This is a genomic window from Bradyrhizobium jicamae, from assembly GCF_018130695.1.
Taxonomy (GTDB): domain Bacteria; phylum Pseudomonadota; class Alphaproteobacteria; order Rhizobiales; family Xanthobacteraceae; genus Bradyrhizobium; species Bradyrhizobium jicamae_B.
The window spans coordinates 113235-169952 of the sequence record NZ_JAFCJX010000020.1 but is presented as its reverse complement, the minus strand read 5'-3'; the positions used below and the strand labels follow the sequence as shown (position 1 = coordinate 169952).

The 56718-nt window shown below is 64.7% G+C and carries 53 protein-coding genes (2 of these 53 running past the window's edge); 40 read left to right on the top strand and 13 right to left on the bottom strand.

Translation table 11 applies throughout. The features are described from left to right. Positions 1–1442, bottom strand: partial view of an NAD-dependent succinate-semialdehyde dehydrogenase gene (locus JQ604_RS27375; protein ID WP_212363781.1) — the 5' portion only. The gene continues 52 nt to the left of window position 1, outside the view; the window shows 1442 of its 1494 coding nt (coding positions 1–1442); its start codon is at positions 1440–1442; the stop codon falls past the left edge of the window. 179 nt (positions 1443–1621) lie between these two features. After that, positions 1622–1942, bottom strand: a complete 321-nt coding sequence (locus JQ604_RS27370) for a hypothetical protein (RefSeq protein WP_212363780.1) — start codon at positions 1940–1942, stop codon at positions 1622–1624. Between the two features lie 332 nt (positions 1943–2274). Between JQ604_RS27370 and JQ604_RS27365 the strand changes: the two genes are divergently transcribed. Both JQ604_RS27365 and JQ604_RS27360 read left to right on the top strand, forming a co-directional pair. Further along, the gene (locus tag JQ604_RS27365) at positions 2275–3468 is read left to right on the top strand and encodes a serine hydrolase domain-containing protein (protein ID WP_212363779.1); all 1194 of its coding nucleotides are present in this window, start codon (positions 2275–2277) and stop codon (positions 3466–3468) included. Positions 3469–3747: 279 nt separating this feature from the next. Continuing rightward, positions 3748–5442 (top strand): AMP-binding protein, encoded by a 1695-nt coding sequence (locus tag JQ604_RS27360; RefSeq protein WP_212363778.1) that lies wholly within the window; start codon positions 3748–3750, stop codon positions 5440–5442. 109 nt (positions 5443–5551) lie between these two features. Here the strand turns inward: JQ604_RS27360 and JQ604_RS27355 are convergent, their stop codons facing one another. After that, entirely contained in the window at positions 5552–6553 is a 1002-nt protein-coding gene (locus JQ604_RS27355; RefSeq protein ID WP_212363777.1) for an adenosine kinase, read from the bottom strand. 144 nt (positions 6554–6697) lie between these two features. On the opposite strand from JQ604_RS27355, the gene murJ reads away from it, so the two are divergent. From murJ to JQ604_RS27320, 7 genes are all read left to right on the top strand, one after another. Continuing rightward, the gene (gene murJ, locus JQ604_RS27350; protein WP_212363786.1) at positions 6698–8230 is read left to right on the top strand and encodes a murein biosynthesis integral membrane protein MurJ; all 1533 of its coding nucleotides are present in this window, start codon (positions 6698–6700) and stop codon (positions 8228–8230) included. A gap of 68 nt (positions 8231–8298) precedes the next feature. After that, entirely contained in the window at positions 8299–9351 is a 1053-nt protein-coding gene (gene trpS, locus JQ604_RS27345; RefSeq protein WP_212363776.1) for a tryptophan--tRNA ligase, read from the top strand. 164 nt (positions 9352–9515) lie between these two features. Next, positions 9516–10010, top strand: coding sequence for a universal stress protein (locus JQ604_RS27340; protein WP_212363775.1), 495 nt, complete (start codon positions 9516–9518; stop codon positions 10008–10010). Between the two features lie 179 nt (positions 10011–10189). Next, positions 10190–10756, top strand: coding sequence for a NifU family protein (locus JQ604_RS27335; protein ID WP_212363774.1), 567 nt, complete (start codon positions 10190–10192; stop codon positions 10754–10756). An 88-nt stretch (positions 10757–10844) separates the two neighbouring features. Continuing rightward, positions 10845–11543 (top strand): tRNA (adenosine(37)-N6)-threonylcarbamoyltransferase complex dimerization subunit type 1 TsaB, encoded by a 699-nt coding sequence (tsaB, locus tag JQ604_RS27330; protein WP_212363773.1) that lies wholly within the window; start codon positions 10845–10847, stop codon positions 11541–11543. Then, positions 11540–12025, top strand: a complete 486-nt coding sequence (gene rimI / locus JQ604_RS27325) for a ribosomal protein S18-alanine N-acetyltransferase (protein ID WP_212363772.1) — start codon at positions 11540–11542, stop codon at positions 12023–12025. The genes tsaB and rimI overlap by 4 nt, the downstream gene beginning before the upstream one ends. Before the next feature lie 52 nt (positions 12026–12077). Next, complete coding sequence (locus JQ604_RS27320) at positions 12078–12527, top strand: Fur family transcriptional regulator (RefSeq protein ID WP_212363771.1); 450 nt, start codon at positions 12078–12080, stop codon at positions 12525–12527. Between the two features lie 61 nt (positions 12528–12588). Here JQ604_RS27320 and JQ604_RS27315 read toward each other — a convergent pair whose 3' ends face one another. After that, positions 12589–12765: a hypothetical protein gene (locus JQ604_RS27315; protein ID WP_212363770.1), complete on the bottom strand. Its 177-nt coding sequence runs from the start codon at positions 12763–12765 to the stop codon at positions 12589–12591. 187 nt (positions 12766–12952) lie between these two features. Between JQ604_RS27315 and miaB the strand changes: the two genes are divergently transcribed. From miaB to JQ604_RS27275, 8 genes are all read left to right on the top strand, one after another. Beyond that, the gene (miaB, locus tag JQ604_RS27310) at positions 12953–14353 is read left to right on the top strand and encodes a tRNA (N6-isopentenyl adenosine(37)-C2)-methylthiotransferase MiaB (protein ID WP_212363769.1); all 1401 of its coding nucleotides are present in this window, start codon (positions 12953–12955) and stop codon (positions 14351–14353) included. 65 nt (positions 14354–14418) lie between these two features. Next, positions 14419–15414, top strand: a complete 996-nt coding sequence (locus tag JQ604_RS27305) for a PhoH family protein (RefSeq protein WP_212363768.1) — start codon at positions 14419–14421, stop codon at positions 15412–15414. A gap of 68 nt (positions 15415–15482) precedes the next feature. Continuing rightward, complete coding sequence (gene ybeY, locus JQ604_RS27300; protein ID WP_212363785.1) at positions 15483–15986, top strand: rRNA maturation RNase YbeY; 504 nt, start codon at positions 15483–15485, stop codon at positions 15984–15986. Between the two features lies 1 nt (position 15987). Continuing rightward, positions 15988–17130 (top strand): hemolysin family protein, encoded by a 1143-nt coding sequence (locus JQ604_RS27295; RefSeq protein WP_212363767.1) that lies wholly within the window; start codon positions 15988–15990, stop codon positions 17128–17130. Then, positions 17127–18740 carry an apolipoprotein N-acyltransferase gene (gene lnt, locus JQ604_RS27290; RefSeq protein WP_212363766.1) on the top strand — a complete coding sequence of 538 codons (1614 nt, stop codon included), beginning with the start codon at positions 17127–17129 and terminating at the stop codon, positions 18738–18740. Before JQ604_RS27295 ends, lnt begins: the two co-directional genes overlap by 4 nt. A 262-nt stretch (positions 18741–19002) precedes the next feature. Then, positions 19003–19419: a helix-turn-helix domain-containing protein gene (locus JQ604_RS27285; protein WP_212363765.1), complete on the top strand. Its 417-nt coding sequence runs from the start codon at positions 19003–19005 to the stop codon at positions 19417–19419. A 134-nt stretch (positions 19420–19553) separates the two neighbouring features. Continuing rightward, positions 19554–20678, top strand: coding sequence for a M20 family metallopeptidase (locus tag JQ604_RS27280; protein WP_212363764.1), 1125 nt, complete (start codon positions 19554–19556; stop codon positions 20676–20678). Continuing rightward, on the top strand, positions 20675–21406 hold the full coding sequence (locus JQ604_RS27275) for a tRNA (guanine(46)-N(7))-methyltransferase TrmB (protein WP_212363763.1): 732 nt from the start codon (positions 20675–20677) through the stop codon (positions 21404–21406). The genes JQ604_RS27280 and JQ604_RS27275 overlap by 4 nt, the downstream gene beginning before the upstream one ends. Positions 21407–21455: 49 nt before the next feature. Here the strand turns inward: JQ604_RS27275 and JQ604_RS27270 are convergent, their stop codons facing one another. Further along, positions 21456–22295 (bottom strand): phytanoyl-CoA dioxygenase family protein, encoded by an 840-nt coding sequence (locus JQ604_RS27270; protein WP_212363762.1) that lies wholly within the window; start codon positions 22293–22295, stop codon positions 21456–21458. Positions 22296–22508: 213 nt separating this feature from the next. Continuing rightward, a complete protein-coding gene (locus JQ604_RS27265; RefSeq protein WP_212363761.1) occupies positions 22509–23582 on the bottom strand; it encodes a DUF2336 domain-containing protein in 1074 nt (357 codons plus the stop codon). Positions 23583–23914: 332 nt separating this feature from the next. Between JQ604_RS27265 and rimP the strand changes: the two genes are divergently transcribed. From rimP to JQ604_RS27205, 12 genes are all read left to right on the top strand, one after another. Beyond that, positions 23915–24679 carry a ribosome maturation factor RimP gene (rimP, locus tag JQ604_RS27260; protein WP_212363760.1) on the top strand — a complete coding sequence of 255 codons (765 nt, stop codon included), beginning with the start codon at positions 23915–23917 and terminating at the stop codon, positions 24677–24679. A 3-nt stretch (positions 24680–24682) separates the two neighbouring features. Beyond that, positions 24683–26296: a transcription termination factor NusA gene (gene nusA / locus JQ604_RS27255; protein WP_212363759.1), complete on the top strand. Its 1614-nt coding sequence runs from the start codon at positions 24683–24685 to the stop codon at positions 26294–26296. A 15-nt stretch (positions 26297–26311) separates the two neighbouring features. After that, the gene (locus JQ604_RS27250) at positions 26312–26998 is read left to right on the top strand and encodes an RNA-binding protein (RefSeq protein ID WP_212363758.1); all 687 of its coding nucleotides are present in this window, start codon (positions 26312–26314) and stop codon (positions 26996–26998) included. Positions 26999–27107: 109 nt separating this feature from the next. Continuing rightward, positions 27108–29822, top strand: a complete 2715-nt coding sequence (gene infB / locus JQ604_RS27245) for a translation initiation factor IF-2 (RefSeq protein WP_212363757.1) — start codon at positions 27108–27110, stop codon at positions 29820–29822. 158 nt (positions 29823–29980) lie between these two features. After that, positions 29981–30391 (top strand): 30S ribosome-binding factor RbfA, encoded by a 411-nt coding sequence (gene rbfA / locus JQ604_RS27240; RefSeq protein WP_212363756.1) that lies wholly within the window; start codon positions 29981–29983, stop codon positions 30389–30391. Continuing rightward, entirely contained in the window at positions 30391–31500 is a 1110-nt protein-coding gene (gene truB, locus JQ604_RS27235; protein ID WP_212363755.1) for a tRNA pseudouridine(55) synthase TruB, read from the top strand. The genes rbfA and truB overlap by 1 nt, the downstream gene beginning before the upstream one ends. Before the next feature lie 2 nt (positions 31501–31502). Further along, a complete protein-coding gene (rpsO, locus tag JQ604_RS27230; protein ID WP_016844725.1) occupies positions 31503–31772 on the top strand; it encodes a 30S ribosomal protein S15 in 270 nt (89 codons plus the stop codon). A 319-nt stretch (positions 31773–32091) separates the two neighbouring features. Beyond that, on the top strand, positions 32092–34248 hold the full coding sequence (gene pnp, locus JQ604_RS27225) for a polyribonucleotide nucleotidyltransferase (RefSeq protein WP_212363754.1): 2157 nt from the start codon (positions 32092–32094) through the stop codon (positions 34246–34248). 215 nt (positions 34249–34463) lie between these two features. Further along, positions 34464–35195 carry a superoxide dismutase gene (locus JQ604_RS27220; RefSeq protein ID WP_212363753.1) on the top strand — a complete coding sequence of 244 codons (732 nt, stop codon included), beginning with the start codon at positions 34464–34466 and terminating at the stop codon, positions 35193–35195. 202 nt (positions 35196–35397) lie between these two features. Further along, a complete protein-coding gene (locus JQ604_RS27215; RefSeq protein WP_212363752.1) occupies positions 35398–35850 on the top strand; it encodes a GNAT family N-acetyltransferase in 453 nt (150 codons plus the stop codon). A gap of 78 nt (positions 35851–35928) precedes the next feature. Further along, positions 35929–36765 carry a hypothetical protein gene (locus JQ604_RS27210; protein ID WP_212363751.1) on the top strand — a complete coding sequence of 279 codons (837 nt, stop codon included), beginning with the start codon at positions 35929–35931 and terminating at the stop codon, positions 36763–36765. 135 nt (positions 36766–36900) lie between these two features. Next, positions 36901–37497, top strand: coding sequence for a glutathione S-transferase family protein (locus tag JQ604_RS27205; RefSeq protein ID WP_212363750.1), 597 nt, complete (start codon positions 36901–36903; stop codon positions 37495–37497). Here the strand turns inward: JQ604_RS27205 and fabV are convergent, their stop codons facing one another. The 3 genes from fabV to fabA all read right to left on the bottom strand — a co-directional run bounded on the left by fabV (position 37498) and on the right by fabA (position 40539). Next, a complete protein-coding gene (gene fabV / locus JQ604_RS27200) occupies positions 37498–38670 on the bottom strand; it encodes an enoyl-ACP reductase FabV (protein WP_212363749.1) in 1173 nt (390 codons plus the stop codon). Positions 38671–38751: 81 nt separating this feature from the next. Continuing rightward, positions 38752–39975, bottom strand: coding sequence for a beta-ketoacyl-ACP synthase I (gene fabB / locus JQ604_RS27195; protein WP_212363748.1), 1224 nt, complete (start codon positions 39973–39975; stop codon positions 38752–38754). Positions 39976–40017: 42 nt separating this feature from the next. Further along, positions 40018–40539: a 3-hydroxyacyl-[acyl-carrier-protein] dehydratase FabA gene (gene fabA, locus JQ604_RS27190; protein ID WP_212363747.1), complete on the bottom strand. Its 522-nt coding sequence runs from the start codon at positions 40537–40539 to the stop codon at positions 40018–40020. A gap of 339 nt (positions 40540–40878) precedes the next feature. Here fabA and irrA point away from each other — a divergent pair, with 339 nt between their 5' ends. Further along, a complete protein-coding gene (gene irrA, locus JQ604_RS27185; RefSeq protein WP_283818035.1) occupies positions 40879–41367 on the top strand; it encodes an iron response transcriptional regulator IrrA in 489 nt (162 codons plus the stop codon). Positions 41368–41550: 183 nt separating this feature from the next. Here the strand turns inward: irrA and JQ604_RS27180 are convergent, their stop codons facing one another. Next, positions 41551–42078 carry an SH3 domain-containing protein gene (locus tag JQ604_RS27180; RefSeq protein WP_212363746.1) on the bottom strand — a complete coding sequence of 176 codons (528 nt, stop codon included), beginning with the start codon at positions 42076–42078 and terminating at the stop codon, positions 41551–41553. Positions 42079–42412: 334 nt separating this feature from the next. Between JQ604_RS27180 and JQ604_RS27175 the strand changes: the two genes are divergently transcribed. Continuing rightward, positions 42413–43414, top strand: coding sequence for a 2-hydroxyacid dehydrogenase (locus JQ604_RS27175; protein ID WP_212363745.1), 1002 nt, complete (start codon positions 42413–42415; stop codon positions 43412–43414). A gap of 236 nt (positions 43415–43650) precedes the next feature. Here the strand turns inward: JQ604_RS27175 and JQ604_RS27170 are convergent, their stop codons facing one another. Next, the gene (locus JQ604_RS27170; RefSeq protein WP_212363744.1) at positions 43651–44565 is read right to left on the bottom strand and encodes a LysR family transcriptional regulator; all 915 of its coding nucleotides are present in this window, start codon (positions 44563–44565) and stop codon (positions 43651–43653) included. A 117-nt stretch (positions 44566–44682) separates the two neighbouring features. On the opposite strand from JQ604_RS27170, the gene JQ604_RS27165 reads away from it, so the two are divergent. The 3 genes from JQ604_RS27165 (at position 44683) to JQ604_RS27155 (ending at position 46609) form a co-directional block, all read left to right on the top strand. Beyond that, a complete protein-coding gene (locus JQ604_RS27165; protein WP_212363743.1) occupies positions 44683–45684 on the top strand; it encodes an aldo/keto reductase in 1002 nt (333 codons plus the stop codon). Between the two features lie 150 nt (positions 45685–45834). Continuing rightward, complete coding sequence (locus tag JQ604_RS27160) at positions 45835–46062, top strand: hypothetical protein (protein ID WP_212363742.1); 228 nt, start codon at positions 45835–45837, stop codon at positions 46060–46062. A gap of 118 nt (positions 46063–46180) precedes the next feature. Beyond that, complete coding sequence (locus tag JQ604_RS27155; protein ID WP_212363741.1) at positions 46181–46609, top strand: hypothetical protein; 429 nt, start codon at positions 46181–46183, stop codon at positions 46607–46609. A gap of 53 nt (positions 46610–46662) precedes the next feature. Here JQ604_RS27155 and JQ604_RS27150 read toward each other — a convergent pair whose 3' ends face one another. Beyond that, the gene (locus JQ604_RS27150; RefSeq protein ID WP_212363740.1) at positions 46663–47466 is read right to left on the bottom strand and encodes a HesA/MoeB/ThiF family protein; all 804 of its coding nucleotides are present in this window, start codon (positions 47464–47466) and stop codon (positions 46663–46665) included. A gap of 219 nt (positions 47467–47685) precedes the next feature. Here JQ604_RS27150 and JQ604_RS27145 point away from each other — a divergent pair, with 219 nt between their 5' ends. After that, a complete protein-coding gene (locus JQ604_RS27145) occupies positions 47686–49053 on the top strand; it encodes a serine protease (protein WP_212363739.1) in 1368 nt (455 codons plus the stop codon). Between the two features lie 73 nt (positions 49054–49126). Here JQ604_RS27145 and mutM read toward each other — a convergent pair whose 3' ends face one another. Further along, positions 49127–50008, bottom strand: coding sequence for a bifunctional DNA-formamidopyrimidine glycosylase/DNA-(apurinic or apyrimidinic site) lyase (mutM, locus tag JQ604_RS27140; RefSeq protein ID WP_212363738.1), 882 nt, complete (start codon positions 50006–50008; stop codon positions 49127–49129). Positions 50009–50152: 144 nt separating this feature from the next. Here mutM and ubiE point away from each other — a divergent pair, with 144 nt between their 5' ends. The 5 genes from ubiE to JQ604_RS27115 form a co-directional block, all read left to right on the top strand. Beyond that, positions 50153–50914, top strand: a complete 762-nt coding sequence (ubiE, locus tag JQ604_RS27135; protein WP_212363737.1) for a bifunctional demethylmenaquinone methyltransferase/2-methoxy-6-polyprenyl-1,4-benzoquinol methylase UbiE — start codon at positions 50153–50155, stop codon at positions 50912–50914. Beyond that, positions 50911–52485, top strand: coding sequence for a 2-polyprenylphenol 6-hydroxylase (gene ubiB, locus JQ604_RS27130; protein ID WP_212363736.1), 1575 nt, complete (start codon positions 50911–50913; stop codon positions 52483–52485). The genes ubiE and ubiB overlap by 4 nt, the downstream gene beginning before the upstream one ends. 56 nt (positions 52486–52541) lie before the next feature. Beyond that, positions 52542–53966 carry a bifunctional phosphopantothenoylcysteine decarboxylase/phosphopantothenate--cysteine ligase CoaBC gene (coaBC, locus tag JQ604_RS27125; protein ID WP_212363735.1) on the top strand — a complete coding sequence of 475 codons (1425 nt, stop codon included), beginning with the start codon at positions 52542–52544 and terminating at the stop codon, positions 53964–53966. Next, entirely contained in the window at positions 53963–54421 is a 459-nt protein-coding gene (gene dut / locus JQ604_RS27120; RefSeq protein WP_212363734.1) for a dUTP diphosphatase, read from the top strand. The genes coaBC and dut overlap by 4 nt, the downstream gene beginning before the upstream one ends. Before the next feature lie 286 nt (positions 54422–54707). After that, on the top strand, positions 54708–56718 hold the 5' portion of the coding sequence (locus JQ604_RS27115) for a sensor histidine kinase (RefSeq protein ID WP_212363733.1). 503 nt of this gene lie beyond the right edge of the window; 2011 of the gene's 2514 nt are visible here — the first part of the coding sequence; it begins with the start codon at positions 54708–54710; its stop codon lies beyond the right edge, outside the window.

The following is a 56718-nucleotide window of genomic DNA, read 5'->3' as shown; positions in this document are numbered from 1 at the left end:
TGATGCGAGCCTTCGCGGCCCAGGCCACTCTCCTTCACGCCGCCGAACGGGGCGACTTCGGTGGTGATCAGGCCGGTGTTGACGCCGACCATGCCGGACTCCAGGGCTTCGGCGACGCGCCAGACGCGGCCAAGGTCGCGGGAGTAGAAGTAGGAGGCGAGGCCGAACGGCGAGTTGTTGCACATCGCGATCACCTCGGCCTCGTCCTTGAAGCGGAACACCGGCGCGAGCGGGCCGAACGTCTCTTCATGCGCGACGAGCGCATCGGGCTTCACGTTGGCCAGCACCGTCGGCTCGAAGAACGAGCCGCCGAGCGCGTGGCGCTTGCCGCCGGTGACGATCCTGGCGCCGCCCTTCACGGCGTCGGCGATATGCTTCTCGACCTTGTCGACCGCTTCCATGTTGATCAGCGGCCCCTGCACGACGCCTTGCTCCGTACCGTCGCCGATCTTCATCGCCGCGACCTTCTTCGACAGCTTCTCGACGAACTCGTCGTAGATCTTGTCCTGGGCGTAGAGGCGGTTGGCGCAGACGCAGGTCTGGCCCATGTTGCGATATTTCGAGATGATCGCGCCTTCGACCGCCGCATCGATGTCGGCGTCATCGAACACTACGAACGGCGCGTTGCCGCCGAGCTCAAGGCCGAGCTTCTTCACGCCGACCGCGGCCTGCTCATAGAGCACCTTGCCGACTTCGGTCGAACCGGTGAAGCCGACGAAGCGCACCGCCGGATGCGCGCACAGCACCTTGCCGATCGCAGACGAATTGCCGGTCAGGATGTTGAACACGCCCTTCGGCACGCCGGCCTTCTCGGCCAGCGCGACCAGCGCCAGCGCGGTGAGCGGGGTTTCATTGGCGGGCTTCAGCACCACGGTGCAGCCGGCGGCGAGCGCGGGCGACACCTTTCGGGTGATCATCGAGCACGGGAAGTTCCACGGCGTGATCGCGCCGCAGACACCGATCGGCTGCTTGATCGCAAGCAGCCGCGCGTCGGCGCGCTGCGTCGGTATGGTTTCGCCATAGACGCGGCGCGCTTCTTCGGCAAAGAACTCGACATAGGCGCCGCCGATATCGACTTCGCCGAGCGCTTCGGTCAGCGGCTTGCCCTGCTCGGAGGTCAGGATCTGCGCGATGTCCTCGCGGTTGGCCGCGATCAGCTCGAACCATTTGCGTAAGGTATTGGAGCGCTGCTTGGCGGTCAGCTTGGCCCAGGCCGGGAACGCGCGCTCGGCGGCTTCGACCGCCTGCGTCGTCTCGTCGGTGCTCATGACCGGAATTTTCGCCAGTTCCACGCCGTTGACCGGATTGGTCACCGCGCGCGAGGGCGAGCCGACCCAAGCGCCATCGATGTAGCACTGCTCGCGCAGCAGCGAAGGGTCCTTCAGGCGGTCGCGCAGAGAGGTTGAAGGCTGCGTGGCGCGTGCGGCAGCGGGCGGGGTCATGGCGTTACTCCTCGAATTTCTGGGGTAATTGCGGTCTATATAGGCTGAAGCCCGCCGCAATGCACGGCCGCTGACGCAACCCTGCCCTAGGCAATATCGAGGGTTATTCCTGTCATTTCCCTGTCGTCCAGGACGAAACGGGGGGACGAAACTGGGAGGACGAAACCGGGACGATCACGTCAGGCCGTCCCGCTCATATAGGTCTCGCGGCGGCCGACCATGCGCTCGGCGGCGGCCTTGGCATCAGCCTTGGATGACGTCGCGCAGGTCCGGTATTCGAGATCGGGCTGCTTCGTCGTGTCGCGGCGGCCGAACCAGGATTTTGGCGCGGTCTGCAGCGAGGCGAGCGCCTGCGCCACATTGTCGACGGCCTCGAAGGAGTGCAACGCACCCGTGCCGGCAAAACGGACTTCGTAGAGGCCGGGGCTGATCGGCGCCTCGATATTCTCGCCGCGTCCGGGCCGCGGATAACGCTTCCATTCACTCCAGGTCGAGATCATTGCCAGTCCCCGCAACCCAAAAAGTCTTGCTTTTGCTTCAAATCGTCCAGTCCAGCAGCGCCATTCATGCTGGAATCTGAAAGTGTTACTGCAGAAATTCACACGCTGAAATTACCGTGGACATCACGTTACCGTGGATGTCTGAGTCGGTCACCGCGCCTTCCCTGATTCCCCTGCATAATCTGCGCAGGTGTTGCAGATCGGTGTCGCCGCACGGCGCAATTCATCACGCGATCGCGACATCCTGGCCACCACCCTCGTCCTTGCGAGGGCCCTAAAGCGGGAGGATGATCAACGCACTCCATAACAATAACCCAGCGGAGGCGACCCCTATGCAAAGCAAGGCTCAGATCGACCAGGTTCTGCGTTCCAAAAGCGAAGCGAAGGAGATTCCCGGTGTTGTCGCGGTCGCGGCAACGGGCAAGGAGGTGATCTACCAGGGCGCGTTCGGCAAGCGCGACCTCGGCGAGGACGATCCCATGACTGCGGACAGCGTGTTCTGGATCGCCTCGATGACCAAGGCGGTAACGTGTGCGGCGGGCATGCAGTTGGTCGAGCAGGGCAAGCTGTCGCTCGACGAGCCCATTGGCAAAGTGCTGCCGGATCTCGCCTCGCCGCAGGTGCTCGAAGGTTTCGACGCCAAGGGCGAGCCGAAGCTGCGACCGGCGAAGAAGCCGATCACGCTGCGCCACCTCATGACCCACACCGCGGGCTATTGCTACGACGTGTGGAACGGCGACATGGGGAAATATCAGGAGAAGACCGGCCTCCCGAACATCTTCAGCTGCGCGAACGCCGCGCTGAAGGGGCCAATCATGACCGATCCCGGCACACGCTGGGAATATGGCATCAACATCGATTTCGTCGGCAAGGCGGTGGAAGCCGCGAGCGGCAAGAAGCTCGATGTCTATTTGCGTGACCACATGTTCACACCGCTCGGCATGAGCGACACCGGCTTCAAGATCACCGACGACATGCGCAAGCGGCTGGTCGGCATGCATGCGCGCGGTGAGGGCGGCGCGCTGGCGCCGATTCCGTTCGAGCTCGAGCAGAATCCGGAATTCCACATGGGTGGCGGCGGCCTCTACGGCACGGCGGCCGACTACATCAAGTTCTGCCAGATGATCCTGAACAAGGGCAAAGGCAACGGCAACCAGTTGCTGAAGCCCGAGACGGTGGCGCTGATGAGCCAGAACCACATCGGCGATCTCAGCATGGGCAAGATGCCGACGATGGCCCCCATGTACACCCACGATGTCGATCTCTATCCCGACATCGTCAAGAAGTGGGGCCTGTCCTTCATGATCAACACCGCCAAGACGGCGGAAGGCCGCAGCGCCGGCAGCCTGGCCTGGGCAGGCCTTGCCAACACCTATTTCTGGATCGACCCGGCACGCGATGTCGCCGGCGTGATCCTGATGCAGCTGTTGCCGTTCGTGGATCCTAAGTGTCTGGAAGCCTTTGCGGGCTTCGAGCGCGGCGTCTATGCCGGGCTGGATGCCGGCAGCGGACAGAAGGCGGCGTAAGGTCGTCAAGCGAATGTCGAAGTTTCCCCTCTCCCCGTTCTTACGGGGAGAGGGTCAGGGTGAGGGGCCGCCTCCGCGAGTTCGATGCATCGGAGTGCGCGGAGAGCCCCCCTCACCCGGAATTTGCGCTTCGCGAAAATTCCGGCCTCTCCCCGCACGCGGGGAGAGGCGAAGCGAGTTCGCGGCGCCGCAGGAATACCCGCCTCGATCCTCCCTAAGTCGGGCCTGTTCCTCATCGGCCAACGAACTAAGATCGCAGAAAATCCGAGGGAGGACGACTTGGCCAACACCGCGGCAAGTTACGTTTGCGGCATTTCCGACACGCCGCTGCTGGGCGAAACCATCGGCCGCAGCCTTGATCTGGCGCGTCAGCGTTGGGGCGAGCGCGACGCGCTGGTGTCGCCGAGCCACAATGTGCGCTGGACCTGGAACGAGTTCGCCAAGCGCGTCGATGCGCTTGCGGCGGGCTTTCTCGCGCTCGGCCTGCAGCGCGGCGAGCGGATCGGCATCTGGTCGCTGAACCGCCCGGAATGGACACTGACGCAATTCGCCGCGGCCAAGGCGGGGCTGATCCTCGTCACCATCAATCCAGCCTATCGCCTGAGCGAGCTCGAATTCGCTCTGGGCAAGGTCGGCTGCGCGGCGATCGTGACCGCGACCGCGTTCAAGACCTCCAACTACATGGAGATGCTGAACACGCTGCTGCCGGAGCTTGCGAGCGCCGAGCCCGGCCGCCTGCGCGCCAGCAAGCTGCCGCAGCTGCGCGCCGTGATCCAGATCGGCGGACCGGCCGCAGCGGGCACGATCCCGTTCGACAGTGTCGCCGGCATGGGCAACGCGCGGCATCGCGAGCAACTCACCGCGCTCGCCGAGAGCCTGCAATTCGATGATGCCGTCAACATCCAGTTCACCAGCGGCACCACGGGCTCGCCGAAGGGCGTGACGCTGACTCATCACAACATCCTCAACAACGGCTATTTCGTCGGCCGTGCGATGCGACTGACCGAGCTGGACCGCATCTGCATCCCGGTGCCGCTCTATCACTGCTTCGGCATGGTGATGGGCAACCTCGCCTCGGTCACGCTCGGCGCCACCATGGTCTATCCCGGCGAAGGCTTTGATCCGCTGACCACGCTGAAAACCATCGAGCAGGAGAAATGCACCACGCTGTATGGCGTGCCGACCATGTTCATTGCCGAGCTCGATCATCCCGAGTTTGCGCGCTTCAACCTGAAATCGCTGCGCACCGGCATCATGGCCGGCGCGCCCTGCCCGATCGAGGTGATGAAGCGCGTCAACACCGAGATGAACATGGGCGAGGTGACGATCGCCTATGGCATGACCGAGACCAGCCCGGTCAGCTTCCAGAGCGCGACCGACGATCCGCTGGAGCGGCGCGTCTCCACCGTCGGGCGCATCCATCCGCATGTCGAGGTGAAGGTCGTCGATCTCGACGGCAAGATCGTGCCGCGCGGCCAACGCGGCGAGCTCTGCACCCGCGGCTACAGCATCATGCTCGGCTATTGGGACGAGAAGGAGAAAACATCAGACGTGCTCGACGCCAATGGCTGGATGCACACCGGCGATCTCGCCGTCATCGACGACGCCGGCTATTGCAACATCGTCGGCCGCATCAAGGACATGGTGATCCGCGGCGGCGAGAACCTCTATCCGAGAGAAATCGAGGAATTCCTCTATCGTCATCCAAAAATCCAGGACGTGCAGATCTTTGGTGTCGCTGACGAGCGCTATGGCGAGGAGCTCTGCGCCTGGGTCCGCGTCCGCGCCGGCGAGACGCTGACGGCGGACGAGGTGCGCGCCTTCTGCCAGGGCCAGATCGCCCACAACAAGATCCCGCGCTACGTCGAATTCGTCGAGGAATTCCCGATGACGGTGACGGGTAAGATCCAGAAGTTCGTGATGCGGGATGCGGTGGAGGCGCGGCTGGGGCTGAAGGCGGCGAAGACGGCTTGAAAACATCGTCATGCCCGGGCTTGTCCCGGGCATCCACGTCTTCGGTCTCTCCAAGAAAGACGTGGATGGCCGGGACAAGCCCGGCCATGACGGTTGGTGAGATCCAGCCTTAAACCGGCAGCCCCTTCTGCTTCGCCAGCTCCTTCAGCGACACTTGCGGGCGTGCACCAATGTGCTGGATCACCTCGGCCGCGGCGAGTGCGCCGAGACGGCCGGCATTCTCATAACCGGCGTTGCGGACCAGGCCGAACAGGAAGCCGGCCGCGAAGAGATCGCCTGCGCCTGTCGTGTCGACGAGCTTGTCGATCGGCGAGGCCGGTACCGCGACGACGCCGTCCTTCGAGGCGACCACGCAGCCCTTTTCGCTGCGGGTGACGACGCCGAGCTTGGTGTCCTGACGCAGCTGCTTCAGCGCGGTCTCGAAATCCGAAGTCTGATAAAGCGAGTGCAGTTCGGATTCGTTGGCGAAGATCAGGTCGACGGTGCCCTTGCGCATCAGGTCAAGGAACTCGTCGCGATAGCGATCGACGCAGAACGCGTCGGACAAGGTCAGCGCGACCTGGCGGCCGGCACCATGCGCGATCGTCGCCGCCTTCACGAAGGCGTCCTTGGCATTCTTCGGGTCCCAGAGATAGCCCTCGAGATAGATGATGCTGGCCGCCGATATCTGCGCCGGATCGATGTCGTCGGGCGTGAGATCCTGCGCGGCGCCTAGATAGGTGTTCATGGTGCGCTCGGCGTCCGGCGTCACCAGGACGTAGCAGCAGCCGGTGGCGGGACCGCCGGTCGACGGCCGGGTGTCGAAGGCAACGCCCGCGGCGCGAATGTCGTGGGCATAGAGCTTGCCGATCTGGTCGTCCTTGACCTTGCCGACGAACGCGGTGCGCGCGCCAAAGCTGGCGAGACCGACGATGGTGTTGGCGCCGGAGCCGCCGGACATTTCGGTGGCAGGACCCATATCGCGGTAGATCGATGCCGCGCGGACCTCGTCGATCAGCGCCATGCCGCCTTTGGCCATGCCGTGATCGGCCAGGAATTTCTCGTCCGTCGTGACCAGCACGTCGAAGATCGCGTTGCCGATCCCGAGAACGTCATATTTTGCGTCAGCCATCAGACCTGCCCTGTTTACGGCAACTATTTGAGCATGATCTTGTCGAAAAACCGGTGCCCACTTTTCCGGATCATGCCTAAGAAGGCTGCGGCCTATCACGTTCGCACCTGTGCCAGCAAGCCGGGCGACTGCTATAGAATCGTCATGATCCGCTCCTTCCTCACAGTCTCTTCGGGAACACTGGCCTCGCGCCTGCTGGGCTTCGCCCGCGATTCCATGATCGCGGCGCTGCTCGGCGCGGGACCGGTGGCGGACGCATTTCTGGCGGCGTTTCAGCTGGTCAATGTGGCGCGGCGGCTGCTGGCCGAGGGCGGGCTGAATGCGGCGCTGGTGCCGGCCTGGATGAAGGTGCGCGATGCCGGCGGCATGCCGGCGGCGAGCGCGTTCGCCGGGCGCGTGCTCGGCACCGTCAGCGCCGCCGTGATCGCGGCCGCGCTGCTGCTCGGCCTGCTGATGCCGCTGGTGATGTCGGTCGTCGCGCCCGGCTTCGTTGGCCGCGACACGCTGCAACTGGCGGTCAACGACGCGCGGCTGATGCTGCCGTTCCTCGCCTTCGCCGGCCCGGTCACGGTGATGATGGGGCTTTTGAATGCTCAGCATCGTTTCGCGCTGACGGCGTTCTCGCCGCTGCTGTTCAACATCACGCTGATCATCGTGATGGCGGCGTTGCTGGTGTGGCGCATGGACGCAACCCAGGCTGCGCCGATCGTCGCGGCGGCGATCGGCATCGCCGGCTTCGTACAATTGTCGATGCTGGCGCTGCGCGGGGGCGATGTCGCAAGACCCCTGCGCGTTGCCTTCGATCGCGAGATGGGCGGCTTCTTCGGCCGCGCCGTCCCCGGCATGATCGCCAGCAACGGGCCGCAATGGCTGATGGTCGCGGGCGCCGTGATCGCATCGACCTCGCCGTCGGCGGTGTCGTGGCTCTATTTTGCCAACCGCCTGCTGGAGCTGCCGCTCGGCATCGTCGGCGTCGCGATGGGCACGGTGCTGATCCCCGAGATGACCCGCGCCGTGCAAAGCGATGACCATGCGGCGATCGCTCATGCCGAATCGCGCGGGCTCGAACTCGCAGTCGGACTCGGCTTGCCGGCAGCGCTCGGATTGAGCGTGCTGAGCGAACCGATCGTGCGGCTGCTGTTCGAGCACGGCGCATTTACAGCCGGCGACACCGCGGCCACCGCGCAGGCACTGGCCTGGCTGACGCTGGCTCTGCCGGCCCATGTGCTGGTGAAGGCGCTGTCGCCGGCCTTCTTCGCCCGCGAGGATATGATGGCGCCCCTCTTCGCGACGCTGCAGGCGATCGTGATCACGATCGCGCTGGCCTTCGTGCTCGGTCACCTCTTCGGGCCGAACGGCATCGCGGCGGCGCTGGCGCTCGGCGCCTGGAGCAATGCGCTGTCGCTGATCCGCAGGGGCGCGACGACGTTCGGCTTCTCGATCGACGCCGAGGCGCGTCGGCGGCTGCCGCGCATCCTGGCCGCTGGCCTTGCCATGAGCGCCGCACTCTGGTTCGCGGCACGGACCCTGCCCACGGGCGGCCACGGTGTCGTCGAGGCTGCCGGCCTGTTCATCCTGATCGCGGCCGGCGTGGCCGTTTACGGCCTGTTTTTGCAGCTTTTCGGCGTCATCGGCTGGCGCGAAGCCGTTAACGTGATCCGGCAAAAGCGGGCTTGACTTGCCACCACGGCCCCCGCGTGGCAAACGACGCGGCCACATCTGCATATTCTTTGGGAAGCTCAACCATGGCCATCGTTGAACGGGTTTTCTCGGGCGTTCAGCCGACCGGCAATCTGCATCTCGGCAACTACCTCGGCGCGATCGTCAATTTCGTGAAGCTGCAGGAGACGCATAACTGCATCTATTGCGTCGTCGACCTGCATGCGCTCACACAAGGCATCGACGTCTGGGGCGGCCCGGCGGAACTGACCCGCAACACCCGCGAGGTCACCGCGGCCTTCATCGCCGCCGGCATCGATCCGAAGAAGCACATCGTGTTCAACCAGAGCCAGGTCACCGGCCATGCCGAGCTCGCCTGGCTGTTCAACTGCGTGGCGCGGGTCGGCTGGCTGAACCGCATGACCCAGTTCAAGGAGAAGGCGGGCAAGGATCGCGAGAACGCGTCGGTCGGTCTGTACGACTATCCGGTCCTGATGGCGGCCGACATTCTGGTCTACCGCGCCACCCATGTGCCGGTCGGCGAGGACCAGAAGCAGCATCTGGAGCTGTCCCGCGACATCGCGCAGAAGTTCAACAATGACTTCGGCGACTCCATTCGCAGCCACGGCCACAACGAAGGCATCTACTTCCCGCTGCCGGAACCCTTGATCACGGGGCCGGCGACGCGGGTGATGAGCCTGCGCGACGGCACCAAGAAGATGTCGAAGTCGGACGCCTCGGACAATTCGCGCATCAACCTGACCGACGACGCCGACACCATCGCGCAGAAGATCCGCAAGGCGAAGACCGATCCGGAGCCGCTGCCGACTGAAGAAAAGGGCCTGGAGCCGCGTCCCGAGGCCGACAATCTGGTCGGCATCTACGCGGCGCTGGCCGGCGTCACCAAGCAGGCCGTGCTGCAGGATTTCGGCGGCGGTCAGTTCTCCAGCTTCAAGAACGCGCTGGTCGATGTGTGCGTTGCGAAGCTGGCGCCGATCGCGGGCGAGATGAAGCGGCTGGTCGCCGACCCCGGCCATGTCGATTCGATCCTGAACGAGGGCGCCAACCGCGCCCGCGTGATCGCCGACGAGACCATGCGCGCGACCAAGGACATCCTCGGCCTGATCCGCCAGCGCTGACGGCCGTTTAAAACAGGAACGGTTGCTCCCTCTCCCCAACGGAGAGGGAGTGTGGCAGCATGCGACCGTTTTGGGCATGATCCTTTCGGAAAGCCGCTGCACACTTTGCGCTAGCGCGGCCCTTCGGGTCCGGATCATGCCTTTGGTTCAGCACCGGGACATGCATGACCACCCAGCGACGCAGCTACGAGACCGGCCACAAGCCGAAATGTCTTGTCATCGTTGACGACACCGCCGAATGGGACCGCGCCGTCTATTATGCCGCCCGCTGGGCGATCCGGGTCGGTGGCGGGGTGGTGATGCTGCGGGTGATCGAGACCGAGGACCAGAACCAGCAATGGCTGGGGGTCGCCGACATCATGCGCGCGGAGGCCGAGGAGGCCGCCAATGAGGCGCTCGACCGCGCCGCCGGCCGCGCCAATGGCATCGCCGCGATCACGCCGGAGCGGGTGATTCGCGAGGGCAATCCGACCGAGCAGATCCTCGAGGCGATCGACGAGGACGTCGACATCGCCATGCTGGTGCTGGCGGCCAATCCCGGCGCCGAGGGCCCAGGGCCGATCATCACGAACATGGCCAAGACCATGGGCGCGTTCCCGATCCCCGTCACCATCGTCCCGGGCGGCCTGACGGATGCGGAAGTCGACGCCCTGTCCTGAGCTAACCCATTGATGCATCCCTGGAACTACCGGCCTGCGCCTTGATCGGTGCTATTTGGATCGCCATCTGACTCCCTGATTTGACGCGTTTTCCTCACGCGAACCGGTACCCACTTCGCTCGAAAACGCTATAAGGAACCAACGCGCCGGCCTTGAACCGGCGACGCCGGAGACAGCAAATGTTCATTCAGACCGAAGCCACCCCCAATCCCGCCACCCTGAAATTCATTCCGGGCCGCATGGTGCTCGAGAGCGGTCCCATGGAATTCAACGCCGAGACCGCGTCACGCTCCCCGCTCGCCGAACGGCTGTTCGCCGTGCCAGGCGTCACCGGCGTGTTCTACGGCTCCGACTTCATCACCGTCACCAAGGCGGACGGCGACTGGCAGCACCTCAAGCCCGCGATCCTCGGCGCCATCATGGAGCACTACATGTCCGGCGCGCCGCTGCTCGCCGACGGCACTGTTGGCAGCGATGACGCAAGCGACGAGGAAGCCGAGTTCTTCAACGAGGAAGACGCCGAGACCGTCGAGCAGATCAAGGATCTGATCGAGACCCGCGTGCGCCCCGCAGTCGCCAATGACGGCGGCGACATCACCTTCCGCGGCTTCAAGGACGGCATCGTCTATCTCAACATGAAGGGCTCCTGCGCCGGCTGCCCGTCATCGACCGCGACCCTGCAGCACGGCATCCAGAACCTGCTCCGGCACTTCGTGCCCGACGTGCAGGAAGTCCGGCCGATGTGATGGAGCGGTGCATGGCGAGTAGCGAATGGCGAATAGGGACTGCGCCTGATATTCTATTCGCTATTCGCCACTCGCCATTCGCCTCTTCATGATCATCCTCGCCATCGATACGGCGCTCGACGCCTGCTCCGCCGCCCTCCTCGACACCTCCGCCGGCACGACCATCGCGCTCGAATCGCAGCCGATGCAGCGCGGCCATGCCGAGGCGCTGATGCCGCTGATCGCGCGCGTCATGAAGGCGCCTAGCGTCGCGTTCACGGCGCTCGATCGCATCGCCGTCACCACCGGCCCCGGCAGCTTCACCGGCTTGCGCGTCGGACTGTCGGCCGCGCGCGGCATCGGACTTGCCGCGGCGAAGCCGGTCGTCGGACTGACGACGCTCGCCGCCTACGCCGCGCCCGTGGTGGCCGAGAATGGCGAGCATCCGATCCTGTCGGCGATCGATGCGCGACATGACCATGTCTACTATCAGGTGGTGAGTGGCGACGGCAGTCCGCTGATCAAGCCGAAAGTGGCGCCGATTGCGGAAGCGCTCGAGGCCGCGCAATTCGGCGCGCTGCATCTGGTCGGCAACGCCGCCAGCATTCTCGCCGAGCGCTGGCCGGCCGATGCGACCGCGCCGTCCAAGGTCGATCAACAACCTGCACCCGACATCACCTGGGTGGCCTGGATCGGCGCCGCCGTCGATCCCGAGACCGCGCCGGCACGTCCCTACTACTTGCGCGCGCCCGACGCCAAGCCGCCGAAGGATCAGCTTCCGCGAAGCGAGCAACCGTCAGCATCATGATCGGCTGGCTGTCAAAATGGTGGGACGGCGGCACGCCCGCGGTCGAGCCCGCGAGCTTGCGCGACGCGCCGCGGCTGGCGCAATTGCACGGCGCCTCGTTTCACCGCGGCTGGGGCGAAGGCGAGTTCGAGGCGATGCTGAGCGAACGCAACACGCTGGTGCATCGCTTGAGGCAGGGCCGCAAGGTGATCGGCTTTGCGGTGTCGCGCATGGCGGCGGACGAAGCGGAAATCCTGTCGATCGCGATCGATGCCAACAACCGCGGCCGCGGCCTGTCGCGCAATCTGTTGATGACACATCTCGGCCATCTCGCCGGCCGCGGCATCCGCACCATCTTCCTCGAAGTGGAAGAAAACAATGCGCCCGCGCGAAAGCTGTATGAACGGGCCGGATTCGCCGTCGTCGGTCGCCGCGAGCGTTACTACAAGCAGCCCGGCGGGGAACATTTGAACGCGCTTCTGATGCGTCGCGACTTGTCGTAATATCCGCGCGGTGGCAGAACAGTCCCAGCTCCGCTCCCCAGGCACGAAGGTCATGGTCACAGTCAAATCCCCGCCGGCGCAGAAACATACCGGGATCGAGGCGCGTTGCGCCGCGACCGGCATGCGGATGACCGAGCAGCGCCGCGTGATCGCGCGCGTGCTGGCGGAATCGGCCGACCATCCCGACGTCGAGGAATTGTACCGCCGCTGTGTCGCGGTCGACGACAAGATCTCGATCTCGACGGTGTACCGCACCGTAAAATTGTTCGAAGATGCCGGCATCATCGAGCGCCACGATTTCCGCGAGGGCCGCGCGCGCTACGAGCAGATGCCCGACAGCCACCACGATCACCTGATCAATCTGCGCGACGGCAAGGTGATCGAGTTCACCTCCGAAGAGATCGAGAAGCTGCAGGCCGAGATCGCCCGCAAGCTCGGCTACAAGCTGGTCGATCACCGGCTCGAGCTTTATTGCGTGCCGCTCGACGACGACAAGCAATAGCAACAGAGTTTGCAGCGAAGCGTGCGCCAGCCCGCGCGATGCCGCGCGTGTTCGGCTTGCGCTACTTTTCGGTTCGCCAGGCGCCCAGGAGACCCATTCTGCGCGGCTTGCGGTTGGCTCCGGCCTGCTCCTGCACGTCTGACAGATCGACCGCGTAGCGCTTCAGCAGAAGCTTGGCGGCGAGCCCGAGCACCAGGAAAGGCGTCACATAGATCGCGAACGTCTCAAGTGCCGTCATGGCGGCTTCTCCGCGATGAGAGATCGGAACAATACCCCCGAAACCGGCGAAAATCTTGCCATTTCCGCCCGATTCGGACCCATTGTCCGGAAATGACGGGGCAGAACGCTGGATTTTCAGCGCTTTAGACTATATCTGAGCCCCGGCGCCCTGATGGCGCCGTTTCCATTTCGCAATCCGGGTTTCCATGACGCCGCCGCGCAAGCTGCACATCAAGTCCTATGGCTGCCAGATGAATGTCTACGATGCCCAGCGCATGGTGGACACGCTGGCCGGCGAAGGCTTTGTCGAGACAGCGAATGCTGACGAAGCGGATTTGGTGATCCTCAACACCTGCCATATCCGCGAGAAGGCCTCCGAGAAGGTCTATTCAGAGCTCGGACGCCTGCGCGTCGCCAAGGACGAGGCCGCGCGTGCCGGTCGCGAGATGAAGATCGCGGTCGCCGGCTGTGTCGCGCAGGCCGAGGGCGAGGAGATCATCCATCGCGCGCCGACCGTCGACATCGTGGTCGGCCCGCAGAGCTATCACCATCTGCCGCAGCTGCTGAAGCAGGCCAGGCAAGGCGGCCGCGCGCTGGAGACGGAATTTCCGATCGAGGACAAGTTCGGCTTCCTGCCGCAGCCAAAGCCCGACGCGATCCGCTCGCGCGGCATTTCTGCGTTCGTCACCGTGCAGGAAGGCTGCGACAAGTTCTGCACCTTCTGCGTGGTGCCGTACACGCGCGGCGCCGAGGTGTCGCGGCCCGTCGCAAAGATCATCGACGACGTCAAACAGCTCACCGACAATGGCGTGCGCGAGATCACGCTGATCGGCCAGAACGTCAACGCCTATCACGGCGAAGGCCCCGACGGCCGCGCCTGGCCGCTCGGCAAATTGCTGCAGCGGCTCGCCGAGATTCCCGGCGTGGCGCGGCTGCGCTACTCGACCAGCCATCCGCGCGACGTCGAGGACTCACTGATCGCGGCGCATCGCGACTTGCCGGCGCTGATGCCGTTCGTGCATCTACCGGTGCAATCGGGCGCCGACCGCATCCTTGCGGCCATGAACCGCAAACATACCGCCGCTGATTACCGGGGGATCATCGACCGTTTCCGGAAAGCGCGGCAAGATATTGCTTTTTCATCGGATTTTATCGTGGGCTTCCCCGGCGAGACCGAGGAAGAATTTTCCGCCACCCTCGCGCTTGTCACGCAAATCGGATACGCTGCGGCGTATTCGTTCAAATATTCGCCGCGGCCGGGCACGCCGGCGGCGGAGATGCGGGAGACGGTGTCAGCGAACGAGATGGACGAGCGCTTGGGGCGGCTTCAGGACTTGATCGACAGCCAGCAATCGGCCTTCAACAAGGCTGCGATCGGCACGACGGTCGATGTGCTGTTCGAGCGCGCCGCGCGGAAAGAGGGCCAGATCGTCGGCCGCACCGCCTATCTGCAGCCCGCCCATGTGATGGCCTCGCCTGACATCATCGGCCAGGTACTTCCCGTTCGCGTCGACAGCCTCGAGCGCTACAGCCTGCTCGGCGAACTCGCGACCTCACCCGCATCCTTGAAGCCGCAAGTTCATTCGCAGATGATCATTGGAGCCTGAAATCCTTGCCCAAAAGCGCATCGGATTCGCCTTCACTCGCTCCCAGCCGCAAACCAGACCGCGACATGCAAATTCCTCCTGAGACCCAGGTCGTCATCGACTTCGACGACAATCGTGCCGCATCCGCGCTGGTCGGCCCCTACGGCCAGAACCTCGCGCTGATCGAGCGGCGGCTCGGCGTCGTCGTCGATTCCCGCGGCAACCAGATCACCATCGCCGGCACCCGTGACGGCTGCGATGCCGCGCGCCGCGTGCTGGAGACGCTCTATGCCCACGCGACCAAGGGGCTCGATCTCGACCAAGGCGAAGTCGAAGGCGCGATCCGCGCCGTGATCGCGCAGGGCTCGCTGTTCGAGTTCGACAACAAGACGGCGAAAACCTCGTTCGAGACCATCAACCTGCGCAAGCGCCCGGTGCGGGCGCGCACCGCGGCGCAGGATTCCTACATCCGCGCACTGAAGCGGCACGAGCTGGTGTTCGGCATCGGCCCGGCCGGCACCGGCAAGACCTGGCTTGCGGTCGCCTATGCCGCGCAGCTGTTCGAGCGCAAGGAGGTCGACAAGATCATCCTGTCGCGTCCGGCGGTCGAAGCTGGCGAGCGGCTCGGCTTCCTGCCCGGCGATCTCCGCGAGAAGGTCGATCCCTATCTGCGCCCGATCTATGACGCGCTGTACGATCTGATGGACGCCCGCGTGGTCGAGCGCGCGCTGCAGGGTGGCGAGATCGAGATCGCGCCGCTCGCCTTCATGCGCGGCCGCACCCTGACCAATGCCGTCATCATCCTCGACGAGGCGCAGAACACCACGTCGATGCAGATGAAGATGTTCCTGACGCGTCTCGGCGAGAACAGCCGCATGATCGTGACCGGCGATCCCTCGCAGATCGACCTGCCAAATGGTCAAACCTCCGGGCTTGCCGAAGCGGTCAAGCTGCTCGACGGCGTCGAGGGCATCGCGCATGTGCACTTCACTGCCGAGGACGTGATCCGCCACGAGCTGGTGGCGCGGATCGTCGCCGCCTATGAGGGATTGCCGCAGCGGCCGGCAAAAGCCAAATCGTGAATTCGCCCGAGCAGGCCGCGAGCCCGCATGATGCGGGCTCCGGCCCCAACGCCAATTTTGGAACGACCGTGTCCGTGTTTCCTGCCACCGAGGTTCTCGTCACAGCCGAGTGCTGGCAGACCGAGCCTGACGCCGAAGCGGTGATCCACCGCGCCATCGAGGCCGCTGCCGAGATCGCAGATGCCGATGTCGGCGAGGCCGAGCTTGCGGTGATGCTGACGGACGATTCCGGCATACGCACCCTGAACAAGAACTGGCGCGACCAGGACAAGCCGACCAATGTGCTGTCGTTTCCGGCACTGCAACCGACCGGCGCCGTCGGCCCCGACGATGCGCCGCGCATGCTCGGCGACATCGCGATCGCCTATGAGACGACGCGGCGTGAGGCCGACGAGGAGCAGAAGCCGTTCAACAATCATCTGAGCCATCTTGCGGTGCACGGCTTCCTGCACCTGATCGGCTACGATCACGAGAATGACGACGATGCCGAAGACATGGAGAGTCTCGAGCGCGAGATCCTCAGCCACCTCGGCATCCCCGACCCCTACGCTGATCGGGAGCGGATGGGCTGACATGCCGGATTCCGACCCAACCCACGACAATCCGCGCAACGTGCGCAATTTGCCGGCCGTGGTGCAGGACGGCGAGGTGCAGCGTCCCACCGCCGACGGCTGGCTGATGCGTGCGATCCGCACGCTGTTCGGCTGGAAGGCCGGCTCGGTGCGCGACGATCTGCAGGTCGTGCTCGACGCCTCGACGCCTGACGATGTCGGCTTCTCCGCGATCGAGCGCACCATGCTGCGCAATATCTTGTCGCTGAATGAACGACGAATCGCCGACGTCATGGTGCATCGCGCCGACATCGTCGCGGTGAAGCGCGACATCCCGCTCGGCGAATTGATGAGCCTGTTCGAGAGCGCGGCGCATTCGCGCCTCGTGGTCTATGACGAGACGCTGGATGATCCCGTCGGCATGGTGCACATCCGCGACCTGCTCGCCTTCATGACCGCAAAGGCCCGCGTCGGCGAGACACCCAAGACGAAACGCAAGAAGCCGTTTCCCGCCGGCCTCGATCTGCGCACAGTCGATCTCGCGCTGCCGCTGGCCGACGCCAACATCATCCGCAAGCTGCTATACATCCCGCCGTCGATGCGGGCGATCGATCTGCTGGCGCAGATGCAGGCCTCGCGCATCCATCTGGCGCTGGTGGTCGACGAATATGGCGGCACCGACGGACTGGTCTCGATCGAGGACATCGTCGAGGAGATCGTCGGCGAGATCGACGACGAGCACGACAGCGACGAGCCGCCTGCGATCGTTCGCCAGCCCGACGGCTCATTCATCGCCGATGCGCGCGCGAGCCTCGACGACGTCCGCAGCGTGATCGGCGAGGACTTCGTCATCGGCGAGGCCGGCGAAGAGGTCGAGACGCTCGGCGGCTATCTGGTGTCGTTCGTCGGCCGCCTGCCGGTGCGCGGCGAGGTGATCTCGGGCCCCGGCAATTTCGAGGTCGAGGTGCTCGATGCCGATCCGCGGCGCGTGAAGCGGCTTCGCATCACGATCCGCAAGGAACGCCCGGCGCCGCGCAAGGAGCGGAAGCGCGAGCAGGCGCAGGAGCTGCCCCAGGAACATCCTCAGCAGCCGCCTCCCGAGCAAAACGCCCCGCAAGCCAATGACAACACGCCGCCGTCGGGCGATGGAGCCGGCTCGCAGTGAGGCTGTCAGACAAACTCCGCGCGACCGGACTTGCGATCATCCTGACCTGGGGGTGGAAACGCGCGGCCCTCGCGTTGCTGGCAGGCGCGCTGTCGGCGCTGGCGATGGCGCCGTTCAATGCCTGGCCGATTCTGTTCCTGACCTTTCCGGTCGCAGTCTGGCTGATCGACGGCGCTGCGGCGGGCCGCTGGCAGGGCGTGCCGGCCGCCGCACTGTCCGGCTTCTGGTTCGGCCTCGGCTATTTCGTGCCGGGCCTTTACTGGATCGGCTACGCTTTCTTCGTCGATGCCGACATCTTCGCCTGGCTGACCCCGTTTGCGGTGCTCGGCCTGCCCGCCTACCTGTCGCTGTTCACCGCCTTCGGCTTTGGCCTGGCACGGCTGATCTGGCCGCGCGATGCCACGCGCGTGCTGGCGCTCGCCGTGTCCTTGACGATCTCGGAATGGCTGCGCGGCCATGTGCTGACCGGATTTCCCTGGAATGCGTTCGGCTACGCGCTGACCGAACCGCTGGCTTTGGCACAAACTGCATCATTGATCGGGCTGTGGGGCCTGACCTTCCTGGCTGTGGCGATCTTCGCCAGCCCCGCGGTGCTGATCGACGGCGCCTCGCGCGGCCGCAAGCCCTGGCGCGCGCCGGTCGCGGCACTGATCGTGCTGGCGGCGATGCTGGCCTTCGGCGCGGTGCGCCTGTCGCTGCAGCCGACCGCGATGGTCAAGGACGTCAAGCTGCGCATCATGCAGCCCGACCTGCAGCAGGACGTCCGCTTCAACTACTCCGCCAAGGCGGCGGTGATGCAGAAGTATCTCACTTTGTCGGATCGTGCGTCGGGGCCGAATTCGACCGGCGTGCGCGACGCCACCATCCTGATCTGGCCGGAGAGCGCTTTCCCATTTTTCCTGACGCGCGAGGCGGATGCGATGGCGCAGATCGCCGAGCTTTTGCCACGCGGCACCGTGCTGATCACCGGCTCGGTGCGCGCGCCTGATCTGCCGCCGGGCGTTCGTATCACGCGCGCTTATAACTCTATTTACGTCATTGATCACGACGGCAGCGTGCTGTCGGTCTACGACAAGCTGCATCTGGTCCCGTTCGGCGAATATCTGCCGTTCCAGGAATGGATGGAGAGGCTCGGCTTCGTGCAGCTCACCAAGGTGCAGGGCGGCTTCATTCCGGGCACGGTCCGCCGCACGCTCGATGTGCCGAATGCGCCGCGCGCGCTGCCGCTGATCTGCTACGAGGCGATCTTTCCCGGCGATATCGCCAGCCGTGACGACCGGCCGGGTTGGATCATCAACGTCACCAATGACGGCTGGTTCGGCATTTCGACCGGCCCCTACCAGCATTTGCAGCAGGCGCGGCTGCGCGCGATCGAGGAAGGGCTGCCGCTGGTGCGCGCCGCGAATACGGGCATTTCGGCGGTGGTCGATCCGGTGGGGCGCATCGTCGCACGGCTCGGGCTTGGCATCGAAGGCGTGCTCGACGCCGGACTGCCGGCGGCGATCGCGCCGACCATCTATGCGCGCGTTGGGAATTATCCGGCAGCAGTGATTGTGATCATCGCACTGCTCGTGGTCACACGACGACGTTTCCTTGGGCGAAAGAGCTGACCTCTGCCTATCGGCGGTTGTTGTTCGCGCCTGAAAAAGGTTCGAAATCGTCGGATGTGTGATTCCACCAGTTGACAGATTGACCGTGCGCTTCGCATGGTGGGGCCTCCAAGAAAGCGAAGTACAGTCAGCCCCATTGCGCAAATTGCCCGCATTTTGTCCCGATCCTCCTCGCAGGATTTGACGGCACCCGCGCCTGAGGCATACTCCGCTTCCAACTTGCCTCATCTACCGGGCGCGCAATTCCCTAGGAGAGTTGGAGATGTCGACCAAAGCGCCCAACCCTGTTGACAAATATGTCGGCAGTCGTGTCCGGATGCGACGCATCATGCTGGGCATGAGCCAGGAAAAGCTCGGCGAGGCGCTCGGCCTCACCTTCCAGCAAGTGCAAAAATACGAGAAGGGCACCAACCGCGTCGGCGCCAGCCGGCTGCAGCAGATCTCCGAAATCCTGCAGGTGCCTGTGTCGTTCCTGTTCGACGGCGGTCCGACCGGCATCGGCTCGGCGGACGGCTTCAGCGAGGGCGCGTCGCCGACCTATGTCGCCGATTTCCTCGCCACCGCCGAAGGCCTCGCGCTGACCCGGGCCTTCACCCGCATCACCGACGCCAAACTTCGCCGCAGCATTGTCGAGCTGGTCGAGCAGATCGCGGCACGGGAAGCCACTGACAAGCCCTGATTCAGACAAGCCCTGATTCGGACAAGCCCTGATTTCGGCCACATCCGTTTGAGAGATCGGCAAATCTGGACTATGTCAGTCCGGCGCGCGGGCGATCGCGCGCAATTCCCACCGAATTCTCACGCCGAACAGCCATGTCCAACCATCCGTTTGATTCAACTAAAATCCTCGACGGCATTCGCCGCTGGGTCGAGATCGAGACCCCGACCGATGTGCCAGAACAGGTCAACAAGCTCGCCGACCTCGTCGCCGAGGGCTATCGCGACCTGCCGGCGACGTTGGAGCGGATCAGGGGCCGCGACGGCTGCGGCGATCATCTGATCGCGCGCTCGTCCTGGGGACAGGACGCGCCGGGCATCCTGGTGCTGAGCCATCTCGACACCGTGCATCCCCTGGGCTTCATCCAGCGCCTGCCGTTCAAGGTCGACGGCGACAGCGCCTTCGGTCCCGGCATCTACGATATGAAGGGCGGCGCGTATCTGGCCTATCACGCCTTCCGGCAGATCTGCGCCGATGGCGCCCAAGCCCCGCTCGGCATCACCCAGATGTTCGTCTCCGACGAGGAAATCGGCAGCCCGACCTCGCGCGCGCTGATCGAGGCCGAGGGACGCAAGGCGAAATATGTGCTGGTGACGGAGCCGGCGCGCGACGGCGGCAAGATCGTCACCGGGCGCAAGGGCGTGGCACGGTTCGAGGTCTTCATCACGGGCGTGCCTTCCCACGCCGGCACTCGGCCCGAGGACGGCCGCAGCGCGATCCGCGAACTCGGCAATGTGATCCAGGCGCTGGAAGCGATGAATGATCTCAAGCGCGGCATCACCGTCAATGTCGGTGTGGTCCGCGGCGGCACCAAGCCGAACGTGATCGCGGAAGAGGCCTATGCCGAAGTCGACATGCGCGTGAAGACGATCGCCGATGCCGACGAGATGGTGCCGAAAATCCTCGGCCTGACCTCGCGCACCGAAGGTGTCAGCGTGAAGGTGGTCGGCGAGTTGAACCGCCCGCCCTATGAGAAGAGCAATGCCGGCGCTGCGTTGTTCGAGCATGCGAAGACGCTGGCCGCCGAGCTCGGCTTCGAGCTGGTCGACGTCTTCACCGGCGGCGGCTCCGACGGCAACTTCACCGCGCCGCATACCGGCACGCTCGACGGCCTCGGCGTCGACGGCAAGGGTGCACATACCCATTACGAGCAATTGTACATCTCCTCGATCGAGCCGCGCGCACGGCTCCTGTATCGGCTGTACCAGACGCTGCGATGATCACCTCCCGCGATATCGATCACGACGCCCCTGACGACGGCGCGCTGGCGCATTCGCGCGGCTCGTTCTTCGGCCGCCGCAAGGGCCACAAGCTGCGCTCGCATCAGGCCGACCTGATCGACAATCTGCTGCCGCATCTGGCGGTCGGCATCGAAACGCCTGCGCCGGAAAAACTCACCGAGCTGTTCGATGACGGCATCGGCGACGTCAGGCTCGAAATCGGCTTTGGCGGCGGCGAGCATCTGATTGCCGAAGCGCGCGCGTTTCCCAACATCGGGTTCATCGGCTGCGAGCCCTATGTCAACGGGATGGCGAAGATCCTGACGCAGATCGAGGCCAACAATATCGGCAACATCCGCTTGTTCGCCGGCGACGCCGCCGAATTACTGGCATGGGCGCCGCCGCGTTCGTTGCTTCGTGTCGATCTGATCCATCCTGATCCCTGGCCGAAGCGACGGCACTGGAAGCGCCGCTTCGTGCAGGACGCGACCGTGAAAGCGATGGCGCGCATTCTGAAAGACGGCGGCGAATTCCGCTTCGTCAGCGACATCGACGACTACTGCGCCTGGACGCTTTCGCATCTGATGCGCTCGCCGGATTTTGCCTGGCTCGCCGAGCGCGCCGTGGACTGGCAACAACCCTGGCCCGACTACACCATGACGCGCTATGGCGCAAAGGCCGAGCGCGAGGGACGGAAGGCCGCGTATTTGCGATTCAGGCGCCTCTAGGTATCGAGCACGCTCTACCAACCTCGTCATGCCATGACGGTGGAGAGAGTCACTGCCCTGCCATCCGCGCCTTCTTTGCGTCGGTGGCTTCCCACACCATGCGCTTTCCTCGTTCGCGGCCGAGCAATTCGATCGGGTCGTGATTGTCGATGTGACCGAACTGCCCCTTGTAGACGCTGTAGCCGCACAGCTCCTGCAGCCGGCGCGGGAAGCGCATCGCGGTCTCGCGGGGAATGCCGAGCTGCAGATTCTCCTGCTGCCGCATCCAGCCCCAGCAATAGGCGCAGGAGAAGGCAAAGCGCCTGGCATCGCTGGTGTTGGCGCCGCCGCCATGCCACAGCGCGCTGTCGAACAGCATCACGCTTCCGGCCGGCATGGTCGCGGTGACGGCGTCGTAATCCCTGCCGTATTCGGGCGAGGAATCATATTTGTGGCTGCCCGGCACGATGCGGGTCGCGCCATTGTCGTCGCGGAAATCCGACAGCGCCCAGATCGCGTTGATGGTGATCGGAATGTGCGGCCGCGGCAGCGGAATCAGCTGCGTGTCCTCATGGATCGGCTGCGCCTCCTGGCCGGGACCGAGCACCAGCGAGCAGAACGAGGACAGCAGGCACTCCCTGTCAAGCAAGCGCTCGACCACCGGCAGCACGTTCTCGTGCAGCGGCACCTCCCAGAACAGATCGTCATAGGTCAGGAGATTGTTGATGCGCAGCGTCTTGAGGCCTTCGAACGAGGTCTTGGCCGGACCGAGATCATGCTCACGCTCGATACGCAGCACCGCCGCCTTCAATCCCTCGACCAGTTCCGGCGAGGCCGCACGCTCGATCACGGTGTATCCGTCGTCGCGGATCCGGTCGGCGTGCGATTGAAGGTCGACGTCGTTAAGCATGCAGCTCTCCCTGATGGCGCTGTGTCGCGCCTTGCAAGGAAGCATAGCCGCTGGCTCTCGATTTGGGAGGTATTTTTGCGCTGCAGCCTCCCCCGTCATTGCGAGCGAAGCGAAGCAATCCATCGTGCCGCAAGTGGAGAAATGGATTGCTTCGTCGCTTCGCTGCTCGCAATGACAGGGGAGAGAGCTGCGCAGTCTGTGCGACGACGGAAACTAGCGCGTCTTCCAGAACTCGACGACGCGTTGCGCGGTCGACGGCATCAGGCGCGTGAAATTCACCCGCGCGGCTTCGATGTCGGCCGGTGACGCGACGCGGTTGGGGCCGAGGCGCATCACGATCAGCGCGCGCGCCGTGGCCCATTCCAGGCCCAGCACCTTGCACGCGATCAGGATCGGATCGTAGCGATCGCCGGCGATCAGCTTGTCGAGCGTGGCGATCTTCACACCGGTCATCATCGCGAGCGCGGCGACCACTTCCTCATATTTGAAGGCCTTGGCGAAGTTGAGCAGCGCGCTTTCGGTCAGTTGCCCTGCGCGCTGCAGCGCGATCACCGTGCGCTGCGCCAGCGTAAAGTCGCGACGGCTTTCAACCTCTCCGGTCGCGACGGTGATGTCGTTCATCGCCTTGTTGATCGCGACCTGCCGCTCGGGCTTGGCCACGGTGAACAGACGGCGGCGAACGACGTCGATCGAACCCTCGAGCAGACTCTTGAGATGTACGGGCGGCAGATCATCGCGGCGGCCGATCTTCAGCGTGAGCACGCCATCCATGTGGGCGCGCTTGACCAGCGTTGCGAAGCCGTCGTCCGAAAACGCCGCACCGTCATTGCCGGCAGCACAGCGGATCACGTCGCGATCACCGCGACGGACGAGGACGTCGGTCAGCCCGGTCGACAGTGTCGGCCGCTCCGCCATCGCGAGCAGATGGCCCTGCCCCTTGGCGTTGGCGATCTCGAGCAGCATCTGCTCGCCGATCACGGGCGAGCGTTTCAGGAGCGGACCCGCGATCGAAATTTCGTCTTCATGCGCGAGCTGGCCGACCAGATGCCGCGGCGCGTTTGTCAGCACCGACAGCCGCTCGGCCAGTTCGACCCGCGCGGCGATCTCGGCATGGGGAACCAGGCTAGTCAGCACGCCGTCGAAGAGATCGACATGGTCGCTGCGGAAATTCGCCGCACCCTGCAGGAACAGTTCGCTGAGCTTGCGCGCGGCTTCGGCACGGCGTTTGGGGTCGCCGCGGCGGACAATGTCGTCGAGTTCCGGGATCAGCGCGGGGGCTGTCGTCATAAGCCTATCCAAACCGGCGGCTCGTGCCGGTTTTCCCGGCAATCTAGGGGCCGTTCGTAAACGGAGGGTTAGATCGATACCTCCCAAAACGGCCGCAAAATCCTGCTTTGGCAGCCTTCGGCCCTTGCCGGATGACCGCAAAACGGCTATATCGGCGGCAACTTATGGTTCTCATACGATCGCGTATTGAGAGTGGGCCCCTCGGGACCCGCTCTTTTTTATTACCTGAAGGGACCCGGCCCGGCCGGATCAAGTTCAGGTAGCGCCGCCGGACCGTTAAGGCCCGGTCAACCAACACGTTAGTTAGACCGCTGACTGCCCTGACACTGACTATGACCGACCCGATCGCCACGCCCGTGGACGCCGCACTGCTCGCCGAGCCCCGCCTCGTCGTCGAGCCCGGCCTGCCCGCGCGCGTCGCCGCGGTTGCCGGTCCCGTGCTCGAGGGCATGGGCTATCGGCTGGTGCGGATCAAGATCTCGGGCGATGCCGGCTGCACCGTGCAGGTCATGGCCGAGCGGCCGGACGGCTCGATGCAGCTGGAGGATTGCGAGGCGATCTCGCGGGCGCTGTCGCCGGTGCTCGATGTCGCCGACCCTATCGATCGCGCCTACCGACTTGAGATATCATCGCCGGGTATCGATCGCCCGCTGGTCCGCCGCAGCGATTTCGAGCGCTATGCCGGGCATCTCGTGAAGATCGAGATGGCGGTGGCGCATCAGGGCCGCAAGCGGTTCCGCGGCGTGCTGTCGGGCGTTGAGGGCGATGCCGTGCGCCTGCGCCGCGACGATGTCCGTGCCGGTGACGAGCCCGATGTGCTCCTCGTGATGGAGGACATTTCGGACGCGCGCCTGGTGCTGACCGACGAGCTGATTGCCGAATCGATGCGTCGCGGCAAGGCCGCCGAGCGCGAGATGCGCCGCGAGCTTGGCCTGGCGCCGCAGCAGCCTGCGCACGCCAAGAACAGCGATCCGGCGAAGGACAACAAGCCGAAAGCGAAGGCGGGCAAGAAGCCGGCCCCGACCAACACCAAGAAACACCGCCTGGCCGCCGAGCGCGCGCGCCGTGGCGACATCGATCCTACCGAAGGAGACTGAGCCATGGCCGTCAGCGCCAACAAACTCGAACTGCTGCAGATTGCAGACGCAGTTGCGCGCGAAAAGTCGATCGACCGCTCCATCGTGATCGCGGCGATGGAGGATGCCATCGCCAAGGCCGCGCGCGCCCGCTACGGCAGCGAGACCGACGTGCACGCCGAGATCGACGCCAAGAAGGGCGAGCTGCGGCTGTCGCGCCACATGCTTGTTGTCGAGAAGGTCGAGAACCCCTCGAACCAGATTTCGCTGAACGACGCGCAGCGCGCCAATCCGGGCGCCCAGGTCGGCGACACCATCGCCGACACGCTGCCGCCGCTGGAATATGGCCGCATCGCCGCGCAGTCGGCCAAGCAGGTGATCGTGCAGAAGGTGCGCGAGGCCGAGCGCGACCGGCAGTACCAGGAATTCAAGGACCGTATCGGCGACATCGTCAACGGCGTCGTCAAGCGCGTCGAATATGGCAGCGTGATCGTCGATCTCGGGCGCGGTGAAGCCATCGTCCGTCGCGACGAGATGCTGCCGCGCGAGGTGTTCCGCAACGGCGACCGCGTCCGCGCCTATATCTTCGACGTCCGCCGCGAGACCCGCGGGCCGCAGATCTTCCTGTCCCGCACCCATCCGCAGTTCATGGCCAAGCTGTTCGCGCAGGAAGTGCCGGAGATCTACGACGGCATCGTCGAGATCAAGGCTGTCGCCCGCGATCCCGGCTCGCGCGCCAAGATCGGCGTGATCTCGCGCGACTCCTCGGTCGATCCGGTCGGCGCCTGCGTCGGTATGCGCGGCTCGCGCGTGCAGGCTGTGGTGAACGAGCTGCAGGGCGAGAAGATCGACATCATTCCGTGGTCGCCCGATATCGCAACCTTCGTGGTCAACGCGCTGGCGCCGGCTGAGGTCGCCAAGGTCGTCATCGACGAAGACCGCGAGCGCATCGAGGTCGTGGTGCCCGATACCAACAACCAGCTCTCGCTGGCGATCGGCCGCCGCGGCCAGAACGTGCGCCTGGCCTCCCAACTCACCGGCTGGGACATCGACATCCTGACCGAGCAGGAAGAGTCCGAGCGCCGTCAGGCAGACTTCGAGAACTCGACCCGTGTGTTCATGGAAGCGCTCAATGTCGACGAGGTCGTCGGTCAGTTGCTCGCCTCCGAAGGCTTCACCTCGGTTGAGGAACTCGCGCTGGTCGACGTCAAGGAACTCGCCGGCATCGAGGGTTTCGACGAGGAAACCGCGCAGGAACTGCAGAACCGCGCCCGCGAATATCTGGAGCAGCTTGAGGCCGAACTTGAGGGCAAGCGCAAGGAACTCGGGGTCGAGGACGCCATGAAGGATGTTCCCGGCGTCACCTTGAAGATGCTGGTGAAGCTCGGCGAGAACGACGTCAAGACGGTCGAGGACCTCGCCGGCTGCGCAACCGACGATCTGGTCGGCTGGACCGAGCGCAAGGAAGGCAGCGAGCCGACCAAGCATGCCGGCTTCCTCGACGGTATCGAGCTCTCGCGCGACGACGCCGAGGCCATGATCATGCAGGCCCGCCTCAAGGCCGGCTGGATCACCGAGGCCGATCTGGCCAAGCCCGCGGCGGAAGCCGACGAGGCGGCCGAAGAACCGGCGGCGTAAGGAGATGGCGCACGGATGCTCGCCCAGGCTGACCCCGATCTCGACGACGGACCGCGAACCAACAAGTCCGCGACCGGCCGTATGTGCGCGGTCAGCCGCGAGGTGCGTCCGATCGACGAGCTGATCCGCTTCGTCGTTGCTCCCTCGGGCGAGGTCGTTCCCGACCTCAAGCGCAAGCTGCCGGGGCGGGGGTTATGGATTTCGGCATCGCGCCGCGCGGTTGCGGAAGCGGTCCGCCGTCACCAATTCAGCAAGGGTTTCAAGCGCGACGTCCGCGTCGCGCCGACCCTGCCCCTTGAGACCGAAACCCTGCTGGTTCGCAGCCTGACCGATGCCCTGGCGATGGCCGCCAAGGCCGGCCAGGTCGTTGCGGGCTTCGGCAAGGTCGAGGACGCGCTCAACCGGGGGGAAACCGCGGCTCTGATCCACGCTTCCGACGGGTCAGCCGACGGAATCCGCAAATTGGACGCGATCGCGCGGCAAAACAGCGAGAATCGTGGTGAATCGAAGGTTTTCCCGACCGTCAATGTTTTGACGTCGGCCGAATTGGATTTGGCACTTGGGCGCTCAAATGTGATACATGCTGCGCTGCTCGCGGGCCCGGCGAGCAAGACGTTCCTGTCGCGCTGCCAGATGCTGGTCCGATACCGGATGGCCGACGACGACAAGACCGCCGATGCGGCCAGAAATTCCAGAGCATGATTCCGGGACGGCGGGGACGCTTTTCCGATCGGATCATGCTCAAACCAAAGACGACGCTTTGAAGGATATGTGCGGCGAACGCACAGCGAAACGAGATTAGGACTGCTGAATGGTTGATACCAAAACCCCTGGCGACAAGACTCTGAGTGTCCCGACCAAGACCTTGACGCTCAAGCCACGTGTCGAGACCGGCACCGTGCGCCAGAGTTTTAGCCATGGCCGGACCAAGCAGGTCGTGGTGGAGAAGCGTGGCAAGCGCCGCATCGGCGGCGATGGTCCCGGCGAGACGCATGCGCCGGAACCGGTGGTCGCGAAGCCAGCCGCAGCGCCTGCGCCCGCCAAGCCGCCGCTCGGCCGTCCCGGCGGCGCCCCCGGCCAACCGCCGCGCAACGCCGGATCCGGCGTCGTGCTGCGCACGCTGACCGAGGACGAACGTTCCGCCCGCGCCAGCGCGCTTGCCGACGCCAAGCAGCGCGACATCGAGGAACGCCGCCAGGCCGAGGAAGAGGCCCAGCGCCGCGCCAGCCGCGAAGCCATCGAGAAGGCCGAGCGCGAAGCTGCAGAAGCCCGCCGCAAGGCGGAAGAAGATCGGCATCGCGTCGAAGAAGAAGCCAAGCGCAAGGCCGAAGTCGAAGCCAAGCGCCGCTTTGGCGAAGGCGAGGCCAAGCCTGGCACAGCGCCCGCTCCGGCCGCGAGGCCGACAACCCCGTCAGCTGCGCCGGCACGCACCACTTCTGCACCCGCACGCCCCGGTTCGGCACCCGCCCGCACCACGACCACGCCTGCCCGCACACCGCTCACGCCGCAGCGCCCGCCGGGCGTTGCCGCCGAGGCCGAGGAGGATGAAGGTCCGCGCCTGGTGCGCCGTCCGGGCGGCGCACTGCGCCCGGTGCTTCCGCCGAAGACAACGCACAAGCCGGGCCCGCAGAAGCAGCGCGGCCGATTGACGGTCACCACCGCGCTCAATGCCGACGACGTGCGCGAGCGTTCGATCGCTTCGTTCCGCCGCCGCACCCAGCGCCTGAAGGGTCATGCCGCGAACGAGCCGAAGGAAAAGCTGATCCGCGAAGTCACGATTCCCGAAGCGATCACGATCCAGGAACTCGCGAACCGCATGTCGGAGCGCGCGGTCGACGTCATCCGCATGCTGATGAAGCAGGGCGCGATGCACAAGATCACCGATGTGATCGACGCCGACACCGCGCAGCTGATCGCCGAGGAACTGGGCCATAGCGTCAAGCGCGTCGCCGCGTCTGACGTTGAAGAAGGCCTGTTCGACATCGTCGAGGATTCGGCCGATACCGAGCCGCGCTCGCCGGTCGTCACCGTGATGGGCCATGTCGATCACGGCAAGACCTCGCTGCTCGACGCGCTGCGCCACGCCAACGTGGTCTCGGGCGAAGCCGGCGGCATCACCCAGCATATCGGCGCCTACCAGGTGACCTCGCCGGAGACCGGCACCAAGATCACCTTCATCGATACGCCCGGCCACGCCGCGTTCACCGCGATGCGCGCCCGCGGCGCCAAGGTCACCGACATCGTGATCCTGGTGGTGGCGGCCGACGACGGCGTGATGCCGCAGACGATCGAGGCGATCAACCACGCCAAGGCGGCCAAGGTGCCGATGATCGTGGCGATCAACAAGATCGACAAGCCCGACGCCAAGCCGGAGCGCGTGCGCACCGAACTGCTGCAGCACGAGGTGCAGGTCGAATCGTTCGGCGGCGACGTCGTCGACGTCGAAGTGTCGGCCAAGAACAAGACCAATCTCGACAAGCTGCTCGAGATGATCGCGCTGCAGGCCGAACTGCTCGACCTCAAGACCAATTCGGAACGCCCCGCAGAAGGCACCGTGATCGAAGCCAAGCTCGATCGCGGCCGTGGTCCGGTGGCGACCGTGCTGGTGCAGCGTGGCACGCTGCGCGTCGGCGACATCATCGTGGCCGGCGCCGAGATGGGCCGCGTCCGCGCACTGATCTCCGACCAGGGCGAGCGGCTCGACGAGGCCGGCCCCGCCGTTCCGGTCGAGGTGCTCGGCTTCAACGGCCCGCCGGAAGCCGGCGACCGTCTCGCCGTGGTCGAGAACGAAGCCCGCGCCCGCCAGGTCACCAGCTACCGCGCGCACCAGAAGCGCGAGAACGCGGCAGCGTCGGTCTCCGGCATGCGCGGCTCGCTCGAGCAGATGATGTCGCAATTGAAGACCGCGGGCCGCAAGGAATTCCCGCTGATCGTCAAGGCCGACGTGCAGGGCTCGCTGGAAGCGATTCTCGGCTCGCTGGAGAAGCTCGGCACCGACGAAGTCGCAGCCCGCATCCTGCATGCAGGCGTCGGCGGCATCTCGGAATCCGACGTGACGCTGGCCGAAGGCTTCAACGCCGCGATCATCGGCTTCTCCGTGCGCGCCAACAAGGAAGCCGCCGCCGCAGCCAAGCGCAACGGCATCGAGATCCGCTACTACAACATCATCTACGATCTCGTGGATGACATCAAAAAGGCGATGTCCGGCCTGCTCGCGCCCACGCTGCGCGAGACCATGCTAGGCAACGCGCAGATCCTGGAAGTGTTCAACATTTCCAAGGTCGGCAAGGTCGCCGGCTGCCGCGTCACCGACGGCACCGTGGAACGCGGCGCCAATGTGCGCCTGATCCGCGACAACGTCGTTGTGCACGAAGGCAAGCTGTCGACGCTGAAGCGCTTCAAGGATGAAGTGAAGGAAGTGCAATCCGGTCAGGAATGCGGCATGGCCTTCGAGAACTACGGCGATATGCGTGTCGGCGACGTGATCGAGTGCTACCGCATCGAGACGATCCAGCGCTCTCTGTAAGTCCAAATCTTACGAAGCGCCGGGTCCTTTTAAACTGAACTGAAAATGCAGCGGCGTGGCCGGATTTATTCCGGCCATGCCTGCATTGCCTGATTTTAGAGCAACGACGTCGACGCTCGCGATCCGCGCGCGGGCCTGACGGTATTTGGAAACACACGATGCCTCGCCAGAAGAAGAGTTCCACGCCCGGCGGCTCGCAACGTCAATTGCGCGTCGGCGAGACGGTGCGCCATGCGGTTGCCGAGATTCTGTCGCAGGGTGACGTCCACGATCCCGATCTCGCAGGCCACATCATCACCGTTCCCGAGGTGCGTATGTCGCCGGACCTGAAGCTCGCCACGATCTACGTGATGCCGCTCGGTGGACGCGACACGGATGTCGTGATCGCAGCACTCGAGCGCAACAAGAAGTACCTGCGCGGCGAGATCGCGCATCGCGTTAACCTGAAATTTGCACCCGACATCCGCTTCCGCGTCGACGAGCGATTCGACGAAGCGGAACGTATCGAGAAATTACTGCGAACACCTGCGGTGCAGAGAGACCTTGCACCCGATTCGGACGACGAGTGATGATTGTGACGACCACCAACGGCATGATCGACGCGCCAAACGGCGAGGCGCGCGACGCTGACAAGAATATTTTTTCCGATGCCCGCAACGACGAGCCGCGCCGCACCAACAACGATCCGCGTCTGAAGCAGGGCAAACCAAATCAGCAGCCACGCCGCGACAAGCGCGACGTGCACGGCTGGGTCGTGCTCGACAAGCCGATTGGCATGACCTCGACGCAGGCAGTCGCGGTGCTGAAGCGCCTGTTCCAGGCCAAGCGCGCCGGTCATGCCGGCACGCTCGATCCGCTTGCCTCCGGCGGCCTGCCGATCGCACTCGGCGAAGCCACCAAGACCGTTCCGTTCGTGATGGACGGCCGCAAGCGCTACCGCTTCACGGTCGCCTGGGGCGAGGAGCGCGATACCGACGACACCGAGGGCCGCGTGGTCAAGACCAGCGAGGCCAGGCCAACGGCCGAAGCGATCCGGAACCTGCTGCCCGGCTTTACCGGGGTGATCGAGCAGATCCCGCCGCAATATTCGGCGATCAAGGTCCAGGGCGAGCGCGCCTATGATCTGGCGCGTGACGGCGAGACCGTCGAGCTGAAGCCCCGCCCGGTCGAGATTCACGAATTAACCCTTGTAGAACATGGAGATAACGGCCAGTCCGTGTTCGAAGCCGAGTGCGGCAAGGGAACTTATGTCCGGGCACTGGCCCGCGACATGGGCCGGCTTTTGGGCTGTTTCGGCCATATCTGCGCGCTGCGGCGGACCATTGTCGGTCCGTTTACCGAGGCAGACATGATTCCGCTGGAACAGTTGGAGGCTTTATGCAATAGAGCCGCGTCTGGCGAGGGCAGCCTCGCCGACGCGCTTTTGCCCGTTGAGACCGCGCTGGACGACATCCCGGCACTGGCCGTCACACGGGCTGATGCGGCAAGGCTCCATCGGGGCCAGGCCGTTTTGTTGCGCGGACGGGATGCGCCCAATTGTAGCGGCACAGTCTATGTCACGGTGGCAGGCCGTCTTTTGGCGCTTGCTGAAGTCGGCAATGGCGAACTCATCCCCAAGCGCGTGTTCAACCTGAGCGGACTGACTGCCAGTCCGGCTCGCAACAATGAGAGCAATTGACGATGTCGATTACCGCCGAACGCAAAGCGGAAGTCATCAAGACGAATGCCAACAAGGCCGGCGACACCGGCTCGCCCGAGGTCCAGGTCGCGATCCTGTCGGAACGCATCAACAACCTCACCGAGCACTTCAAGTCCCACGTGAAGGACAACCATTCACGCCGCGGTCTCCTGAAGCTCGTGTCGACGCGCCGTTCCCTGCTTGACTACATCAAGCGCAAGGACGAGGCGCGCTACAAGGCGCTGCTCGAGAAGCACAACATCCGTCGTTGATATCGAGAAGTACGCGCGCGCAGTTTGCGCGCGTTTTCGCATGGTCTTGTCCGGCGGACCGGACTTTCGAATTGTCGAAAGACGATCATGCGCAATGGCATGGCCCACAATGCCATGCACACTAGCGTCCAGCAGCAATCCGGCAGCTGGACGGGGCAAGATGCCCAGATGACCGAAAGGATGGACGCCATCCGAAATTCAATGACCATGGCAGGATCGCCGGATGCCGATCGCGCTGCGATCGATGTCTCGCCATCTTGCGCATGGTCTTTGCGTTTTTGGGCCCCGTGCTTTCGTGAAACCATGAAAGACAACTGCAATGTTCACTAAGCATTCCGTCGAGATCGACTGGGGTGGACGTCCCCTCAAGCTTGAGACCGGCAAGATCGCGCGTCAGGCCGACGGCGCCGTGCTCGCGACCTATGGCGAGACCGTCGTGCTCGCTACCGTCGTTGCGGCGAAGGCGCCGCGCGAAGGCGTCGACTTCCTGCCGCTCACCGTCGATTATCAGGAAAAGACCTACGCGGCGGGCCGCATTCCCGGCGGCTATTTCAAGCGCGAAGGTCGTCCGACCGAGAAGGAGACGCTGGTCTCCCGCCTGATCGACCGCCCGATCCGTCCGCTGTTCGTCGACGGCTGGCGCAACGAGACCCAGGTGATCGCAACCGTCCTGTCGCACGACATGGAGAACGATCCCGATATCGTGGCGCTGGTGGCCTCCTCGGCTGCGCTGACCCTGTCGGGCGCGCCGTTCAAGGGCCCGATCGGCGCCGCCCGCGTCGGTTTCGCCAATGACGAGTTCATCCTCAATCCGACGCTCGACGAGATGACCGAGACCCAGCTCGACCTGGTCGTCGCCGGCACCGCCGACGCCGTGCTGATGGTCGAATCGGAAGCGAAAGAGCTCAACGAAGACGTGATGCTCGGCGCGGTCATGTTCGGCCACCGCCACTTCCAGCCGGTCATCAACGCGATCATCGAGCTCGCCGAGAAGGCCGCGAAGGAGCCGCGCGAGGTTACCACGATCGACAATTCGGAGATCGAAAAGGAGATGCTGGGCATCGCCGAGCAGGACCTCCGTGCCGCCTACGCCATTCCGGTCAAGCAGGATCGCTACGCCGCGGTCGGCAAGGTCAAGGAAAAGGTGATGGCTCACTATTTCCCCGAAGGGCAGGAGCCGAAATACGACAAGCTGCGCGTCGCCGGCGTGTTCAAGGAGCTCGAAGCCAAGATCGTTCGCTGGAACATCCTCGACACCGGCAAGCGCATCGACGGCCGCGACAGCAAGACCGTGCGCAACATCGTCGCCGAAGTCGGCGTGCTGCCGCGCGCTCACGGTTCGGCGCTGTTCACCCGCGGTGAGACCCAGGCGATGGTCGTGACCACGCTCGGCACCGGCGAGGACGAGCAGTACATCGACGCGCTGTCGGGAACGTACAAGGAAACGTTCCTGCTGCACTACAACTTCCCGCCCTACTCGGTCGGTGAGACCGGCCGCCTCGGCGGCACCAAGCGCCGCGAGATCGGCCACGGCAAGCTCGCCTGGCGCGCGATCCACCCGGTGCTGCCGCCGCATCACGAATTCCCCTACACCACGCGCGTGGTGTCGGAGATCACCGAATCCAACGGCTCCTCGTCGATGGCTTCGGTCTGCGGCGCCTCGCTGGCGCTGATGGATGCGGGCGTTCCCTTGAAGCGGCCGACCGCGGGCATCGCGATGGGCCTGATCCTGGAAGGTTCGCGCTTTGCGGTCCTGTCGGACATCCTCGGCGACGAGGATCACCTCGGCGACATGGACTTCAAGGTGGCCGGCACCGACCACGGCATCACCTCGCTCCAGATGGACATCAAGATCGAGGGCATCACCGAAGAGATCATGAAGGTGGCGCTGGCGCAGGCCAAGGACGGCCGCATCCATATCCTGGGTGAGATGGCCAAGGCACTGACCGCGGCGCGCGCCGAGCTCGGCGAATACGCGCCGCGCATCGAGACCTTCAAGATCGCCACCGACAAGATCCGCGAAGTGATCGGCACCGGCGGTAAGGTGATCCGCGAGATCGTCGAGAAGACCGGCGCCAAGGTCAACATCGAGGACGACGGCACCGTGAAGGTCGCCTCCAACGACGGCGAGGCCATGAAGGCCGCCATCAAGTGGATCAAGTCGATCGCCTCCGATCCGGAAGTCGGCCAGATCTACGAGGGCACCGTCGTGAAGGTGATGGAGTTCGGCGCCTTCGTGAACTTCTTCGGCGCCAAGGACGGTCTGGTCCACATCAGCCAGCTCGCTTCTGCGCGCGTGCAGAAGACCTCCGACGTCGTCAAGGAAGGCGACAAGGTCAAGGTCAAGCTGCTCGGCTTCGACGACCGCGGCAAGACCCGCCTGTCGATGAAGGCGGTCGACCAGGCCACCGGCGAGGACCTCGAGGCCAAGCCGAAGGCTGACGCTCCGGCGCCGCGCGAAGCGGCCGGCGAGTAAGCGGTCAGAACAACGAAATCAGGAAGGGCGGCTGAAAGGCCGCCCTTTTTGTTTGCTTGATCAATTCTCGGTTTGATCAATGCGTGCGCGCTTACGTCGCAACGTCAAACGCCGTAGGTATGAAACCAATCTCGTCGAATCTCGCATTTCAACCTAAGTCCCTCGCGAGCGTTCGCCCGATCAGGATCGTCCCGTCACCTGCCAGGAGAAGTTTCATGTCCTCATTGTCCCGTCGCGGATTCTTCAGTGCCGCTGCTGGTCTCGCCGCGGTCGCAGCCGCGCCGCGCCTCGTCTTCGCCCAGGCCACCACCCCGCCCACCGGCCCGTTCAAGATCGATCCGCTGTCCTATGCGACGAACGCGCTGGAGCCGCATATCGACGCCAAGACGATGGAGATCCATCACGACCGGCACCACCAGGCCTACGTCACGAATCTGAATAACTTCGCCAAGGACAATCCGCAGATCGCAGAGAAGCCGATCACCGACGTGCTCGCCAACCTCGGCAATGTACCGGACGCGATCCGCACCGGCGTCCGCAACAATCTCGGCGGCCACGCCAATCACACCATGTTCTGGCAGATCATGGGACCGAGCGGCGGCAAGCCGGAGGGTGAGGTGCTGGCCGCGATCGAGCGCGATCTCGGCGGCATGGAGAAATTCCAGACCGACTTCAACGCCGCGGGCGGCCGCGTGTTCGGCTCCGGCTGGGTATTCGTCACCGTCACCAAGGACGGCAAGCTCGCGATCGAGACGCGCCCCAACCAGGACAACCCGATCATGGACGGCAAGCGCGCGCTGCTCGGCAATGACGTCTGGGAGCACGCCTATTATTTGACCTACCAGAACCGCCGGCCCGACTATCTCAAGGCCTGGTGGAATACGGTGAACTGGAAGGCGGTCGGCGAGCGCTATGCCGCGGCGAAGGCCGGAACGCTCGGCGTCTGAGTTCGACGAGAGGACTCGGCGGCCGCAAGGCGATCCTGTAGCCTTGAGTGAGAAAAGCATCGCGAGCGATCGCGGGGCTTTTTGCACCCGAGGGACTGCTAAAGCGCGATGAGATTGGGTTGAATCGTCATCGCGCTTTAGCTTCTTGTTTGAGCATGATCTTCTCGGAAAACCGCTTCACACTTTTCCGGATCATGCTCTAATGCCGCCATCGATCATCCGGCCGGCTCGTGCGGACGAATTTGACGAAATCGCCCGCGCCTGGATGGAGAGCTGGGTCTCGACCGGGCTGTCACAGGCGAGCGACAAGCTGCTCGCCGATCTGCGTGCGCGCCTGCCGCGCGAGATCGAGAACGGCTGGACGCTGTTCGTCGCCGACGATCGCGGCACGATCGCCGGCATGCTGGCGCTGCATCTGTCGAAGTCTTACCTCGACCAGCTCATGGTCGTGCCAGCCTATCAGGGCCAAAGCCTCGGCCGGCAGCTCCTCACTTTCACGCGGCAGCATTTGCCTGACGAGATCCGGCTGCGCTGCGTCCGCGAGAACGAGAAGGCTTGGCGGTGGTACGAGCGCGAGGGCTTTGTGTTCGAGAAGGAGGAGCTCAACCCGCTCACCGGCTTCATGATGAAATGCTATCGCTGGACGAAAGGCTGAGCGACGGCCCACCTTGCGGAGGCCCGACGCACGCTCTAGTTTGGCGCACCCGCCGCATCAACTTTTCATTCGTCAGTCATGTCTCGCCGTTTCGCCATCACCGCCGTCCTCGCGTCATCGTTCGTCGCGGCAGGATGGGCCCAGTCTCCCCCGACACAGCCCGCCCCCGCGGCATCCGCCCCCATCAAGTCCGCAGCAAAGAAGGCCGCGCCGAAGGCCAAGCCGGCAGCGAAGCAGCCTGCCGCGGTCGAGACCGGCCCCTGCCGGCTCGGTGTGATCTCGGTGCTCGGCGACCAGTTTGCGGTCCAGAAATTCGGCGTGACCGTCTTCGAGTATGAGGGGACTGAAGTTCCGATCAACTGGGGGTTCGATGACCTCGTCTTCGCACGGGTCCGAGCGGCGACCGGCAACGACCCCGGGGTCCGGAAGATAAGCTTTGCCAGGGGCGCGTTCGATCCGTTCTATCACCCGCAATCCCGCTTTTTGCCGGACCCACGCGAGGGCATACCAGCGATCGTTCAGAGCATCACCACTAGCTCGAACTGCGAGCGCTATCTCGTCGTCACCAAATTCAAGTCGCGGCCGCAGAACTCCAATCTGGAGCTCAACGGCATCGGCACCTACAACCAGGGCCTCGGATCGGTGCTACGGCACTCGCATTTGTTCGCCAACATCTCGCTGACACTGCTCGACGGCAGGAGCTACGAGCGGGTCAACCGTGCGTTCGCGAACTTCGGAAGCAATCTCGCAGAAGGCATGAGGCTGACCGAGAATCCGCTCAACAAGCTCGATAACGCTGACTTTCCCACCCCTCCGGAAGCCGCATCATCGAGTGCTCTGTTGCGCGAAAGAACCCGCACATTGATTGCGGCGGAGCTCGATCGGAGACTGCCGGGCTATCTCAAGGACGAGTGAGCGGCGCGACGGGAGATTGACCAACATGCCGCCTGAGCCGCGGCGCGCTCGCCCAGACATAGTGCGTTGCCAATGCGCTGAAGACGCGCGAAAAAGCGAGGCGCTATTCATCCCACGCCGATGAAAGGTTCCGCCATGATGCAGCTCTATTGGTCGCCGCGCTCGCGTTCGTTCTCCTCGCTCTGGCTGATGGAAGAGACCGGGCAGCCCTATGAGCGCGTGCTGATCGACATCTCGACCGGCGCGCAGCGCAAGATCGAATATCTCGCGATCAATCCGATGGGCAAGGTGCCGGCGCTGAGGGATGGTGAGGCAACGCTCGCCGAAGCGGCCGCGATCGCAGCCTATGTCGCCGAACGCTATCCCGAGGCGAAACTCGCGCCTCCGCTCGGCGATCCCCTGCGCGCAAAATATCTCTACTGGCTGTTCTTCGGCCCCGGCTGCATCGAGCCCGCGATGGTGCAGATCGCAACCAAGGTCGAGATGAACCCCGTCGCAGCCGGTTGGGGCGATGCGCAGCGGGTGATCGACGTGCTCGACGTGGCCCTGAGCAAGGGACCGTGGATACTCGGCGAGACCTTCTCGGCCGCGGATATCGTGATCGGCTCGGGACTGAATTTCGCAGTCCGGCTGTTCAAGATGATTCCAGCGCGGCCGTCATTCGACGCCTATATCGCCCGCTGCATGGCGCGGCCGGCGTTCCAGCGCGCGGAGAAGATCGCGGCCGGGTGATCAACCCGGCACGACGCGCGGATCGACGTCCTGGCCGTAATCGACGCCGTCGATGCCGAAGCCGAACAGGCGGAGGAACTGGGTCTTGTATTCCGGAAGGTCCGCGAGCTCGCCGAGCGTTTCGGTCGTGAGCAGCGGCCAGCGGCGCGACACTTCCTTCTGGACGTCCGCCGACAACTCCCAATCGTCGACACGCAGGCGCTTCGCATCGTCGACCTCCGCGTCGCGGCCGAGGCGGGTGCGGAACAGGCGATCGATCTGCTCGATGCAGCCTTCATGCAGGCCGAGCTGCTTCATGACCTTGAACAGCACGGTGCCGTAGAGCGGCACCACCGGGATAGCCGAGCTCGCCTGCGTCACCACGGCCTTCAGCGCCACCACGCGCGCCGCGTCTTCGCCGAGCCGCGCGCGGATCGCTTCCGCCTTGTTGTCGAGGTCGACCTTGGCGCGGCCGAGCGTGCCCTTCCAGTAGATCGGCCAGGTCAGCTCGCTGCCGATATAGGTGTAGTTGAGGGTACGGAAGCCCGGCGCCAGCACGCCGGCATCGGCAAGCTGGTCGATCCAGCGCTGCCAGTCCTCGCCGCCCATCACCGCGACGGTCGCGGTGGCTTCATCCTCGTTCGCCGGCGAAATCGTGGTCTCGTAGACCTCGCCGGTTTCGGTGTTGAGGGTCTTGATCTCGACGGGCGCGCCAAGCGGCTTGATGGCGGAACGATACGTCTTGCCGGTGACCGGATCCGTGCGAACCGGCGCCGCCATGCTGTAGACGAGCATATCGAGCTGGCCGAACTTTTCGCGGACGCGCGCGATGAAGTCCTGCTTCAGCTCGTCGGAGAAGGCGTCGCCTTCCAGCGTGACGGGCGAACGCCCGATCTTTTGCGCTTCGATCTCGAAGGCGCGGTTGTTGTAGAAGCCGGCGCTGCCGCTCTTGGTCGCCGTGGGCTCGCGCTCCAGCGAGACGCCGATCGTGTCGGCGCCGCCCGCGAAGGTCGCGACGATGCGGCTGGCGAGCCCGTAGCCGGTCGAGCAGCCGAGCACGGCGACGCGCTTGGGAAAGTCCGCCACGGGGCCGTTGCGCAGCACGTAAGCGATCTGCTCACGGACATTGGTGGCGCAGCCGACGGGGTGTGCCGTCGTGCAGATGAAGCCTCGCACGCGCGGTTCGATAATCATGCCCACTCCGTCTCAGTACTTTGTTTGCGCATGATCTCTTTCGGAAAACCGCTTCACACTTTTCCGGATCATGCTAATCAATCACGCATCCAGCCGCTGGAACACCAGCGTCGCGTTGGTGCCGCCGAAGCCGAACGAGTTCGACAGCACGGTGTTGAGCTTGGCGTTGTCGATGCGCTTGCGCACGATCGGCATGTCCGCAAACACCGGATCGAGCTCGGTGATGTGCGCGCTCTCGCAGATGAAGCCGTTGTTGAGCATCAACAGCGAGTAGATCGCTTCCTGCACGCCGGTGGCGCCGAGCGAGTGGCCGGTCAGCGCCTTGGTCGCCGAGATCGGCGGGCACTTGTCGCCGGTGCCGAACACCTTGCGGATCGCCTCGATCTCCGGGGGATCGCCGGCCGGTGTCGAGGTCGCGTGCGGGTTGATGTAATCGATCGGGCCCTTCACGGTCGACAGCGCCATGCGCATGCAGCGCTCGGCGCCCTCACCCGACGGGGCGACCATGTCGTAGCCGTCCGAGGTCGCGCCATAACCGACGATCTCACCATAGATGCGCGCGCCGCGTGCGCGGGCATGCTCGAGCTCTTCCAGCACCAGCACGCCGGCGCCGCCGGCGATCACGAAACCGTCGCGGTTGAGGTCGTAGGGCCGCGACGCCGTCGACGGGGTGTCGTTGTATTTCGAGGACATCGCGCCCATCGCGTCAAACAGCACCGACAGCGTCCAGTCGAGCTCCTCGCAGCCGCCGGCGAAGATCACATCCTGCTTGCCAATCTGGATCGTCTCATAGGCATTGCCGATGCAATGGTTCGAGGTCGCGCAGGCCGACGAGATCGAATAGTTCACGCCCTTGATCTTGAACCAGGTCGCGAGCGTCGCGGATGCGGTCGACGACATGCCTTTCGGCACCGCGAACGGGCCAACACGTTTGGGGCCCTTGCTGCGCGCAATGTCGGCAGCTTCGACCAGGGTGCGGGTCGACGGGCCGCCCGATCCCATGATGATTCCGGTGCGGACGTTGGAGACCTGGTCGGGCTCGAGGCCGGAATCGCGGATCGCCTGCTCCATCGCGACGTGATTCCAGGCCGCGCCCTCGGCGAGGAAGCGCATGGCGCGGCGATCGATCACCTCGGCCGGGTTGAGCGTCGGCGCACCCTGCACCTGCGAGCGGAAACCGAGCTCGGCGTGCTTCTCGGCGCGCGTGATGCCGGACTTCGCCTCGTACAGGCTCGACAGCACTTCCTGGGTGTTGTTTCCGATGGACGAGACAATCCCCATCCCCGTGATGACAACCCGCCTCATGTTCGCCTCGCCCTATCGTTTTGCCTGGCCGTCATGTCTCGCTCAAGAGGGCTCGGTGCCCTGCTTGAACAAGCCAACCTTCAGATCCTTGGCGCGATAAATAATCTCGCCGTCCATGGAAAGCCAGCCGTCGGCAATTCCAAGCACAAGCTTTGAGCGCATCACGCGCTTGATGTCGATGTGATAGACGACCTTACGCACATGCGGCAGCACCTGGCCGGAGAACTTCAGTTCGCCGAGGCCCAGCGCGCGGCCGCGACCTTGCCCGCCGGTCCAGCCGAGATAGAAGCCGACCATTTGCCACATGGCGTCGAGGCCGAGGCAGCCCGGCATCACCGGGTCATTCTTGAAATGGCAATTGAAGAACCAGAGGTCCGGTTTGACGTCGAGCTCGGCATGCACCACGCCCTTGCCGAACTCGCCGCCGGTGTCCGAGATCTCGCTGATGCGGTCGAACATCAGCATCGGCGGCAGCGGCAACTGGGCGTTGCCGGGGCCGAACATTTCGCCCCGCGCGCACGCCAGCAGATCCTCGTATTCGTAACCGTTGCGCCGGTCCAGCATCCCTATCAGCCTCTCAAATGTCCCGATGCAGCGCCATGCGCGGAAGTGTCATGTGCCTGATCGGACCCGTTTTCCCGCGGAACCTTCCTGTCCCGTACCTTGGCGCAACCTAGGGCGCCCCAAAGGCCAACGCCCTGCTGTTCACGCATATGTGGTCCGCGCGCTCTCTAACATAGGCCTCATAAGCCGGCAAAGCGGCATTCAGGGGATAAATCAACGTGTCTCCATGGGGTTCCAGTTTACCTTGGAGCCGTTCTAGTTGCGAAAAACTTGCATCTGATAGAGGGTCTTTTTATATTTGTTGGGGAATATCGCCCGAGTTTCGTGCATAGAGTGGATATGACTGACGAAGTACCGGTTTCGAACGACGACGTGCACCCGGCGGCCCGGGGTGCCGGGCATCACCCGGCCCTGACCGGCTGCCCGTGGCATGACGTCAACGAGATGTTGCAGGCGGCTGGCCTGCGGCCGACCCGTCAGCGCATGGCGCTGGGCTGGCTGCTGTTCGGCAAGGGCGCCCGCCATCTGACCGCGGAAATGCTCTACGAGGAAGCCACGCTGGCCAAGGTTCCGGTGTCGCTGGCGACCGTCTACAACACGCTGAACCAGCTCACCGATGCCGGTCTTTTGCGCCAGGTCAGCGTCGACGGCACCAAGACCTATTTCGACACCAACGTGTCGGCGCACCACCACTTCTATCTCGAGCACAATCACGAGCTGGTCGACATCCCCGACCCGAACCTCGTGCTGTCGCGGATGCCCGACGTGCCCGAAGGCTACGAGATCGCCCGCGTCGACATGGTCGTGCGGCTGCGCAAGAAGCGCTGATCGGCATTACAAGCTGAATTTGATTGTGGCCGGGCTCGTCCCGGCCATTGTCGTTTTGGGGATTTGTAGGGTGGGTTAGGCGAAGCCGTAACCCACCGGCGGTGCTTCAACACACGATGACGCGCGTGGATGGAGAAGATGGTGGGTTACGGCTTCGCCTAACCCACCCTACGATTCTGCGCGTCAATCCACCTTCTCGTCGGCGTAGACGCCCCACAGGCGCTGCTGCTCGATCCAGCCGTCAAAGCCGTTGCCGATGACGCGGCACCAGCTGTTGGTGCACTTCTTGACCTGCGCGACGACACCGGCCTGCAGCTTTGCTGCGACAGCACTGGTCAGGTCAGGGCGATCGTAGATCAAAGCGAGATCGTCCTTGTTCTTCATCGTGACCACCGCCGTGCGGCGGCCCGACAGCAGGGAGTGATAGACCCAGCCTTCCGCGCCTTCGGAATCGCGCACCCGGCGCCAGTTCTCGAATTCGGCGGTGATTTCGACCGGCAGGCCGGAGCGGGTGTAGACCCAGGCGACGTCATTGTCCTTGGTTGGACCGGCACGGACGTTCACATGGTCGGATTTCAGGCTGACATAGCGCGGGATCGGCAATCCGCTGGTGGTGGGGCTCGCATCCTTGGCCGAATGGCTCGTCGTCACCGACGCACCCAGCATGCACCCGACCAGTGCCGCCAACGCACAAAAACGCCCCAACGCCATCACAACTCGTCTCCTGCCGAGATACCAACTCGAATTCTGCGAGTTGCCCTCAAACCAAACGCCGCAATCCCAAATCCCCGTGGCCGCCGCCCCCGGACCTGTCGTTCCGAGGGGTTCTTGTCTTGGCCCGGCCTTCTGCTAGAGAGGACGGAACGCTTGAGAACCAAGACGCCCGAATTTTCCCTTGCCAATCCGGGGTAAGTATCGGGGAACCCTGGGAAACGCGAAGGAATAGCCGGGTGAGCGCGGCCATCCTCAGTGTCGAACAACCCGGTTAATGAGGACTGAACGGCGCGGACATTGACGCCAGCCGCGCACCTCATGAGAGCAGGACATGTCGGTGAAGAAAAAGCCTCTCGTCGTCGTTACCCGCAAGCTGCCGGACTCGATCGAGACCCGGATGCGTGAGCTGTTCGACGCGCGGCTCAATCTCGAAGACACGCCGATGACCCCCGAGCAGATCGCCGAAGCCGTGCGCACCGCCGACGTGCTGGTGCCGACGGTAACGGACATGATCCGCGAGGATGTGCTCAATCAACCCGATTGCAAGCTGAAGATGATCGCCAATTTCGGCAACGGCGTCGACAATATCGACGTCGCGGCGGCGCATGCGCGCGGCATCACCGTGACAAACACGCCGAAGGTTCTGACCGAGGACACCGCCGACATGACCATGGCGCTGATCCTTGCGGTGCCGCGCCGGCTGATCGAGGGCGCCTCGATCCTGACCGACGGCAAGAACTGGGCGGGCTGGTCGCCGACCTGGATGCTCGGCCACCGCATCGGCGGCAAGCGGCTCGGCATCATCGGCATGGGCCGAATCGGCCAGGCCGTGGCGCGCCGCGCCCGCGCCTTCGGCCTGCAGATCCACTATCACAACCGCCGCCCGGTGGCCCCGAAGATCGCCGAAGAGCTCGGCGCCACCTACTGGGAAAGCCTTGACCAGATGCTGGCGCGGATGGACATCATCTCGGTGAACTGCCCGCACACGCCGGCGACCTTCCATCTGCTCTCGGCGCGGCGGCTGAAGCTGATCCGGAAAGAGGCCTATGTCGTCAACACCGCGCGCGGCGAGGTGATCGACGAGGACACGCTGATCAAGCTGATCGAAGCCGGCGAGATCGGCGGCGCCGCGCTCGACGTCTACGAGCACGAGCCCGCGGTGAATCCGAAGCTGGTGCGACTCGCCAAGGCCGGCAAGGTGACCTTGCTGCCGCACATGGGCTCGGCCACCATCGAAGGCCGTGTCGAGATGGGCGAGAAGGTGATCATCAATATCCGCACCTTCCTCGACGCCCACAAGCCGCCGGATCGCGTCCTGCCGAGCATGCTGTAAGCGCGGCGACGCGGGCCGAACCAAAAAAGCGAAAACAACACCATGCAAAGTAGACGTCCTGCCGAGCATGCGGTAACGCCAACCTCCCCTTGAAAAGGGGAGGTCGCTTTGCTCGACAGAGCAAAGCGGGTGGGGATCTGCTCTCTCCGCATATAGCATCGCCTGCGGCTGACCCCCATCCCGACCTTCCCTCTTTCAGGGGGAAGGGGAAGAGCACCGATGGAGCCAATGCGTCGCTACTTGCGCTTCCGCCCCGCCTGCTTGCGCCAATCGGCGACGAATGCCACGAACGCGGCAAGCGCCGGCGGCGGCTGGCGCCGGCTCGGATAGTACAAGAACGGTCCCGGAAACGGCGGCAGCCAGTCGTCGAGCACGCTGACCAGCGCGCCGGATTTCAGGCCGTAGCGCACATAGCCCTCGAAGGTCAGCCAGTAGCCGACGCTGTCATGGACAGCGCGCAGCGCGAGCCCGAGATAAGTCGCGACCAGCTTGGCCGGCGGCGACACTTTCACGACACGACCGTTCTTCTCGAACTCCCAGTCCAGCATCGCACCGCTGCCGAAGCGGGTGCGGATACAGGGATAGTCGAGCAATTCCTTCGGATGCTTGGGGCGGCCGTGCTTGGCCACATACGCGCTCGAGGCCACCACGGCGTAGCGTTGCGGCGCGCCGAGCGACACCGCGATCATGTCCTGCGCCAGATGCTCGCCATAGCGGACGCCGGCATCAAAGCCTTGGGCGACGATGTCCACGAAGGCGCTGTCAGCGACGATCTCCAGATCGATCTGCGGATGCTTGGCGAGGAACGGCGCGATCATCGGCGCCAGCACCAAATCGATCGCCGGCGGCGGCGCGTTGATGCGCAACCGGCCCGACGGCACGTCGCGCAAGCCGCGCACCTGGTCGAGCGCGCCCGCGACATCGGCCATCGCCGGCCCGACGCGCGCGAGCAGCAGCTCGCCGGCCTCGGTCAACGCGACGCTGCGGGTGGTGCGGTTCATCAGGCGGACGCCGAGCCGCTCCTCCATGTCGCGCAGGCGCTGGCTGAGGCTGGAGACGGAGACGCCCTGCTCCACCGCGGCACGGCGAAAATTGCGCGTGCGCGCCACCGCCACGAAGGCATCGAGATCGCGAAGGTCAAAATCTTGCATTGTTCGGCATATAGAACACGCTATTCATGATTGTCCAGCTTATCGCTGCAATCAAAACGGCGCATATCCGCCTCGGCTTTCGGCGACGCTTCAGCTCGCCTTTCGCGGAGAACAATCATGGACGCGCGCAAACTCGGTTCCACCGGCCCCGTCGTCTCGACACTCGGCCTCGGCTGCATGGGCATGTCGGATTTCTACGGACCAACCGATCGCAGCGAGAGCATCGCCACCATCCACGCCGCGCTCGAGGCCGGCATCACGCTGCTCGACACCGGCGATTTCTACGGCATGGGCCACAACGAGATGCTGATCGGCGAGGCGCTCGCTGGCCGCAACCGCGACAATCTGCGGATCAGCGTCAAGTTCGGCGCGCTGCGCGATCCGCAACGCGGATTTCTCGGCTATGACAGTCGGCCGGCCGCGGTGAAGAATTTCGTCGCCTATTCGCTGCAGCGGCTGCGTGTCGATCACATCGACATCTATCGTCCGGCGCGGCTCGATCCCGGCGTTCCCATCGAGGAGACGATTGGCGCGATGGCCGATATGATCAAGGCCGGCTGGATCCGTCACATCGGCCTCTCCGAGGTCGGCTCCGAGACCATCCGCCGCGCGCACGCCGTGCATCCGATCGCCGATCTGCAGATCGAATACTCGCTGATCTCGCGCGGCATCGAGAGCGACATCCTGAAAACCTGCCGCGAGCTCGGCATCGGCATCACGGCCTATGGCGTGCTGGCGCGCGGGCTGATCAGCGGCCATTGGTCGAAGGACCGCGCAGAAGCAAAGGATTTCCGCCTGCTCAGCCCGCGCTTCCAGGCCGGCAATATCGACGCCAACCTCGCGCTTGCCGATCGGCTGCGCGCCATCGCCGCCGAGGTCGGCGCCTCGCCGGCGCAGGTGGCGATCTCCTGGGTCGCGGCACAGGGCAAGGACATCGTGCCGCTGGTCGGCGCACGGCGGCGCGAGCGGCTGACCGAAGCGCTTGGCGCGCTCGACGTGAAGCTGGCGGATGCGCATCTCGTCGCACTGGCAAGAGCGTTTCCGCCCGGCGTTGCCTCGGGCGGGCGCTATCCGGAAGAGCATCTCAAGCACATGGACAGTGAAAAGCCGGCGTCCTGAGTGGCGCAGATCACGCACCGGCTCTCCATGAGGCCGGTGCGCCAACTTCTTTTCCGTGAGAAACATCACGGTACCTCGTCCCGTCCGTCCTTAACGTCCCTGCGCAGTCGAAGCGGATGACCCCTTCGCCTCGCGACAGGAGATGGACAGATGAAGAAATCCGAAGCGAAGTCCCTACAGTCGGTCGATGAGACCCTCGAAGCGCCGGTCCGGCTCACCCCGGATCAGCTCGAAACCGTCGCAGCCGGGTTCGCGGTGAAGCTCACCGAAAGTGCGAATGCAAGCATAAAGATCGGCACGGGCACCATCTGGGGTCTCTACCCGGTGGAGCCTTCCAGCCCTCTTTCTGCGCTGCAGGCTCTCTCAACGATGAAGTGAACTCAGCGTCATCGCAGAGACGGGATGGCGTTCGGCACATAGCGCGCCGGACGTCGCCTCGGACGCCTTTTCATTCAGAGGCAGCTCACACTGCACCAGCAGCGAAATAGAGGGTTTCATGTCCGACGAACCACGCAAGCAGATCGACTGTCCCAGCGCACCGGCGAATGCCGACGGCGCCCGCATCTTTGGCGTGATGACCGGCACGCCGGAAGAGCATCGGGTCGGCTATCTCACCGAAGCTCTGCCGGTGACCGAGAAGCTGCTGTCCCTCTCGGGACCCGCGAAGCCCACCGAACTTTTCCGCATTGCGGCGCCCTGCGCCAACGGCGGCTGCAAGCATTTCAAGGACAACTCCTGCGCTCTGGCACAGCGAATCGTTGCCGGCGTCCCGGCAGTCGTCAACGCACTGCCCGCCTGCCAGATCCGCTCGACCTGCCGCTGGTTCCGTCAGGAAGGCAAGGAAGCGTGCTTCCGCTGCCCGCAGGTGATGACGGACATCCCGAATGCATCCGACTTCGAGAAGCAGATCGCGGACTCTGATTAGAGCATGATCCGGAAAAGTGTGAAGCGGTTTTCCGAAAAGATCATGCCCAAAAGCTAAAGCGCGTGTCCGCTCAAATCGGTGATCGCAGGCGCATCACCATTGAGCGGATTCTGCGGATCGCGCGCGTAACGCAGCGTCTCGAACCGCATCGCGCGCGCATCGACCATCAGCAGGCGCCCGACCAGGCTCTCGCCAAACCCGACGATCTCGCGGATCGCCTCCAGCGCCATCATCGAGCCGAGAATCCCGGCGAGCGCGCCCATCACGCCGGCCTCCGCGCAGGCCGGCACCGTGCCCGGCGGCGGCGCTTCGGGGAACAGGCAGCGATAGGTCGGATTGAACTCGCCCTTCTCATTGGTCTCATGGGCGCGGATCGTGGTCAGCGAGCCGTCGAACTGGCCGAGCGCCGCGGTGATCAATGGTTTGCCGGCGAGGAAGCAGGCATCGGAGACCAGATAGCGGGTCTCGAAATTGTCGGAACCATCGAGCACGAGATCGTAACCCGAGATCAGCGCCATCGCATTCTTCGCATCGAGCCGCGCCGCATGCGCCTCGAAATGGACATGCGGATTGAGCGCGTGGATCTGCTCGGCGGCGCTGTCGACCTTGCGCTTGCCGATGTCGGGCGTCGTATGGATCACCTGGCGCTGCAAATTGGACAGCGAGACGATGTCGTCATCGACCACGCCGAGCGTGCCGACACCAGCCGCCGCCAGATACATCAGCGCGGGTGCGCCGAGCCCGCCGGCGCCGATCACCAGCACGGAAGCTTCCTTCAGTGCCTTCTGCCCGGGGCCGCCGACGTCGCGCAGCACGATGTGGCGGGCATAGCGTTCGAGTTCGTCGGCACTCAGCATCGTCTTGTCAGTCCTTAACTCTCGACCCTCATGGTGAGGAGCGCGGAACGCGCGTCTCGAACCATGCGGCCCCGTCCGTGGCCTCGTCCTTCGAGACGCGGCTTGCGCCGCTCCTCAGGATGAGGGTCTGAGAACCTGAACCGGGGCACGGTTGTTGCCGACCAAGCAGATGTGCTTAATTGCGTGGACGTCAATGGCCCTGATCCCCCCGGATTTGTCATGAGATTGATGCTTTCGGCAACATCGTTGCTTGCGGTCACGATGCTGGCCGCCATGAGCACCGCGCAGGCCCAGATGACGCCGCCGGCGACCGGCGGGACCAAGCCCAAGACCGTCACCACCGTTCCGATCCGCCCCGCGCTGCAGAAGCCCGAGGATACCGCCAATGCGATGGCGCAGACCGAGCGGCTGGCGCTGCAATCCGACCTCGCCTGGGTCGGCGAATACAACGGCGCCATCACCGGTGACGTCAGCGAGCGCATGGTCAACGCGATCAAGGAATTCCAGAAGAACCGCGGCGGCAAGCCGACCGGTGTGCTCAATCCGCAGGAGCGCGGCGCGCTCGCCGACACCGCGCGGAAATGGCAGGACAGTGTCGGCTGGAAGATCGTCACCGAGCCTGCCACCGGCGCGCGACTGGGCATTCCGACCAAGCTGGTGCCGCAACTCACCAGCGACGCCAACGGCGCGCGATGGACGTCGCCGACAGGCACCGTCCAGGTTCTGCTGACGCGGTCCAAGGAGGCGGGCCCAACCACCGCAAAGCTCGCCGATCGCGAAAAGAAGGCCGCCGGCCGCACCGTCGACTACACGGTGGTGAAGCCGGACTTCTTCGTGCTGTCGGGCCTGCAGGGCCTGAAGAAGTTTTATCTGCGCGGCACCCTCAAGGGCGACGAGGTACGTATCCTCACCATCCTCTACGACCAGGCGATGGAAAATACCGTTGAGCCGGTCGTGATCGCGATGTCGAGCGCGTTCACCGCGTTTCCATCGGGCCCTGTTGCCGGTCCACCACCGCGCAAGATGGTGGAATACGGCACCGGCGTCGTGGTGAGCGAGGACGGCGCCATCGTCACGGACCGCATCGTGACCGATGACTGCCTCGCGCTGACGATCCCGGGCTATGGCAATGCCGACCGCGTCGCCGAAGACAAGGAGCATGACCTCGCGCTGCTGCGCATCTACGGCGCACGCGCCTTGAAGCCGCTCACTCTTGCAGGAGGCAGCACGAAGACTGCGCTGGACGTCACCGGCATAGCCGATCCGCACAGCCAGGGCGGCGGCGCGGCCGCAAGCACCGTCAAGGCCTCGATTGCGCAGGCCGGCATCGATACCGCGTTGTCGCCGCCACCGGCGATCGGCTTCTCCGGCGCTGCTGCGCTCGACAATGATGGCAAGTTCGCCGGCATCGCCTTGCTGAAGCCGGTGCTGGTCGCGGGGCCTGCGAATGCTGCGCCGGCCGCACAGGCGACGCTGGTGTCGGCCAACACCGTGCGCGATTTCCTCAAAGCGCGAGACGTGACCGCTGCAGGCGGATCATCTGATGCCAAGGCCGCTGTCGTCCGTGTGATCTGCGTCCGCAAGTAAACCTATCTCAACGAGACGCCACCAGTCCGCCAAGACATCCGCGATGCCGGTCGGTGCCGGCGTATCCATCGCGCTACTTCTGGCACTTCGGACACCAGAACGTTGAACGGCCGTTCTGGGTGAAGCGCTTGACGATGCCGCCGCAGCGCGGCGTGCGGCATGTCTCGCCCTCGCGATCGTAGACCTGGAACGAGTGCTGGAAATAGCCCATCTCGCCCGTGGTCAGCCGATGATCCGAGATCGAGGAGCCACCGGCCTTGATCGCGGCGTTGAGCACGGCGTGGATCGCTTCGACCAAGCGCTTCGCATGATCGGTCGGCTCGGCCTTCTTGGTCGCGAGCGTCGCGGCCAATCGACGCGGTGAGAGATGCGCGCGAAACAGCGCCTCGCAGACATAGATGTTGCCGAGGCCCGCGACGACGCGCTGGTCGAGCAGCGCAGCCTTCAGGCTGGTCTTCTTGTTGTGACAGGCGCGTGCCAGCATCGTCGCATCGAACTCGTTGCCGAGCGGCTCGGGGCCGAGATCCTTCAGAAGCGGTTCTTCATCCAGCGCGTTGCGCGCAATGATCTTCATGTAGCCGAAGCGGCGCGGGTCGTTGAAGATGACGGCTGAGCCCGACGACATGTGAAACACCACATGGTCATGCGCGCGATCCTCGCTGCGCGGATAATGGAATTCGCCCGGCGTCGACTTGCCGTCGCCCTTCAGCACGCGGAACGAGCCGGACATGCCCAGATGCATCAGCAGCACGTCACCGGAGGTGAGGTCCGCCATCAGATATTTGGCGCGGCGGCCGAGCCCGGTGACGGTCTGGCCCTCGAGCCGGGCGATAAAGTCTTTTTGAAAGGGAAACCGCAGATCTTTTCGGCGAGCTTCGGCCTTGACGATCTTTGCCCCTTCCATGGCCGGTTGCAGGCCGCGGCGGACGGTCTCGACTTCGGGTAATTCCGGCATAGGTTTGGCATTCACCTTTTGAAGGTGACGTGATAGCGCCATTGCGGCCGCCGCGCTATGGTTTGGCCTGGAGCGTTTTCCAGCGAAGTGGGCACCGGTTCGCGTGAAGAAAACGCGACCAAAAAGGGCAAGAGTTAAAAGTTGATGGATCGGCCGGATCAAACCACCCATTTCGGCTTCAGGGACGTGCCCCTGGGCGACAAGCAGACGCTGGTGAACGATGTGTTTCACAGCGTGGCATCGCGCTATGACCTGATGAACGACCTGATGTCCGGCGGCCTGCACCGGATCTGGAAGGACATCATGATCACGGCGCTCGATCCGCCGAAGCGCGATACGCCGTTTGCGTTGCTCGACGTCGCCGGCGGTACCGGTGACATCTCCTTCCGTGCGGCGAAGGCCGCGGGCGCGGGCTTCCGCGCCACCGTCTGCGACATCAATTCCGACATGCTCGCGGTCGGCCGCGAGCGCGCCGCCAAGCGCCATCTCGATGACCAGGTCACGTTCGTCGAGGGCAATGCGGAGGAACTCCCCTTCGCGGATCGTTCGTACGACGCCTACACGATCGCGTTCGGCATCCGCAACGTGCCGCGGATCGACGCCGCGCTGCGCGAGGCCTATCGCGTGCTGCGCCCCGGCAGCCGTTTCCTGTGCCTGGAATTCTCCACCGTCGACGTGCCCGGCCTCGACCGGATCTACGATCTGTTCTCGTTCAAGGTGATCCCGCCGCTCGGCCGCGCCATCACGGGAGATGCCGAGTCCTATCAATATCTCGTCGAGTCGATCCGCAAGTTTCCGCGGCCGAACGCCTTCGCCGAGATGATCAGCGCCGCCGGCTTCTCCCGCGTCAAGTGGCAGAGCCTCTCCGGCGGCATCGTAGCGCTGCATTCGGGCTGGCGTTTGTGATCTCTGCACTGACCCACATTTCGCGCCTCGCCCGCGCCGGTTTCGTGTTTGCGCGCGAGGGCGTGTTCGGCGTCGTCGATCCCGCGCTGGTGCCGCCGCCGGGACAGCTTGCGTTGAAGCTCGCACGCCTTGTCGAGCGGCGCGGCGCCAAATCAGGTGCGCGGCTGACGACGGCGCTGACCCGGCTCGGACCGGCTTATCTCAAGCTCGGCCAGTTCCTCGCCACCCGGCCCGACGTCGTCGGCGTCGCGATGGCGCGCGACCTCGAAAGCTTGCAGGACCGGCTGCCGCCGTTCTCGCAGACCGAAGCCGAGAACGTGATCGCGCAGGCGCTGGAGCGCCCGGTGTCGCAGGCCTTTGTCAGCCTCGGCCCGCCGGTCGCCGCCGCCTCGATCGCGCAGGTGCATCGCGGCGAGGTGATGCGCGACGGCGTGAAACGGCAGGTCGCGGTGAAGGTGCTGCGCCCCAACGTCGCCTCGCGCTTCCGCCGCGACCTCAGCGATTTCTTCTTCGTCGCGCATAATGCCGAGGCGCATTCCGCCGAAGCGCGCCGCTTGAGGCTGATCGAGGTCATCAACACCATGTCGCGCTCGGTCGCGATGGAGATGGATCTCCGCCTCGAAGCCGCCGCGCTCTCGGAGATGGCGGAGAACACCCGAGACGATCCGGACTTCCGCGTGCCCGAGGTCGATTGGGACCGCACCACGCACAACGTGCTGACGATGGAGTGGATCGACGGCATCGCGTTGAACGATCATGCGCGCCTCGCCGAGACCCATGTCGACCTGCCCGATCTCGGCCGCAAGGTGATCCAGAGCTTTCTGCGCCACGCGCTGCGCGACGGCTTCTTCCACGCCGACATGCATCCCGGAAACCTGTTCCTCGACGATTCCGGCCGGCTCGTCGCCGTGGATTTCGGCATCATGGGACGGCTCGGACTGAAGGAGCGCCGCTTCCTCGCCGAGATTCTGCTCGGCTTCATCACGCGCGACTATCGCCGCGTCGCCGAGGTGCATTTCGAGGCCGGCTATGTGCCGGGGCACCATTCGGTGGAGAATTTTGCGCAAGCGATCCGCGCGATCGGCGAGCCGATCCACAATCGTACCGCCGAAGAAATCTCGATGGCGAAGCTGCTGACCCTGTTGCTCGAGGTCACCGGCCTGTTCGACATGCAGACGCGGCCCGAACTGATCCTGCTGCAGAAGACCATGGTGGTGGTCGAGGGCGTGGCCCGCGGCTTCGACCCCAAGCTCGACATCTGGAAGATCGCCGACCCCGTGGTGCGCGAGTGGATCACGGAAAATCTTGGGCCCCTCGGCCGCATCCAGGGCGCGATGACCGGAGCCGGCGAGCTCGGCCGGGTGCTGGCCGGCCTGCCGGCGATAGCTTCGCGGGCCGTGGCGGTGCTGGAAAATCTGGAGAAGATGAGCCGGGAGGGCGTCACCCTGTCGCCCGAGACCATCGCTGCGATGGGCCGCTCCGAGGGCCGCCGGAACCGCTGGCGGACGGTTGCGCTCTGGATCATCGCGGCCACCTTCATCGCCATCCTGGTCGCGATCAAGCAGTTATGATTGCAATGCATGCATGATGTGATAGCATCGCTATCACATCATCGGAGGCCCGCCCCATGGCCAGCCTGACCATCCGCAAGCTCGACGAGACGCTCAAGGCCTATCTCCGGCTGCGCTCCGCCAGGAACGGGCGCTCCGTGGAAGAAGAGATCCGGGTCATCCTCCGTGACCTCGCCGAGGGCCGCGGCGAGCCCGTGGAAACGCCACTGGCCGACCTGACCGAGAGCCTGGCCCCCGCCCCGCAGCGCGCCGGCAGCGCTGGAGAGCCGCAGGTGACCCTGATCATCGGCGGTGGGATCGCAGCCTACAAGGCGCTGGACCTGATCCGGCGGCTGAAGGAGCGGCGGATCGGCGTCCGCTGCGTGCTGACCAAGGCCGCCCAGCAATTCGTGACGCCACTCGCCGCCAGCGCGCTGTCGCATGAGCGGGTCTACACTGACCTGTTCGACGCCGAGAGCGAGTTCGACGCCGGCCATATCCGGCTCGCCCGCGAATGCGACCTGATCGTGGTGGCGCCGGCGACCGCCGATTTGATGGCCAAGATGGCGCAAGGCCATGCCGACGATCTCGCCAGCGCGATCCTGCTCGCCGCCAACAGGCCGATCCTGCTGGCGCCGGCGATGAATCCGCTGATGTGGAACAACCCGGCGACCCGCCGCAATGTGCTGCAGCTCCGCCGCGACGGCGTCCACACCGTCGGCCCCAACGCCGGCGAGATGGCGGAAGCCGGTGAGGCCGGCGTCGGGCGGATGGCCGAGGCGGTCGAGATCGCGGCCGCCGCCGACCACATGCTGCGCCCGCCGCAGCCGCGCCCGCTCGCCGGAAAACGCGTGCTCATCACGGCGGGTCCGACGCATGAGGCGATCGATCCCGTGCGCTACATCGCCAACCGATCCTCCGGCAAACAGGGGTTTGCCATCGCCGCCGCAGCCCAGGCCGCCGGCGCCGAGGTCGTGCTGGTCTCCGGTCCGGTGGACTTGCGCGATCCGCCCGGTGTGACCGTGATGCGCGTCGAATCGGCGCGCGACATGCTGCATCGGGTCGAGGCCGCGCTGCCCGCCGACATCGCGATCTTCGCCGCCGCAGTCGCCGACTGGCGTGTCGCGAGTGAGGGCGCGCAGAAGCTGAAGAAGACAGGCGCCGGCATGCCGCCGCTTCAGTTGGTCGAAAACCCCGACATCCTCGCCACGATCTCGAAGCTGACAGAGAAGCGTCCGCCGCTGGTGATCGGATTCGCCGCCGAGACCGAGCATCTGATCGACAACGCCAAGGCCAAGATCGCGCGCAAGGGCTGCGACTGGATCGTCGCCAATGACGTCTCGCCGGCATCAGGCGTGATGGGCGGCGACCGCAACACGATTCATCTGCTGACGCGGAACGGCGCGGACATCGAGGTTGATTCCTGGCCCGTGATGTCCAAGGAAGAGGTCGCGACCGCATTGGTGTCGCGAATCGCCAAAGCCGTGGAGACGTCGTCGTGAGCGCGCCGATCAAGGTCGAAATCCGCCAGCTGCCGCATGGCGCTGATCTCTTGCTGCCGGCCTACCAGACAGCCGACGCGGCCGGTCTCGATCTGCTGGCGGCCGTGCCGCGCTCGGCGCCGCTGATCCTGCTGCCCGGACGCTACGAGATGGTTCCGACCGGGCTGACCATCGCGCTGCCTCCGGGCTACGAGGCGCAGGTGCGGCCGCGCTCCGGCCTCGCCGCCAAACACGGCATCACGGTGCTGAACTCGCCGGGCACGATCGACGCCGACTATCGCGGCGAGATCAACGTGATCCTGATCAATCACGGCCAGGACGCGTTCTCGATCCGCCGCGGCGAACGCATCGCGCAGATGGTGATCGCGCCGGTCACGCGCGCCGAGCTGGTTCCGGTCGACGCGCTGTCCACGACCGATCGCGGCAGCGGCGGCTTCGGCTCGACCGGTCGCTAACGAAAAATTCCCGCGCAATTACGGGAAAATTTGCGCGATCGCGCACGTCGTCACCGCATTTTTTCACAACCGATTTCGCGTTCACGATCTGGACTCTTACCCCCTGAGTCACCTTGGGACTATTCTGCTTTGATTCGAGCACGGCGGGGGGTCTTCGCCGGGCAGGCGTGGCGGCGCATCGAGTTTATCGTCATGCCGTATCCTCTTGGTCGAGCATGATTTTCCGGAAAGCCGGTCTTCCCTCTCTGCGGATCGTGCGCTGAAGTTGTGCGTTCTGGGGCAAATAATGTCGGGCGTAGTCGCGGCCATGCGTCGAACCCTGCTGTCATGCACCTCACTGGCGCGCGACGGCGTGATTGCGCTCGCCACCACGGCACTGTGGCCGGCAAGCAAAGCGTATGCCGCCGACATGGCGTTCACCGATGTCCTTGCCGGCCTGTTCGACCTCAATCATCAGGAAATCGCGGTCCTCACCACCTCGTTCGCGCTGGTCGGTTTCTCCGTGGTCGCCGCGATCCTGCTGATGCGGACGCGGCTGCGCGCGACCGGCAACGAAATGCGGCTGCGCTCGGAGATCGCGGACCTGCAGGCGCAGTCCGACCGGTTGCGCGCGCTGCTGTTCGCCGAGCCGCAGGTGCTGATCTCCTGGAACGCCGGCGACAACCGTCCGCAGATCTCCGGCGACATCTCGCTGTTGATGTCGCAGGACATCCACGCGCCGCAGCGCATCCTCGCCTTTGGAACCTGGCTGCCGCCCGAGCCGGCGCTGCAGATGGACCATGCCGTCGACGCGCTGCGCGAGAAGGGCGAGCCCTTCCTGCTCAATCTCTCGACCTCGGCGGGCCGCGCCATCGAGGCGATGGGCCGCGCGATCGGCGGCCAAGCCATTGTGCGGATTCGCGAACTCGGCGGACTGCGCCGCGAGCTCGCCGAATCCAATTTGCGCTACAAGACACTGCAGGAAGAGACCGAGCTGCTGCGCGACTTCGCCGCCTCGGCGCCGTGGCCGATCTGGGCCAAGAGCGCGGAAGGCAATCTGCGGTACGCCAATGCCGCCTACGTCCGTGCGACCGAGGGGAACAGCGTCGCGGATACGATCCGTCGCAATCTCGAGCTGCTCGAGAGCGACCAGCGCACCGACATGAGCCGCGTGCTCAACGACAATTCCAGCTACAGCGCGCGGCTGCCGATCGTGGTCAGCGGCGAGCGCCGCATCTATGACGTGCAGGCGCTGAAGCTCGGCGGCGGCAGTGCCGGGATTGCGATCGATGCCAGCGAGGCGGCCGCGCTGAAGGCCGCGATGGCGCGGATGATGGAAGCGCACCGCCGCACGCTCGACCAATTGTCGTCGGGCGTCGCGGTGTTCGACGCCAACCGCCGGCTCTCCTTCTACAATGAATCCTACCGGCGGCTCTGGGACTTCGACCAGGCGTTCCTCGACGGCAACCCCGATGATTCGAGCGTGCTCGATCGCCTGCGCGCCAACCGCAAGCTGCCGGAGCAGCCGGACTTCCGCGCCTGGAAGGCCAAGCTGCATGAGGCCTATCGCGCGGTCGAATCGGAGACCTACACCTGGTTCCTGCCTGACGGCCGCGCCGTCAGCGTCGTCACCACGCCGAACCTCGAGGGCGGCGTCACCTATCTGTTCGACAACGTCACCGAAAGCCTCGACCTCGCCCGCCGCTTCGACGGCCTGACGCGGGTGCAGCGCGAGACGCTGGACAATCTCGCCGAAGCGGTCGCTGTGTTCGGCAGCAACGGCCGCGCCCGGCTGTTCAACCCGGCCTTCGCCAGGATGTGGAAGCTGTCGCCGGAAGCGCTGCACGAGGAGCCGCATATCGAGACGGTGGAAGCGCTGTGCAAACCGCTGTTCGACGACGCGCTGACCTGGCGGACGCTCCGCGAATCCGTCACCGCGCTCGAGAGCCGCGCCCAGGTCGCGTTGAAGCTGGAACGCAAGGACGGCAGCGTGCTGACCTGCCAGAGCATGCCGCTGCCGGACGGCGCGACGCTCCTGACCTTCCAGGACATCACCGACACCGAGAATGTCGAGCGCGCGCTGCGCGAGCGCAACGAGGCGCTGGAGACCGCCGACCAGATGAAGGTGGACTTCGTCCACCACGTCTCCTACGAGCTGCGCGCGCCCTTGACCACCATCATCGGCTTCGCGCATTTCCTCAGCGATCCCTCGACCGGGCCGCTGACGCCGAAGCAGGCCGAGTATCTCGACTACGTCACCAAATCGACCAACGCGCTCCTGGCGCTGACCAACAACATCCTCGACCTCGCCACCATCG

What these genes read in the sequence shown, in the direction of transcription:
- JQ604_RS27370 (WP_212363780.1), bottom strand. Translation starts at nt 1,942, where the DNA reads ATGATCTCGACCTGGAGTGAATGGAAGCGTTATCCGCGGCCCGGACGC.
- JQ604_RS27365 (WP_212363779.1), top strand. Translation starts at nt 2,275, where the DNA reads ATGCAAAGCAAGGCTCAGATCGACCAGGTTCTGCGTTCCAAAAGCGAA.
- JQ604_RS27355 (WP_212363777.1), bottom strand. Translation starts at nt 6,553, where the DNA reads ATGGCTGACGCAAAATATGACGTTCTCGGGATCGGCAACGCGATCTTC.
- murJ (WP_212363786.1), top strand. Translation starts at nt 6,698, where the DNA reads ATGATCCGCTCCTTCCTCACAGTCTCTTCGGGAACACTGGCCTCGCGC.
- trpS (WP_212363776.1), top strand. Translation starts at nt 8,299, where the DNA reads ATGGCCATCGTTGAACGGGTTTTCTCGGGCGTTCAGCCGACCGGCAAT.
- JQ604_RS27340 (WP_212363775.1), top strand. Translation starts at nt 9,516, where the DNA reads ATGACCACCCAGCGACGCAGCTACGAGACCGGCCACAAGCCGAAATGT.
- JQ604_RS27335 (WP_212363774.1), top strand. Translation starts at nt 10,190, where the DNA reads ATGTTCATTCAGACCGAAGCCACCCCCAATCCCGCCACCCTGAAATTC.
- tsaB (WP_212363773.1), top strand. Translation starts at nt 10,845, where the DNA reads ATGATCATCCTCGCCATCGATACGGCGCTCGACGCCTGCTCCGCCGCC.
- rimI (WP_212363772.1), top strand. Translation starts at nt 11,540, where the DNA reads ATGATCGGCTGGCTGTCAAAATGGTGGGACGGCGGCACGCCCGCGGTC.
- JQ604_RS27320 (WP_212363771.1), top strand. Translation starts at nt 12,078, where the DNA reads ATGGTCACAGTCAAATCCCCGCCGGCGCAGAAACATACCGGGATCGAG.
- JQ604_RS27315 (WP_212363770.1), bottom strand. Translation starts at nt 12,765, where the DNA reads ATGACGGCACTTGAGACGTTCGCGATCTATGTGACGCCTTTCCTGGTG.
- miaB (WP_212363769.1), top strand. Translation starts at nt 12,953, where the DNA reads ATGACGCCGCCGCGCAAGCTGCACATCAAGTCCTATGGCTGCCAGATG.
- JQ604_RS27305 (WP_212363768.1), top strand. Translation starts at nt 14,419, where the DNA reads ATGCAAATTCCTCCTGAGACCCAGGTCGTCATCGACTTCGACGACAAT.
- JQ604_RS27295 (WP_212363767.1), top strand. Translation starts at nt 15,988, where the DNA reads ATGCCGGATTCCGACCCAACCCACGACAATCCGCGCAACGTGCGCAAT.
- JQ604_RS27285 (WP_212363765.1), top strand. Translation starts at nt 19,003, where the DNA reads ATGTCGACCAAAGCGCCCAACCCTGTTGACAAATATGTCGGCAGTCGT.
- JQ604_RS27280 (WP_212363764.1), top strand. Translation starts at nt 19,554, where the DNA reads ATGTCCAACCATCCGTTTGATTCAACTAAAATCCTCGACGGCATTCGC.
- JQ604_RS27275 (WP_212363763.1), top strand. Translation starts at nt 20,675, where the DNA reads ATGATCACCTCCCGCGATATCGATCACGACGCCCCTGACGACGGCGCG.
- JQ604_RS27270 (WP_212363762.1), bottom strand. Translation starts at nt 22,295, where the DNA reads ATGCTTAACGACGTCGACCTTCAATCGCACGCCGACCGGATCCGCGAC.
- JQ604_RS27265 (WP_212363761.1), bottom strand. Translation starts at nt 23,582, where the DNA reads ATGACGACAGCCCCCGCGCTGATCCCGGAACTCGACGACATTGTCCGC.
- rimP (WP_212363760.1), top strand. Translation starts at nt 23,915, where the DNA reads ATGACCGACCCGATCGCCACGCCCGTGGACGCCGCACTGCTCGCCGAG.
- nusA (WP_212363759.1), top strand. Translation starts at nt 24,683, where the DNA reads ATGGCCGTCAGCGCCAACAAACTCGAACTGCTGCAGATTGCAGACGCA.
- JQ604_RS27250 (WP_212363758.1), top strand. Translation starts at nt 26,312, where the DNA reads ATGCTCGCCCAGGCTGACCCCGATCTCGACGACGGACCGCGAACCAAC.
- infB (WP_212363757.1), top strand. Translation starts at nt 27,108, where the DNA reads ATGGTTGATACCAAAACCCCTGGCGACAAGACTCTGAGTGTCCCGACC.
- rbfA (WP_212363756.1), top strand. Translation starts at nt 29,981, where the DNA reads ATGCCTCGCCAGAAGAAGAGTTCCACGCCCGGCGGCTCGCAACGTCAA.
- truB (WP_212363755.1), top strand. Translation starts at nt 30,391, where the DNA reads ATGATTGTGACGACCACCAACGGCATGATCGACGCGCCAAACGGCGAG.
- rpsO (WP_016844725.1), top strand. Translation starts at nt 31,503, where the DNA reads ATGTCGATTACCGCCGAACGCAAAGCGGAAGTCATCAAGACGAATGCC.
- pnp (WP_212363754.1), top strand. Translation starts at nt 32,092, where the DNA reads ATGTTCACTAAGCATTCCGTCGAGATCGACTGGGGTGGACGTCCCCTC.
- JQ604_RS27220 (WP_212363753.1), top strand. Translation starts at nt 34,464, where the DNA reads ATGTCCTCATTGTCCCGTCGCGGATTCTTCAGTGCCGCTGCTGGTCTC.
- JQ604_RS27215 (WP_212363752.1), top strand. Translation starts at nt 35,398, where the DNA reads ATGCCGCCATCGATCATCCGGCCGGCTCGTGCGGACGAATTTGACGAA.
- JQ604_RS27210 (WP_212363751.1), top strand. Translation starts at nt 35,929, where the DNA reads ATGTCTCGCCGTTTCGCCATCACCGCCGTCCTCGCGTCATCGTTCGTC.
- JQ604_RS27205 (WP_212363750.1), top strand. Translation starts at nt 36,901, where the DNA reads ATGATGCAGCTCTATTGGTCGCCGCGCTCGCGTTCGTTCTCCTCGCTC.
- fabV (WP_212363749.1), bottom strand. Translation starts at nt 38,670, where the DNA reads ATGATTATCGAACCGCGCGTGCGAGGCTTCATCTGCACGACGGCACAC.
- fabB (WP_212363748.1), bottom strand. Translation starts at nt 39,975, where the DNA reads ATGAGGCGGGTTGTCATCACGGGGATGGGGATTGTCTCGTCCATCGGA.
- fabA (WP_212363747.1), bottom strand. Translation starts at nt 40,539, where the DNA reads ATGCTGGACCGGCGCAACGGTTACGAATACGAGGATCTGCTGGCGTGC.
- irrA (WP_283818035.1), top strand. Translation starts at nt 40,879, where the DNA reads ATGACTGACGAAGTACCGGTTTCGAACGACGACGTGCACCCGGCGGCC.
- JQ604_RS27180 (WP_212363746.1), bottom strand. Translation starts at nt 42,078, where the DNA reads ATGGCGTTGGGGCGTTTTTGTGCGTTGGCGGCACTGGTCGGGTGCATG.
- JQ604_RS27175 (WP_212363745.1), top strand. Translation starts at nt 42,413, where the DNA reads ATGTCGGTGAAGAAAAAGCCTCTCGTCGTCGTTACCCGCAAGCTGCCG.
- JQ604_RS27170 (WP_212363744.1), bottom strand. Translation starts at nt 44,565, where the DNA reads ATGCAAGATTTTGACCTTCGCGATCTCGATGCCTTCGTGGCGGTGGCG.
- JQ604_RS27165 (WP_212363743.1), top strand. Translation starts at nt 44,683, where the DNA reads ATGGACGCGCGCAAACTCGGTTCCACCGGCCCCGTCGTCTCGACACTC.
- JQ604_RS27160 (WP_212363742.1), top strand. Translation starts at nt 45,835, where the DNA reads ATGAAGAAATCCGAAGCGAAGTCCCTACAGTCGGTCGATGAGACCCTC.
- JQ604_RS27155 (WP_212363741.1), top strand. Translation starts at nt 46,181, where the DNA reads ATGTCCGACGAACCACGCAAGCAGATCGACTGTCCCAGCGCACCGGCG.
- JQ604_RS27150 (WP_212363740.1), bottom strand. Translation starts at nt 47,466, where the DNA reads ATGCTGAGTGCCGACGAACTCGAACGCTATGCCCGCCACATCGTGCTG.
- JQ604_RS27145 (WP_212363739.1), top strand. Translation starts at nt 47,686, where the DNA reads ATGAGATTGATGCTTTCGGCAACATCGTTGCTTGCGGTCACGATGCTG.
- mutM (WP_212363738.1), bottom strand. Translation starts at nt 50,008, where the DNA reads ATGCCGGAATTACCCGAAGTCGAGACCGTCCGCCGCGGCCTGCAACCG.
- ubiE (WP_212363737.1), top strand. Translation starts at nt 50,153, where the DNA reads ATGGATCGGCCGGATCAAACCACCCATTTCGGCTTCAGGGACGTGCCC.
- coaBC (WP_212363735.1), top strand. Translation starts at nt 52,542, where the DNA reads ATGGCCAGCCTGACCATCCGCAAGCTCGACGAGACGCTCAAGGCCTAT.